The 56,095-nt window shown below is 69.5% G+C and carries 53 protein-coding genes, 1 rRNA gene and 1 pseudogene (1 of these 55 cut by a window edge); 22 read left to right on the plus strand and 33 right to left on the minus strand.

All coding sequences use genetic code 11. The features are described from left to right. From rrf to AB0I79_RS13740, 3 genes are all read left to right on the plus strand, one after another. A 5S ribosomal RNA gene (gene rrf / locus AB0I79_RS13730) occupies positions 1-82 on the plus strand; the annotation flags it as partial. A 689-nt stretch (positions 83-771) separates the two neighbouring features. After that, positions 772-1,440 (plus strand): Type 1 glutamine amidotransferase-like domain-containing protein, encoded by a 669-nt coding sequence (locus AB0I79_RS13735; RefSeq protein WP_357871670.1) that lies wholly within the window; start codon positions 772-774, stop codon positions 1,438-1,440. A 297-nt stretch (positions 1,441-1,737) separates the two neighbouring features. Beyond that, positions 1,738-2,739, plus strand: a complete 1,002-nt coding sequence (locus tag AB0I79_RS13740) for a serine hydrolase (protein WP_357871673.1) — start codon at positions 1,738-1,740, stop codon at positions 2,737-2,739. Here the strand turns inward: AB0I79_RS13740 and AB0I79_RS13745 are convergent. The 5 genes from AB0I79_RS13745 to pstS are packed head-to-tail and all read right to left on the minus strand — an operon-like array spanning position 2,708 to position 7,205. Then, a complete protein-coding gene (locus AB0I79_RS13745) occupies positions 2,708-3,433 on the minus strand; it encodes a response regulator transcription factor (protein WP_357871675.1) in 726 nt (241 codons plus the stop codon). The two genes, AB0I79_RS13740 and AB0I79_RS13745, sit on opposite strands and share 32 nt — an antisense overlap. Continuing rightward, entirely contained in the window at positions 3,433-4,212 is a 780-nt protein-coding gene (gene pstB, locus AB0I79_RS13750) for a phosphate ABC transporter ATP-binding protein PstB (protein WP_357871678.1), read from the minus strand. Before pstB ends, AB0I79_RS13745 begins: the two co-directional genes overlap by 1 nt. 15 nt (positions 4,213-4,227) lie before the next feature. Continuing rightward, complete coding sequence (gene pstA, locus AB0I79_RS13755) at positions 4,228-5,103, minus strand: phosphate ABC transporter permease PstA (RefSeq protein WP_357871680.1); 876 nt, start codon at positions 5,101-5,103, stop codon at positions 4,228-4,230. Next, entirely contained in the window at positions 5,100-6,080 is a 981-nt protein-coding gene (gene pstC / locus AB0I79_RS13760; protein WP_357871683.1) for a phosphate ABC transporter permease subunit PstC, read from the minus strand. Before pstC ends, pstA begins: the two co-directional genes overlap by 4 nt. A gap of 6 nt (positions 6,081-6,086) precedes the next feature. Next, a complete protein-coding gene (gene pstS, locus AB0I79_RS13765; RefSeq protein ID WP_357871686.1) occupies positions 6,087-7,205 on the minus strand; it encodes a phosphate ABC transporter substrate-binding protein PstS in 1,119 nt (372 codons plus the stop codon). Positions 7,206-7,325: 120 nt separating this feature from the next. Here pstS and AB0I79_RS13770 point away from each other — a divergent pair, with 120 nt between their 5' ends. Both AB0I79_RS13770 and AB0I79_RS13775 read left to right on the plus strand, forming a co-directional pair. Beyond that, the gene (locus AB0I79_RS13770; protein WP_357871689.1) at positions 7,326-7,808 is read left to right on the plus strand and encodes a low molecular weight protein-tyrosine-phosphatase; all 483 of its coding nucleotides are present in this window, start codon (positions 7,326-7,328) and stop codon (positions 7,806-7,808) included. After that, positions 7,795-8,580: a fructosamine kinase family protein gene (locus tag AB0I79_RS13775; protein ID WP_357871692.1), complete on the plus strand. Its 786-nt coding sequence runs from the start codon at positions 7,795-7,797 to the stop codon at positions 8,578-8,580. The genes AB0I79_RS13770 and AB0I79_RS13775 overlap by 14 nt, the downstream gene beginning before the upstream one ends. A 76-nt stretch (positions 8,581-8,656) precedes the next feature. Here AB0I79_RS13775 and AB0I79_RS13780 read toward each other — a convergent pair whose 3' ends face one another. Next, positions 8,657-9,487, minus strand: coding sequence for a TetR/AcrR family transcriptional regulator (locus tag AB0I79_RS13780; RefSeq protein WP_357871695.1), 831 nt, complete (start codon positions 9,485-9,487; stop codon positions 8,657-8,659). 11 nt (positions 9,488-9,498) lie between these two features. Between AB0I79_RS13780 and AB0I79_RS13785 the strand changes: the two genes are divergently transcribed. Beyond that, positions 9,499-11,235 (plus strand): right-handed parallel beta-helix repeat-containing protein, encoded by a 1,737-nt coding sequence (locus tag AB0I79_RS13785; protein WP_357871698.1) that lies wholly within the window; start codon positions 9,499-9,501, stop codon positions 11,233-11,235. Here AB0I79_RS13785 and hisN read toward each other — a convergent pair. After that, complete coding sequence (hisN, locus tag AB0I79_RS13790) at positions 11,232-12,032, minus strand: histidinol-phosphatase (protein WP_357871700.1); 801 nt, start codon at positions 12,030-12,032, stop codon at positions 11,232-11,234. The genes AB0I79_RS13785 and hisN overlap by 4 nt on opposite strands. A gap of 90 nt (positions 12,033-12,122) precedes the next feature. Here hisN and AB0I79_RS13795 point away from each other — a divergent pair, with 90 nt between their 5' ends. Then, entirely contained in the window at positions 12,123-12,581 is a 459-nt protein-coding gene (locus AB0I79_RS13795; protein WP_357871702.1) for a DUF4442 domain-containing protein, read from the plus strand. Between the two features lie 118 nt (positions 12,582-12,699). On the opposite strand, the gene rsgA is transcribed toward AB0I79_RS13795, so the two are convergent. Further along, a complete protein-coding gene (gene rsgA / locus AB0I79_RS13800) occupies positions 12,700-13,776 on the minus strand; it encodes a ribosome small subunit-dependent GTPase A (RefSeq protein WP_357873045.1) in 1,077 nt (358 codons plus the stop codon). Between the two features lie 504 nt (positions 13,777-14,280). Beyond that, on the minus strand, positions 14,281-15,714 hold the full coding sequence (gene aroA / locus AB0I79_RS13805; RefSeq protein WP_357871705.1) for a 3-phosphoshikimate 1-carboxyvinyltransferase: 1,434 nt from the start codon (positions 15,712-15,714) through the stop codon (positions 14,281-14,283). A gap of 186 nt (positions 15,715-15,900) precedes the next feature. On the opposite strand from aroA, the gene AB0I79_RS13810 reads away from it, so the two are divergent. Together AB0I79_RS13810 and AB0I79_RS13815 are read left to right on the plus strand one after the other, a co-directional pair. Continuing rightward, positions 15,901-16,647 carry an SOS response-associated peptidase gene (locus AB0I79_RS13810; RefSeq protein ID WP_357871708.1) on the plus strand — a complete coding sequence of 249 codons (747 nt, stop codon included), beginning with the start codon at positions 15,901-15,903 and terminating at the stop codon, positions 16,645-16,647. Positions 16,648-16,804: 157 nt separating this feature from the next. Then, the gene (locus tag AB0I79_RS13815; protein WP_357871711.1) at positions 16,805-17,137 is read left to right on the plus strand and encodes a TraR/DksA family transcriptional regulator; all 333 of its coding nucleotides are present in this window, start codon (positions 16,805-16,807) and stop codon (positions 17,135-17,137) included. Positions 17,138-17,347: 210 nt separating this feature from the next. Here the strand turns inward: AB0I79_RS13815 and AB0I79_RS13820 are convergent, their stop codons facing one another. Then, the gene (locus AB0I79_RS13820; protein ID WP_357871714.1) at positions 17,348-18,091 is read right to left on the minus strand and encodes a methyltransferase domain-containing protein; all 744 of its coding nucleotides are present in this window, start codon (positions 18,089-18,091) and stop codon (positions 17,348-17,350) included. A gap of 233 nt (positions 18,092-18,324) precedes the next feature. Here AB0I79_RS13820 and AB0I79_RS13825 point away from each other — a divergent pair, with 233 nt between their 5' ends. The 6 genes from AB0I79_RS13825 (at position 18,325) to AB0I79_RS13850 (ending at position 23,342) form a co-directional block, all read left to right on the plus strand. Further along, the gene (locus AB0I79_RS13825; RefSeq protein WP_043624264.1) at positions 18,325-18,930 is read left to right on the plus strand and encodes a sigma-70 family RNA polymerase sigma factor; all 606 of its coding nucleotides are present in this window, start codon (positions 18,325-18,327) and stop codon (positions 18,928-18,930) included. Beyond that, entirely contained in the window at positions 18,927-19,193 is a 267-nt protein-coding gene (rsrA, locus tag AB0I79_RS13830; protein WP_225269233.1) for a mycothiol system anti-sigma-R factor, read from the plus strand. Before AB0I79_RS13825 ends, rsrA begins: the two co-directional genes overlap by 4 nt. Before the next feature lie 109 nt (positions 19,194-19,302). Continuing rightward, entirely contained in the window at positions 19,303-20,244 is a 942-nt protein-coding gene (locus AB0I79_RS13835) for an NAD-dependent epimerase/dehydratase family protein (protein WP_357871717.1), read from the plus strand. Between the two features lie 221 nt (positions 20,245-20,465). After that, positions 20,466-21,821: an HD-GYP domain-containing protein gene (locus tag AB0I79_RS13840; protein ID WP_357871720.1), complete on the plus strand. Its 1,356-nt coding sequence runs from the start codon at positions 20,466-20,468 to the stop codon at positions 21,819-21,821. Further along, entirely contained in the window at positions 21,818-23,113 is a 1,296-nt protein-coding gene (locus tag AB0I79_RS13845) for an HD domain-containing phosphohydrolase (protein ID WP_357871723.1), read from the plus strand. The genes AB0I79_RS13840 and AB0I79_RS13845 overlap by 4 nt, the downstream gene beginning before the upstream one ends. A 37-nt stretch (positions 23,114-23,150) precedes the next feature. Then, positions 23,151-23,342: a biotin/lipoyl-binding carrier protein gene (locus tag AB0I79_RS13850; protein WP_357871726.1), complete on the plus strand. Its 192-nt coding sequence runs from the start codon at positions 23,151-23,153 to the stop codon at positions 23,340-23,342. On the opposite strand, the gene AB0I79_RS13855 is transcribed toward AB0I79_RS13850, so the two are convergent. Beyond that, on the minus strand, positions 23,332-23,712 hold the full coding sequence (locus tag AB0I79_RS13855; protein WP_357871729.1) for a thioesterase family protein: 381 nt from the start codon (positions 23,710-23,712) through the stop codon (positions 23,332-23,334). The two genes, AB0I79_RS13850 and AB0I79_RS13855, sit on opposite strands and share 11 nt — an antisense overlap. Before the next feature lie 243 nt (positions 23,713-23,955). Between AB0I79_RS13855 and AB0I79_RS13860 the strand changes: the two genes are divergently transcribed. Continuing rightward, entirely contained in the window at positions 23,956-25,665 is a 1,710-nt protein-coding gene (locus AB0I79_RS13860; protein ID WP_357871732.1) for a protein kinase, read from the plus strand. 7 nt (positions 25,666-25,672) lie between these two features. On the opposite strand, the gene AB0I79_RS13865 is transcribed toward AB0I79_RS13860, so the two are convergent. From AB0I79_RS13865 to AB0I79_RS13890, 6 genes are all read right to left on the minus strand, one after another. Further along, positions 25,673-27,319 (minus strand): acetolactate synthase, encoded by a 1,647-nt coding sequence (locus tag AB0I79_RS13865; protein ID WP_357871735.1) that lies wholly within the window; start codon positions 27,317-27,319, stop codon positions 25,673-25,675. A 40-nt stretch (positions 27,320-27,359) separates the two neighbouring features. Beyond that, a complete protein-coding gene (locus AB0I79_RS13870) occupies positions 27,360-28,136 on the minus strand; it encodes a hypothetical protein (protein WP_357871738.1) in 777 nt (258 codons plus the stop codon). Beyond that, on the minus strand, positions 28,133-28,789 hold the full coding sequence (locus AB0I79_RS13875; RefSeq protein WP_185101018.1) for a response regulator transcription factor: 657 nt from the start codon (positions 28,787-28,789) through the stop codon (positions 28,133-28,135). Before AB0I79_RS13875 ends, AB0I79_RS13870 begins: the two co-directional genes overlap by 4 nt. Continuing rightward, the gene (locus tag AB0I79_RS13880; RefSeq protein ID WP_357871741.1) at positions 28,780-29,940 is read right to left on the minus strand and encodes a histidine kinase; all 1,161 of its coding nucleotides are present in this window, start codon (positions 29,938-29,940) and stop codon (positions 28,780-28,782) included. The genes AB0I79_RS13875 and AB0I79_RS13880 overlap by 10 nt, the downstream gene beginning before the upstream one ends. Before the next feature lie 121 nt (positions 29,941-30,061). After that, positions 30,062-30,781 (minus strand): dethiobiotin synthase, encoded by a 720-nt coding sequence (gene bioD / locus AB0I79_RS13885; protein ID WP_357871744.1) that lies wholly within the window; start codon positions 30,779-30,781, stop codon positions 30,062-30,064. Continuing rightward, a complete protein-coding gene (locus AB0I79_RS13890) occupies positions 30,778-31,497 on the minus strand; it encodes a GntR family transcriptional regulator (protein WP_148442136.1) in 720 nt (239 codons plus the stop codon). The genes bioD and AB0I79_RS13890 overlap by 4 nt, the downstream gene beginning before the upstream one ends. A gap of 463 nt (positions 31,498-31,960) precedes the next feature. Between AB0I79_RS13890 and AB0I79_RS13895 the strand changes: the two genes are divergently transcribed. Beyond that, entirely contained in the window at positions 31,961-33,430 is a 1,470-nt protein-coding gene (locus AB0I79_RS13895) for a histidine kinase N-terminal domain-containing protein (protein WP_357871747.1), read from the plus strand. A gap of 72 nt (positions 33,431-33,502) precedes the next feature. On the opposite strand, the gene AB0I79_RS13900 is transcribed toward AB0I79_RS13895, so the two are convergent. Together AB0I79_RS13900 and AB0I79_RS13905 are read right to left on the minus strand one after the other, a co-directional pair. Further along, positions 33,503-33,757, minus strand: a complete 255-nt coding sequence (locus AB0I79_RS13900) for a WhiB family transcriptional regulator (protein WP_357871749.1) — start codon at positions 33,755-33,757, stop codon at positions 33,503-33,505. 273 nt (positions 33,758-34,030) lie between these two features. Beyond that, positions 34,031-34,996: a diacylglycerol kinase family protein gene (locus AB0I79_RS13905; RefSeq protein ID WP_357871752.1), complete on the minus strand. Its 966-nt coding sequence runs from the start codon at positions 34,994-34,996 to the stop codon at positions 34,031-34,033. 88 nt (positions 34,997-35,084) lie between these two features. Here AB0I79_RS13905 and AB0I79_RS13910 point away from each other — a divergent pair, with 88 nt between their 5' ends. Then, positions 35,085-35,498 (plus strand): hypothetical protein, encoded by a 414-nt coding sequence (locus tag AB0I79_RS13910; RefSeq protein WP_357871755.1) that lies wholly within the window; start codon positions 35,085-35,087, stop codon positions 35,496-35,498. Positions 35,499-35,612: 114 nt separating this feature from the next. Here the strand turns inward: AB0I79_RS13910 and AB0I79_RS13915 are convergent, their stop codons facing one another. The 3 genes from AB0I79_RS13915 to sodN form a co-directional block, all read right to left on the minus strand. Beyond that, complete coding sequence (locus AB0I79_RS13915) at positions 35,613-36,392, minus strand: RNA polymerase sigma factor SigF (RefSeq protein WP_171074665.1); 780 nt, start codon at positions 36,390-36,392, stop codon at positions 35,613-35,615. Positions 36,393-36,409: 17 nt separating this feature from the next. Beyond that, positions 36,410-36,835 carry an anti-sigma factor gene (locus AB0I79_RS13920; protein WP_225269218.1) on the minus strand — a complete coding sequence of 142 codons (426 nt, stop codon included), beginning with the start codon at positions 36,833-36,835 and terminating at the stop codon, positions 36,410-36,412. Between the two features lie 128 nt (positions 36,836-36,963). Next, positions 36,964-37,365 carry a superoxide dismutase, Ni gene (gene sodN / locus AB0I79_RS13925; RefSeq protein WP_148442130.1) on the minus strand — a complete coding sequence of 134 codons (402 nt, stop codon included), beginning with the start codon at positions 37,363-37,365 and terminating at the stop codon, positions 36,964-36,966. A gap of 88 nt (positions 37,366-37,453) precedes the next feature. Here sodN and AB0I79_RS13930 point away from each other — a divergent pair, with 88 nt between their 5' ends. Continuing rightward, entirely contained in the window at positions 37,454-37,759 is a 306-nt protein-coding gene (locus AB0I79_RS13930; RefSeq protein WP_357871757.1) for a S24 family peptidase, read from the plus strand. On the opposite strand, the gene AB0I79_RS13935 is transcribed toward AB0I79_RS13930, so the two are convergent. From AB0I79_RS13935 to AB0I79_RS13950, 4 genes are all read right to left on the minus strand, one after another. Then, positions 37,756-38,181, minus strand: a complete 426-nt coding sequence (locus AB0I79_RS13935) for a CGNR zinc finger domain-containing protein (protein WP_357871760.1) — start codon at positions 38,179-38,181, stop codon at positions 37,756-37,758. The genes AB0I79_RS13930 and AB0I79_RS13935 overlap by 4 nt on opposite strands. Before the next feature lie 70 nt (positions 38,182-38,251). Beyond that, the gene (locus tag AB0I79_RS13940; RefSeq protein ID WP_357871763.1) at positions 38,252-38,998 is read right to left on the minus strand and encodes an amino acid ABC transporter ATP-binding protein; all 747 of its coding nucleotides are present in this window, start codon (positions 38,996-38,998) and stop codon (positions 38,252-38,254) included. Further along, on the minus strand, positions 38,995-39,822 hold the full coding sequence (locus tag AB0I79_RS13945; RefSeq protein ID WP_357871766.1) for an amino acid ABC transporter permease: 828 nt from the start codon (positions 39,820-39,822) through the stop codon (positions 38,995-38,997). The genes AB0I79_RS13940 and AB0I79_RS13945 overlap by 4 nt, the downstream gene beginning before the upstream one ends. 3 nt (positions 39,823-39,825) lie before the next feature. After that, positions 39,826-40,680, minus strand: a complete 855-nt coding sequence (locus AB0I79_RS13950) for an ABC transporter substrate-binding protein (RefSeq protein ID WP_357871769.1) — start codon at positions 40,678-40,680, stop codon at positions 39,826-39,828. Between the two features lie 263 nt (positions 40,681-40,943). Here AB0I79_RS13950 and AB0I79_RS13955 point away from each other — a divergent pair, with 263 nt between their 5' ends. After that, entirely contained in the window at positions 40,944-42,152 is a 1,209-nt protein-coding gene (locus AB0I79_RS13955) for an NADP-dependent malic enzyme (protein ID WP_357871772.1), read from the plus strand. A gap of 289 nt (positions 42,153-42,441) precedes the next feature. After that, positions 42,442-43,800: a hypothetical protein gene (locus AB0I79_RS13960; protein ID WP_357871774.1), complete on the plus strand. Its 1,359-nt coding sequence runs from the start codon at positions 42,442-42,444 to the stop codon at positions 43,798-43,800. 44 nt (positions 43,801-43,844) lie between these two features. Here AB0I79_RS13960 and AB0I79_RS13965 read toward each other — a convergent pair whose 3' ends face one another. The 7 genes and pseudogenes from AB0I79_RS13965 to AB0I79_RS13995 form a co-directional block, all read right to left on the minus strand. Next, entirely contained in the window at positions 43,845-45,389 is a 1,545-nt protein-coding gene (locus AB0I79_RS13965; RefSeq protein WP_357871777.1) for a hypothetical protein, read from the minus strand. A 175-nt stretch (positions 45,390-45,564) separates the two neighbouring features. Continuing rightward, entirely contained in the window at positions 45,565-47,151 is a 1,587-nt protein-coding gene (locus AB0I79_RS13970; protein WP_357871779.1) for a hypothetical protein, read from the minus strand. Positions 47,152-47,585: 434 nt separating this feature from the next. Further along, positions 47,586-49,190 (minus strand): hypothetical protein, encoded by a 1,605-nt coding sequence (locus AB0I79_RS13975; protein WP_357871782.1) that lies wholly within the window; start codon positions 49,188-49,190, stop codon positions 47,586-47,588. 672 nt (positions 49,191-49,862) lie between these two features. Then, positions 49,863-50,147, minus strand: a pseudogene (locus AB0I79_RS13980) (transposase); the annotation flags it as partial. A 321-nt stretch (positions 50,148-50,468) separates the two neighbouring features. Beyond that, the gene (locus tag AB0I79_RS13985; protein WP_357871785.1) at positions 50,469-51,632 is read right to left on the minus strand and encodes a hypothetical protein; all 1,164 of its coding nucleotides are present in this window, start codon (positions 51,630-51,632) and stop codon (positions 50,469-50,471) included. A 197-nt stretch (positions 51,633-51,829) separates the two neighbouring features. Beyond that, the gene (locus AB0I79_RS13990) at positions 51,830-52,975 is read right to left on the minus strand and encodes a trypsin-like serine protease (protein WP_357871787.1); all 1,146 of its coding nucleotides are present in this window, start codon (positions 52,973-52,975) and stop codon (positions 51,830-51,832) included. 335 nt (positions 52,976-53,310) lie between these two features. Further along, complete coding sequence (locus AB0I79_RS13995) at positions 53,311-54,435, minus strand: serine protease (RefSeq protein ID WP_357871790.1); 1,125 nt, start codon at positions 54,433-54,435, stop codon at positions 53,311-53,313. 284 nt (positions 54,436-54,719) lie between these two features. Between AB0I79_RS13995 and AB0I79_RS14000 the strand changes: the two genes are divergently transcribed. Continuing rightward, positions 54,720-56,095: the 5' portion of an acetyl-CoA synthetase gene (locus tag AB0I79_RS14000; protein ID WP_357871792.1), read on the plus strand. Its footprint extends 58 nt past the window's final position; only the first 1,376 of its 1,434 coding nucleotides appear in the window; its start codon is at positions 54,720-54,722; the stop codon falls past the right edge of the window.

Consider the following 56,095-nt stretch of genomic DNA (forward strand, 5'->3'; position numbering starts at 1 on the left):
CATTCCGAACCCGGAAGTTAAGCTTCCCTGCGCCGATGGTACTGCACTCGGGAGGGTGTGGGAGAGTAGGTCACCGCCGGACAATCTTTATAGGGAGGGCCCCGACGCCGAGCGTCGGGGCCCTTTCTGTATTCTGCCGCGGCATCGCTTGTCGCTGTGGGGCGCGCATAGTACGGTCGCGTCCACGAGTGGTAACCAACAGGTACGGGCTTCCGTCGAGGGGGCCTGGTGAGCGAGATCTTCATCTCTTACCGTCGCGCCGACAGCGCCGCGGTGTCCGGTCGCTTGTATGCGGATCTCCAGAGGGCACGGACCATCTCGGCCGAGTAGTGCTCACCACTTCATCCAGCTGCCCAGGGTGCTGGCGTTGACGCCGAACTCCCGCGCCACCGACGCCACCGCCCCGATCGGTCTCCAGCACCATTTGCCTTCCGCGTCATGATGGACGCGCACTCGCCTTGGCGCATCGGTGTGTCCCTGTTGGCACCAGCGCGCTGAGCGTCCGCGTATACCGGATTTTCCGATGAGCGGGCCCTCAGGAGTCGGTCGTCGCCTGGCCTCCTTGATCAGCGGTGCACGGCACATAAGTGCCTTGAGACATGCCGCTTGCGTCTCTCATACCGCGGTGTCTGCGGTGCTGCGTGTGCTCGACCTGATCTGCCGAGCGAGCGACCCGCTGCAGGTAAGTCTCGCCCCCAGCCGCGATGAGTCTCGCGATGATCCCAGGTCTACACGTCACACCGCTCCATCGCACTCGAATCAGGAGACATCTTGAGGCTTCTTCTGACGTCCGGAGGCGTCACGAACGCGAGCATCCGCGATGCGCTGGTCGATCTGCTGGGCAAGCCCATCGCCGACTCCAGTGCCCTCTGCATCCCTACGGCGGAGTATGGCCACCCCATGTGCACGCCGGACTCTGCCTGGCGCTTCATCGCCGGACAGAGCCCGGCACCGATGTGCGACCTGGGCTGGAAGTCGGTGGGCGTCCTCGAGCTCACCGCACTGCCCAGCATCGGCAAGGACCGATGGGTCCCCTGGGTCCGGGAGGCTGACGTCCTGCTGGTGGACGGCGGCGATGCGACGTACCTGTGCCACTGGATGCGGCAGTCCGGGCTGACGGATCTCCTGCCGTCGCTGCCCGAGACGGTCTGGGTGGGGGTGAGCGCCGGAAGCATGGTGATGACCCCGCGCATCGGTGACTACTTCGTCGAATGGACGCCGCCCGCCGGAAGCGACCACACCCTAGGGGTCGTCGACTTCTCGATCTTCCCGCACCTGGAACACGAGCTCATGCCGGGAAACACCATGGCCGATGCCGAGAGATGGGCCGCCGACATCGCGGGTCCGGCGTACGCCATCGACGACCAGACGGCCATCAAGGTGACGGACGGCACCGTCGAGGTCGTCTCCGAGGGGCAGTGGAAGTCCTTTTCCTCCTAGCCGCCGACGCCAACCGCGCGTGAGCCAGGCGTCCTCTCGTGCCGCAGCCAGGGGCTCCTCCGGCACCCCTGGACAGTCACTCCACGAAACGGACACTCAGCCTGTTACCGGTACTTCGCCGTGGCCCTGCTTTCTGACCACCTGGGACATCCGACACCGGATCTCTGACCGCGACGTGCAGCTCGCCAAGTATTTCGACAGCGCCCGAGTGACGGCGCCTTACGGGGAGCGGCACGTTGCTGAACCCGGCCGGCGGCACACTAGCGGGGCGCCGGAGGGATTCTGGATAATGATCGCGTGCTCGCGGTCGGGGCGAAGGCGATACCGCGGCTGATCATCGTGCTCGCCCTGGTCGTTCTGCTCGTGACGGCCAAGAATCAGGTGCCGGCCGTGGTCAGTGCCGTTGACGTGCCGTCGTCGGGTGTCGTCCTGGCGCCGGAGCTCGTGCCTTTCAGGGCGGCCGTGCGGGGTCTGTCGTCCCCCTCGTCGCGCGCCGAATCGCCCGGCATGCCGCGCGTGGCGGCTCCGCGCGCGGCTGACAGGGCGAAGAGCGTGGCGAAGGTGCCGGCGAAGCAGATCTCGAAGCGGCTGGACCGCTTTCTGGCGGGCAGGCCGGGGCCGGTGACGGCGATGGTGAAGGAGCTGGGGACCGGGCGGGTCTACCGGTATCACGCCGGCGAGCGGCTGATCACGGCCAGCACGGCCAAGGTGCAGATCCTCATGGCGCTGCTCCTGCGTACCCCGTGGAAGAAGCTTCCCGCGGCGGTCAGGCGCGATGCGGAGAAGATGATCCGCTACAGCGACAACCACGCGGCCGACCGGCTGTGGCTGCGGATCGGGGGCGCGGCGGGGTTCAGCGCGGCGGGGAAGAAGTACGGGTTGAGGCACACCCAGGGCGTGCCGGGGAACTGCGTCGACCTGTACTGCTGGGGGATCACGAAGACGTCCGTGGACGACCAGGTGCGGCTCATGGCGGCGCTGGTGTCGGAGAAGAGCCCGCTGAAGGCCGGGGATCGCAAGCAGGTGCTCAAGCTCATGGGCGCGGTCGTAGCCGGCCAGGACTGGGGCATCAGCGCCGCCGCGTGCCGGGGCGAGCGCGTGGCGCTGAAGAACGGCTGGCTCAAGCGCGTCTCGAACAAGCTCTGGGCCACGATCAGCGTCGGGCTGATCAGGGACGGCGGGCGTGACTACGCCGTTGCCGTACTCACCGAGGGCAGCCCTGAGGTGGGGTACGGCATCGCGACGGTCGAAGGCGTGGCAGAGCGGATCATGCGTGACTTTCGGCGATGCCAGGAGTGACCAGCCGGTAGCCCACCCCGCGTACGGTCTGGATGAGCCGGTCGTCCTCGTCGCCCAGGCGCGCCCGCAGGCGCTTGACGTGCACCGCGATCGTGTTCGTCGAGGTGTTCGCGGCGGCGTGCCAGACGTGGCGCATGATCTGCTCGCGGGTGACCGTGCGGTCGGCGTTGCGCATGAGGTACTGCAGCAGCTCGAACTCGCGCAACGGCAGGTGCACGGCCCGCCCGGCCACGCGCACCTGATAGGCCTGTACGTCCAGCTCGACCCCGCCCACGGCCAGCACCTTGCGGGACTCGGGCGAGGCCGCCTGGATGAACGGCAGCAGCTCCGGCACCCTGTAGGGTCTGGCCACGCAGGCGGCGGCGCCGGCCGCGAGCGCGCGTACCGCCTGCTCGGCGTGTCCCTCGCCGACGCCGAGCAGCACGGGTACGGCCCGGGCCCGCCGTACGGCGCGGACGAACTCGACCGCGTCGATGACCGGCAGCGTAGCCGAGACGAGCACCACATCCGGCTGGAGGGCGCCCGCCTGCAGCAGCCCCTGAGCGCCGTCCGGGGCGCCGGTCACGGCCACGCCCTCGCGTTCGAGGGCCGTGGCCACGTCGTCCACGACGGAGTCGTCGGGGTCGGCGATGAGCAGTACGGGCTTGGTCCTCGTGTCCCCGTTCATCGTGGATGCCGCCTGCTGTTGGGTCATCAGCCGAAGCGCCCCGTGATGTAGTCCTCGGTCGCCTTCTGCGTCGGGTTGGTGAACATGCGGGACGTCTCGTCCATCTCGATGACCTTGCCGGGCTGGCCCTGAGCGGCGAGGTTGAAGAAGGCGGTCCTGTCGCTGACCCGGGCGGCCTGCTGCATGTTGTGGGTGACGATGACGATGGTGTACTTGTCCTTCAGCTTGGCCATCAGGTCCTCGATGGCCAGCGTGGAGATCGGGTCGAGGGCCGAGCAGGGCTCGTCCATCAGCAGGACCTCGGGCTGGACCGCGATGGCGCGGGCGATGCAGAGGCGCTGCTGCTGACCGCCGGACAGGCCGGCGCCGGGCTTGTTGAGGCGGTCCTTGACCTCGTTCCAGAGGTTGGCGCCCTTGAGGGAGTCCTCGACGATGCCGTCCATCTCGGACCTGGAGATGCGACCCCGGTTGAGGCGGAGGCCGGCGGCCACGTTCTCGTAGATCGACATCGTGGGGAACGGGTTGGGGCGCTGGAACACCATGCCGATCAGGCGGCGGACCGAGACCGGCTCGATCGTGGGGGCGTACAGGTCGTCGCCGTCGAGCAGCACCTTGCCCTCCACCCGCGCGCCGGGGATGACCTCGTGCATGCGGTTGAGCGTGCGCAGGAACGTCGACTTGCCGCATCCCGACGGGCCGATGAAGGCGGTGATCGAGCGGGGCTCGATGGTCATGGACACGTCCTCGATCGCCTTGTGCGATCCGTAGTACGCGTCCAGGCCCGAGACCTGGATCTGCTTGGACATTGTGGTCGTTTCCCCCTATCGGCCCTTGGCAGGCGAGCGCCACCAGGCGATCAGGCGCGCCACCAGGTTGAGCAGCATGACGATCAGGATGAGCGTGAGGGCTCCGGTCCACGCCCGGTCGATGGCGGTGTCGTTCGGACGGGCCGCCTGGTCGAAGACGAAGAGCGGAAGGCCCATCTGCGGCCCGTTGAACGGGTCGTTGTTGATGGAGTTGGTGAAGAACACCGTCATCAGCAGCGGCGCGGTCTCGCCGGCGACGCGGGCCACGGCCAGCATGACACCGGTGACGATGCCGGTGAACGCGGTGGGCAGCACGACCTTGACGATGGTGCGCCACTTGGGCACGCCCAGCGCGTACGAGGCCTCGCGCAGGTCGTTCGGCACCAGCCGGAGCATCTCCTCCGCGGACCGCACGACCGTCGGCATCATCAGGATGGACAGCGCCAGCGCGCCCGCCCAGCCGGAGAACTCGAAGCCGAGGAAGAGGATCCAGAACGCGAAGACGAACAGGCCCGCAACGACGGAAGGGACGCCGGTCATGACGTCCACGAAGAAGCTGATGGAGCGGCTCAGCCGGCCGCCGTTGCCGTACTCGACCAGGTAGATGGCGGTGAGCAGGCCGATCGGCACCGAGATGAGCGAGGCCAGCAGGACCTGTTCGAGCGTGCCGATGATGGCGTGGTACGCGCCGCCGTTGGCGTCCCTGGCTCCGATGCCGTTCATGGAGTGGGTGAGGAACTCCAGGTCGAAGCGGGCCAGGCCGTTGGAGATGACCAGCCAGAGCACGGAGACGAGCGGCACCACGGCCAGCGCGAACGCCAGATAGACCAGGCCCTGGACGACCCGGTCCTTGATCCGGCGGCCGGTGGAGATGTGTTGGATCGTGGTCATGCGCCGGTCCTCGCGTACTCCTTGCGGCGGTTGATGACGAACCGCGCCGCCATGTTGACCAGCAGCGTGATCACGAACAGCACCAGGCCGGACGCGATCAGGGCGCCCCGGCCGATGTCGTTGGCCTCGCCGAAGCCGTTGGCGATGTTCGCCGCGATGCTGTTGGCGTGCGGGGTGAGGATCTGGAAGGTGATGTCGAAGGTGGCGGGGAAGATCAGCGCGACCGCGATGGTCTCGCCCATGGCGCGGCCGAGGCCGAGCATGGCGGCGCTGATGACGCCGGGGCGGCCGAACGGCAGCACGGCCATCCTGATCATTTCCCAGCGGGTCGCGCCGAGCGCGAGCGCCGCCTCCTCGTTCATCTTGGGGGCCTGGAGGAACACCTCGCGGGAGATGGCGGCGATGATCGGCAGGATCATGATGGCCAGCACGACCGAGCCGGCGAGCATGGTCTTGCCGCCGATGATGCCGTCACCGCCGAACAGCGGGAACCAGCCGAAGGTCTCGTTGAGCCACTGCGAGGGCGTCCTGAGCAGCGGCACCAGGAACGCCACGCCCCAGAGGCCGTACACCACGCTGGGCACGGCGGCGAGCAGGTCGATCAGGTAGCCGAGCGGGGCGGCCAGCCTGCGCGGCGCGTAGTGCGAGATGAACAGCGCCACGCCGACCGCGATCGGGGTCGCGATGACGAGCGCGAGCAGGGAGCTGAGCACGGTGCCGAACGCCAGTGCCGCGATGCCGAACTCGCGGCTGCTGTTGGGCTCCCAGGTCAGCTCCGAGAAGAAGTTCGCCTCGTTCGCCCGCAAGGCCGGGATCGCCTCGCTGATGAGGAACACGGCGATGGCCGCCATGATCGCCAGAAGGGCGACGCCGGCCGCGGTGGACAGGTAGCGGAAGGGCGCTTCACCGCGGCTGCGCCGCGAGGCGGACCGGCTCGTGGCCGGCCCGCCGTCACGGGTACGTACGTTGGTCGCCATAGGGGATTAGGAGATCGCCTCGACCGCGGTCCGGACCTTGGTGAGCAGAGTGCCCGAGAGCGGGGCGTAGCCCAGCTCCTTGAGCGCCGCCTGGCCCTCGTCGCTGGAGGTGTACTTGAGGAACTCCTTGACGACCTTGGCCTCCTCGGCCGGCAGGCCCTTCTCGCAGGTGATCTCGTAGGTCACCAGGACGATCGGGTAGGCGCCCGCGGTCTTGGTGGCGTAGTCGATCGACAGGGCCAGGTCGTTGCCGGTGCCCTTGATCTCGGCCGTCTCGACCGTCTTGGCCGCGTTCTCGGGGGTCAGCTCGACGAACTCGCCGGCGCCGTTGGCGACCTTGGCCTTCTGCAGCGAGGAGTTCTCGGCGTAGGAGAGCTCGACGTAGCTGATGGCGCCCTCGGTGTCCTTGACGGAGGAGGCGATGCCGTCGGAGCCCTTGGAGCCCTGGCCCTTGGCCTCGGCCGGCCAGGCCTTGGCGGGCTCGTGCGGCCACTCGGCCTCGGCCGTGGCCTTGAGGAACTTCGTGAAGTTGTCGCTGGTGCCCGACTCGTCCGAGCGGTGGAACGCCTGGATCGGGGTGGAGGGCAGCGTGGCGCTGGGGTTGTCGGCCTTGATGGCGGCGTCGTCCCACTTGGTGATCTTGCTGTTGAAGATCCCGGCGAGCGTCTTGGGGGAGAGCTGCAGGCCCTCGACGCCGGGCAGGTTGTAGACGACCGCGACCGGGCCGGTCACCATCGGGATGTTGATGGCGTTGCCGGTCTTGCACCGGGCGTTGGCCTGGGCGGGCTCGTCCTCCTTCAGGGCCGAGTCGGAGCCGGCGAAGGCCACCGTGCCCTGGATGAACGCCTGCACACCCGCGCCCGAGCCGCTGGGCTGGTAGTTCAGGGTGACGCCAGGGTTCGTGGCCGTGAAGTTCTTCGTCCACTCGGTGATCGCGTTGGCCTGGGCCGAGGAGCCCGCGGCGTTGATCGTGCCACTCAGGCCACCGTTGTCGTTGCCCGCGGCGGGTGCGCCGGCGCTGGCGGAGCTGGTGCTGCCAGCGCCGGCGTTGTTGTCTGTGCCGCACGCAGCGAGCGAGAGCGCGCCGACGACGGCGACGGCGGCGAGCCGGCCTGCATACTTCACGGTTGGGTTCCTCCCACTTGGTCCTTAGTCGCCATGAAGGTATGCAGCGAAGGTGACTCAGACCCCCTATCAAGGGTGAACGTTCGGTGAACGCGCCAGGTCACCCTCATGATGGGTGCTATGACTTATCGCGTATGCGTGGTGTGCATGGGGAACATCTGCCGATCGCCGATGGCCGAGGTCGTCCTCCGTCAGACGCTCGCCGACCGCGGCCTCGGCGACCGCGTCATCGTCGAGAGCGCCGGGACCGGCGGGTGGCACGTCGGGGATCCCATGGACGAGCGGGCGCTGGAGATCCTCGCCGCGCGCGGCTACGACGGCTCCACGCACCGGGCCCGGCAGTTCACCAAGGACTGGTTCGACCGCTACGACCTCGTGCTCGCCATGGACCGGGACAACCTGTCCAACCTCCGCCGGCTGGCCTCCGCCGGGGTGGAGGTGCAACTGTTCCGCTCCTTCGACCCGGCGGCGCCGGAAGGGGCCGAGGTGCCGGATCCGTACTACGGGGGCCGGGAGGGGTTCGAGGAGGTGCTGGGGCTGGTCGAGGCCGCCTCCGAGGGGATCGCCAAGCACATCGCCGACTCGCTCGATGAGAGTCACTGAGGACCTCGGCTCGTCGCACGGCTGGCGGCTGCGGCGGGGCGTGCTGGACGACGGGCGCGAGGTGTTCGCCAAGACCGGGGCCGCCTCCGAGGTGTTCGCCTCGGAGGCGGCCGGGCTGCGCTGGCTGGGCGAGGCCGCCGCGGTGCCCGAGGTGATCGAGGTGGGGCCCGAGCGGCTCGTGCTGTCCTGGGTACGCCAGGAGCGGCCCGACGCGGCCGCCGCCGAGCGGTTCGGGCGTTCGCTGGCCCGGCTGCACAGGGCCGGGGCGCCGGGCTTCGGCGCGCCGTGGGCCGGGTTCATCGCCGAGTTGCCGATGGACAACTCGCCCTGCGCCGACTGGCCGGCGTTCTACGGTGACCGGCGGGTGCTGCCGTTCCTGCGGCTCGCGCGGCTGCCTGCTGCTGACGTCGCGCTGGTGGAGCGGGCGGTGGGGCGCTTCACCGACGTCGCGGGGCCCGCGGAGCCGCCCGCGCGGATCCACGGGGATCTGTGGAGCGGGAACGTGCTCTGGTCGGGCGGGGAAGGGGTGCTGATCGATCCGGCTGCCCATGGTGGGCATCGGGAGACGGATCTGGCCATGCTGGAGCTGTTCGGGCTGCCGTACCTGGATCGGGCGCTGGGGGCGTACCGGGAGGAGTGGCCGCTCGCGGAGGGGTGGCGGGAGCGGGTGCCGCTGCACCAGCTACATCCGCTGCTCGTGCACGTGGTGCTGTACGGGGGGAGTTATCGGGAGAGCTTGATGAGGGCGGTGCGGCGGGTGCTGGCCCTCTGACTTGTCTTCACGGCTGCGGCGGCGTGGCGGGCGACCTGTGCCGGCGCTCAGCCGTCCTCTCGCTTGCGGTAGGCCCTCAGCCGTCCTTTCGCTTGCGGTAGGCGCGCTGCTGGCAGGCGCGTGAGCAGTAGACGCGGGGACGGCCCGAGGCGGCCGGCTCCAGCGCCTTGCCGCACTCCCGGCAGGTTTCGTCACGATTTTCGTCACGCTCGCGGATGAGGGCCTCGACGCCGTCCAGGAGGCGGCGCAGGCCGAACTCGAAGGAGTCCTCCGGGTGGTCCCAGCCGCCCGACTCCCACAGGTGGGTGATCGCCGGGTAGCGGTCGAGGCGCTCGTACAGGGAGTCGCGGGATCCCCACCACTCCTGCTCGGACACGCCGCTGCGGCGCTCCTCGCGCTGCGTCTCGACCAGGACCAGGGCCTCGGCGTCCACGAAGCGGCCGAGCAGGCCGATGACCGCGATCACCTCGGACGGCCTGAGCGCGGTGCCGGTCAGCGTGGCCAGCATGTCGTCGTAGTGGGCGACCCCGTGCGGGCCCGGGAGGTGGCGGGTGCCGCGCACCTCGGCCAGCCACGGGTGCCGCCTGCGGATCTCCCACGCCTGCCTGGCGATCGCCTCCAGCCGGGCGCGCCAGCCCTCCTGCTGGGGCAGGGCCTTCGGGTGCTCGCTCATGACCTCGTCGCTCATGAGATCGACGAGCTGGTCGCGGCCGGGCACGTGGCGGTAGAGCGACATGGTCGTGAAGCCCAGCCGGTCGGCGACCTTGCGCATGGACAGGCCCTCCAGGCCCTCGGCGTCGGCCAGCTCGATGGCGGCGCGCACGATCCTGGCCACGCTCAGGCCGGGGCGCGGCTCGGGCTCCTCCTGCCGCCACAGCAGCTCGACGGGATCCTGGCTCATTGGCATGCCTCTAGTTTATGGTGTACTACTTCGTGTACGGCATAAACACGGTGGAGGTAGCTGAGATGTTCTACGTGTCCCCGGCAGGGGACGACTCCTGGCAGGGCTCCTTCGAGCACCCGTTCCGGACCCTGGAGCGGGCCCGGTCCGCGGCTCGCGAGGTCCCCGGCGAGGTCGTCGTGCGGCTGAGGGGCGGCACGCACGTGCTGACCCGGCCGTTCGAGCTCACGGAGGCCGACTCGGGGACGGTCTACGAGGCGTACGGCCACGGGACCGCCGAGCGGGAGGAGGCGGTGGTGAGCGGCGGCCGGCAGATCACGGGGTGGCGGGAGCGCGACGGCGTCTGGCTGGCCGAGGTCGGCGACCTGGAGATCCGCCAGCTCTACGTGGACGGCCGCCGGGCCGCCCGCGCCGCCATCCCCGGCCTGCCGGGGGCGGCGGAGGCGACCGGGACGGGATACGTCACGGACAGCGCCGAGCCGCTCGGGTGGCGGAGCGCCGAGTTCGTCCACCGGGGCGTCTACCCGTGGACGGAGGCGCGGCTGCGGATGGACCGGGTCGCGGCCGAAGGGGACCGGACGGTGATCACCATGGCCCAGCCCGGGTTCGGGTGGGCCGTGGAGCTGTACAACTCCACCTGGGAGGGCAACACCTCCCGCGGTCCCGGCCTGCCGACGGCGATCGAGAACGACCCGGGGTTCCTGCGCGAGCCGGGCACGTTCGTGCTCGACCGGTCGCGGCCGGGGGGTCACGTGCTGATGTACCTGCCGCTGCCCGGTGAGGACCCCGCGCGTACGACGGTGGTCGCGCCGGTCCTGGAGACGCTGGTGCGGGTCGCGGGGGCGCGGGACGTGGCGTTCAAGGGGCTGGTGTTCGCCGACGCCACCTGGTTGCGGCCGGGCCGTCCCGAAGGGTTCGTGCACTACCACGGGAGCGGCTACTACGAGGGTGGCGGGGTCGAGACCGCCGTTCTGGGCGAGGGCGCCTCCGTGACGTATCCAACGGATTCCGTCACGATCCCGGCCTGCGTGCGGTTCGAGGAGACGACGGGGGCGCGGGTCGAGGGATGCCGGTTCACCCGGCTCGGGGCCTCCGGGCTGGGGGTCTCCGGGGGCGAAGGGCTCACGGTACGCGGCTGCGACTTCGACACGCTGTCCGCCGGGGGCATCGTGGTGTCCGGCAGCCGGGGGACCACCGTCGAGGACAACCGGGTGCGGCAGGTCGGGCTGGAGTTCAGCGGGTCGCCGGGGATCGCCGTGACCGGCACGCACGGTTGCGTCGTCGCGAACAACGAAGTCAGCCAGGTGCCTCACTGCGGCATCGTCGCCGGCGCGGGCGAGGGCACCAGGATCCTGCGCAACCTGACCGTGGACACCATGCAGGTGCTCGCCGACGGAGGCGGGGTGTACATGAGCGGGCCCCAGGGGGAGGGGGCCGAGGTGCGGGGGAACGTGATCAAGGACACGCGCACGCCGTACAACTTCGGGCTCTACCTCGACTACGGCGCCAGCGGGGTGACCGTCGAGGAGAACGTCGTCATGCGCGCCGACAACACGTCCGTCCTGCACGTGGGGCCGCCGCTGGAGAACGTCGTCTTCCGGGGCAACTTCTGGGACGCCGACCCGCTCGGGCACGACGACCCGCCGAGCGGGGTCACGTACGAGGAGAACGTGACCATCAAAGATGAACGCGAGCTGAACGCCGCGACCGAGGACATCCGGTCGCGGGCGGGTCTGCTGCGGCCCCGGGGCTAAGAGCTTCTGATCGTGGTGCCGTTGAGGCGGTTGATCACCTCGTTGTGCAGGATGCCGTTCGTGCACACCAGGCTGCCGCCCTCCAGGCTCTTCACCCCGGCGGTGTCGGTCCAGACGCCGCCGGCCTCCTCGACGATCACGGTGAGCGCGGCCATGTCCCACGGGGACAGCTCCGGCTCGGCCGACAGGTCCACCGAGCCTTCGGCGACCATCATGTGCGACCAGAAGTCGCCGTACGCCCGCGTGCGCCAGCAGGCGCGGCTGAGGTCGAGGAAGTTGTCGAGCTTGCCCCGCTTCTCCCAGCCGCCGAAGCTCGAATAGGAGAACGAGGCGTCCTCCAGGGCGGACACGGAGGACACCTGCATGCGGGACGCCTTGGTCAGGCTCTTGCCCGTCCACGCCCCGCCCTCGGTCGCCGCCCACCAGCGCCGGCCGAGGGCGGGGGCCGACACCAGGCCGACGACGACCTTGCCGTACTCCATGAGCGCGATCAGCGTGGCCCAGACCGGCACGCCGCGCACGTAGTTCTTGGTGCCGTCGATGGGGTCGATGATCCACGACCGGGCGCCCCACCCGGTCTTGCCGAACTCCTCGCCCACCACGGCGTCGCGCGGCCTGGCACGGCGCAGCGTGCCCCGGATGGCCTCCTCCACGGCACGGTCGGCGTCGCTGACCGGCGTCAGATCGGGCTTGGTCTCGACCTTCAGGTCGACCGCCTTGAACCGCCGCATGGTCAGGTCATCGGCGGCGTCCGCCATGACATGCGCGAGGCGAAGATCATCGTTATAACCCTGCACGGTCGCCCACGCTACCGTGTCGGGTATAGAGAGCATCAGTCGCTAAAGCCCCTTTTCTGGTAACTCGCATTCCAGTTACTCGCCGGTAGCATGGTCGGTATGTCGGTAGATGTCGGTGGCCTCCTGCTGGATACAGTTCCGTTTGCCCGGACTTTGGGGATCGTCTTCGAGACGGTCGAGGACGGGCGGGCGGTCTGCCGCGTGCCGGACCGTCCGGAGCAGCGCAACCACGTGTCAGGGCCGCACGCCGGGGTGCTCTTCACGCTCGCGGAGTCCGCGTCGGGGGCCGCCGTGCTGTCGTCACTGGGCGACCAGCTCAGCCGGGCGGTGCCGCTGCCCACCACGGCCACCATCGAGTACCGGAAGGTGGCGCTGGGGGAGGTGCGGGCCGAGGCCCGGCTGCTCGCCTCGCGCGAGGAGGTCGTGGCGAGACTGGACGCGGGGGAGCGGCCGGTGTTCGACGTGGCGGTGGAGATCACCGACGCGGGCGGCGACGTGGTGTCGGCCCTGACCGTCACCTGGACCCTCCGCCCGAACCGGCCCCGCTGAGCCGGCGGCGCTTCCCGCCCGCGCTCGTGCCGACCGTCGGATGAGCCCCGGTGACGGCGGCGAGGTGCATCGTCAGGAGGCGTCGTTGGGCAGGTGCGTCGTTCGGGCCACGGGTGGGTCAGGAGGCGTCGTTCGGGACGGGCTCGCGGCGGGGGGTGGACGGGTCGTCCGGGGTGCCCTCGCGGCTGGACAGGAGGCGGCGCAGGGACTCCAGGCGGGCGGGGTCGGCGTTGCCGGCCGCGACCCAGGCGTCCAGCGCGCAGTCCTCGTCCAGGTGGGTGCAGCCCTTCGGGCAGGTGACCGTGCCCTCCACCAGGTCGGGGAAGGCTGCCAGCACCGTCTCCACCGACACGTGCGCCAGGCCGAAGCTGCGCACGCCCGGCGTGTCGATGATCCAGCCGCCCTCGGGCAGCTCCAGGGCCACGGCCGAGGTGGAGGTGTGGCGGCCGCGGCCGGTGACGGCGTTGACCTGGGAGACGGCGCGGTTGGCGTCGGGAACCAGGGCGTTGACCAGCGTCGACTTGCCGACGCCCGAATGGCCCACCAGGACGCTGATGCGGCCGGCCAGGTGATCGCGCAGCTCGTCCAGGGAGCCGCCCTTGTGGACCACGACGTGCGACACGCCCAACGGCTCGTAGAGCGCCACCAGCTCGTCGGGCGGCGCGAGGTCGGGCTTGGTGAGGCAGAGCAGGGTGTCGATCTCGGCGTCGAAGGCCGCCACGAGGATCCTGTCGATCATGCGGGGGCGCGGCGGCGGGTCGGCCAGGGCGGTCACGATGACGAGCTGGTCGGCGTTGGCCACGACCGGCCGCTCGATGCCGTCGGTGTCTTCCGTGTCGTCGGCCGAGCGGCGCAGCATCGACGTGCGCGGCTCCACGCGTACGACTCTGGCCAGCGTGTCCGGGCGGCCCGAGACGTCTCCCACCAGAGCCACCCTGTCGCCCACGACGATGCCCTTGCGGCCCAGCTCGCGGGCCTTCATGGCGATGACGAGCCGGCGCTGCGGCGGCTTGCGTTTCTGGGCCGAGCCCTTGGGGCGCTCCGGCTCGACCAGCGTCGTGTAGCGGCCCCGGTCGACGGCCACCACGAACCCTTCAACGGCGTCCTCGTGCGCAGGACGGATCCGGGTCCTGGGGCGGGAACCCTTGCCCGGCCTGACCCGTACGTCGTCCTCGTCGTACTGCCGCTTGCTCAGCGGTCCGCTCCCATGCGCTCGCTTCCTCTCTGTGCTCGTGCTGTGTGCGTGCGGTCGTGATGGCCGGGCCGCGTGGCCAGGCCGTCGCGCCGGCGTGCCTCACCTGTGCCACCGGCGAAGGGCCGGCCCGCACCACCGATGGCTGTCGCCGTGGAGCTCTCCGGTGGGAGGAAGGCCCCCGCGGTGCTCCATCGTGCGCGGCCCGTGCTGGTGGGGCGCCGACCGGCGTGGCCGTGCCCTGCTGAGCGCCGGCGTGCGTGGCCGGGGCTCGTGAGGGGACGGCCCGTGCGGGCGGTGTCGAACGTGTGCGTGCAGGTGTAGCCGATATCGATGCTGCGGACGCCATCCTGCGCTGAGCGGATGGCGGTGTCTTGCTGGTGGATCATCTCTTCTTCGCCATGCTGGCAGCGCGCGGTCACGTGCCGCCCTTCCCCGAAGTGCCCGGCGTGCTCCTGGCGAAACCAGCCGTCAGGTGACGGTGTCGGCCGGCCCTGATCGCGGAGGTCATCGGGCTTCCAGCATCGCCGTCCACATCTGGACGAACTCTGGCAGGGTCTTGGCGGTCGTCGCGATGTTCTCCACCTCGACGTCCGGCACCGCCAGGCCGATCACGGCTCCCGCCGTGGCCATGCGGTGGTCGTCGTAGCTGTGGAAGGTGCCGCCGTGCAGGGGGCGGGGGCGGATGATCAGGCCGTCCTCCGTCTCCTCGGCGTCGCCTCCGAGGCGGTTGATCTCGGTGGCGAGGGCGGCGAGGCGGTCGGTCTCGTGGCCGCGCAGGTGGGACACTCCCCGGATGCGGCTCGGGGTCGAGGCCAGCGCCGCCAGGGCGGCGATCGTCGGGGTCAGCTCACCCACGTCGTGGAGGTCGGTGTCGATGCCGGTGATCCGACCCGTGCCCGTGACCACCAGGTCGGCGGTGCCCGGCCCCGTGGAGCCGTCGGAACCGGCGGGGACGTCGATGCCCGTGGCATCCGCCGAGTCGGAGTCTGCCGGTGCGTGTGTGCCCGGGGCGCCCGCCGAGTCGGGGTCTGCGGGTGCGTGTGTGCCCGTGGCGCCCGTCGAGGCAGGGCCAGCCGGTGCGCGGGTCACCGTGGCGCCCATGGCGGTGAGCAGGTCGCGCAGGGCGTCGCCTGCTTGCGTGGTGCGCAGCGGCCAGGCGGGGATCGTGACCGTGCCGCCCGTCACCAGGGCAGCCGCCAGGAACGGCGCCGCGTTGGACAGGTCGGGCTCCACCGTCATGTCTCTGGCCGCGATCGGGCCGGGCTCCACCCGCCACACGTCGCGCTCGCCGTCGTCGACCCTGACGCCCACCGCCCTGAGCATCTCCACCGTCATCTCGATGTGCGGCAGCGAGGGCACCGGCGGGCCCACGTGGCGGATCGTGATGCCCTTCCCGAAGCGTGCGGCCGCCAGCAGCAGGCCCGAGACGAACTGCGACGAGCCCGACGCGTCGAGCGTGACCTCGCCGCCCGCCAGCGGCCCGCTGATCGTGAACGGCAGCGCGTCGTTGTCGATCCTCGCCCCCAGCGAGCGCAGGGCGTCGAGGATGGGGCCCATCGGGCGCTTGCGGGCGTGCGGGTCGCCGTCGAAGGAGACGGGGCCGTCGGCCAGGGCGGCCACCGGGGGCACGAACCGCATGACCGTGCCCGCCAGGCCGACGTCGATGTGGGCGCCGCCGCGGACCGGGCCGGGCGTCACCTGCCAGTCGACGCCCGCCGAGGTCTCCCGCACGGCCACCAGCGTGGTGCCCAGGGCCCGCAGCGCCGCCACCATCAGGTCGGCGTCGCGGCTGCGCAGCGCCTGGCGCACGACTCCCGGGCCGTCGGCGAGCGCGGCGAGGAGGAGCGCACGGTTGGTCACCGACTTGGAGCCGGGCAGCGGGACGGTGGCGGAGACCGGGGTGGTCGCCGACGGCGCGGGCCAGTGCGGAGCGGGCATGGTCAAAGAGTACTGGCCGTGGCGGGGCGGGGGTCACAGCCTGTGGATGACGACTGCCGCGCTGTCGCGACCTGTGGATGGACGCTGGAAGACAGCTCGTACGGCTGCGCGGCCCCCGGCCTCCCGGGAGGACGAACCGCACGCGGCAGACATGCGGGCGAAAGCCGGACGTGGCAGTGTGGGGTCATGTGCGGTAGATACGCCTCGGCGCGCAAGAAGCACGAGCTGCTCGAGGAGTTCCAGGTCGAGCAGGACGGCGAGCCCGACAAGGAGCTCAACGCCGACTACAACGTCGCGCCCACCAAGAACGTCTACGCCGTGCTGAGCCGCGTGCCCAAGGAGGCCGAGCGGGCGGTGCGGCAGCTCGGGATCGTGAAGTGGGGCCTGGTGCCGGCGTGGGCCAAGGACCCGTCGATCGGATCGCGGATGATCAACGCCAGGGCCGAGACGCTGGCCGAGAAGCCGTCGTTCCGGCAGGCGTTCGCCAAGCGCAGGTGCCTGCTGCCGGCCGACGGTTACTTCGAGTGGATGCCCGTCGAGGGCGAGAAGAAGAAGAAACAGCCGTATTTCATCCACCCCTCCGACGGCGGGGTGCTGGCCATGGCGGGCCTGTACGAATTCTGGAAGGACCCGTCGCGGGACGACGACGACCCGCTCAAGTGGCTGGTCACCTGCACCGTCATCACCACGAACGCCGAGGACAAGCTCGGCCGCATCCACGACAGGATGCCCATGATGATCGAGCGGGAGCGCTGGGCGGAGTGGCTCGACCCCAAGCTCACCGACACCGAGCAGGCGGGGGCGCTGCTGGTGCCGGCCGAGCCGGGGCGGCTGACCGCGTACGCGGTGTCAACGGACGTGAACAACGTCCGGAACAATGGCCCGGACCTCATCAAACCGCTCCCTGAGGGGGAGGAAACCGCGCTTTTCTAAAGGTGTAAGAAGCGCGGTTAGTGGGCATCCGGTGAGGAAAGCGATGCATCCGTTTACTCGGTGTCACCGCCAGCAAATGCCCCCTAATTGCACCGGGCGGGACATCCGGGGAAGTCCTAGCCGCGGGTTGCCCTCATTCTCCCGGAGGTGCGGATTCGTGGACGTCACGACCGCTCGTGAGCGGCTGGAAGAAATGCTCGCGGAACTGGACCGTTCGATCGGAGTTCTCCAGGGCGACCCCGTCGCCGTGCGTGAGCACTCCGCGGCGGACGCCGGCTCCGACCTGACCGACGCCGACCGCGCCCAGGCCATGCTGACCGTGGCCACGACGCAGCGCCAGGCGATCATGGAGGCGCTCAAGCGCATCGACGAAGGCCTGTACGGCAGGTGCGTCGACTGCGGCAGCCCGGTGCCGGAGGGCCGGTTGGAGGCCCGTCCGGAGGCCGCGCGCTGCGTGCAGTGCCAGGGCAAGCGGGAACGCCGCCGCTGAGGACGTACGCTCGCCGCCGGACACGAAGAACGGCGGCGCGGCAACTCAGGCGGGTCACCCCAAGCGGGACGAATCTCGGGCGGGTCACCTCAGCCGGGCGAACCTCCGGCGGGTCACCCCAAACGGGACGAACCTCCGGCGGGTCACCTCAAGCGGGCGAACCTCCGACAGGCCCGTTCCCGAGCGGGACGGGCCTCCGGCGGGTCACCCCTAGCGGGGACGGCGGGCGCTGGCCACCAGGTGGATGCCCACCGTGTCGTCGTCGTTGGGCTGGGCTTCGAGCTCGGTGCGCACCAGGTAGTTGAGCGCCCGCGCGTCGGAGCTCAGCACGTGGTCGACCGTGGACGGCGACAGCACGGTGCGCGGGCGCATCCACTCCACCTCCAGCCCGGCCCCGACCAGCAGCTCGCGCAGCTGCCCGCTGCTGAAGCAGCGCGTGATGCTGCCGTCGGGCCAGGGCACGAGCATGACCTCGCCGGTCTGCCGCAGGTGCTGCCACTGCTCCTGCTCGGCCAGGATCGCCATGCCCAGCACCAGCGAGTCGACGCACACCAGCGCCCGGCCGCCGGGCCGCAGGACCCTGGCCACGTCGCTCATCGCCGACTCGGCCATCAGCTCGATCGACATCACCCGCTCCTCGGCGAGCACCGCGTCGACGCTCGCGTCGGGCAGGAAGGCCAGGTCGTCGGCGCGTACGTGGCGGACGCGGTCGGCGTCGCGGAGCCGGGACTGCCCGTCGGGGGTCCGCCGGAAGTCGAGCACCTCGATCACCCTGTGCCCCAGCCTGGCGGCCTGACCGGACCACTTGCCACGACCGCCGGAGAGATCGAGGATCACTGAGGGTTCGCCGGGGAGCCATCGGTTGAGTTGTTCGGCGGCAACGGCGCGGTAGAAGGTCCAGTACGGCCCGAGCGTCCCTGAGCCGTTCAGTTCCTCGGCCGGAATGGGCAGCACACGCGACTCCTGGGTTCCGGAAAAAGGGCTACCAGCCGGTACGTATGACGTTCCCCGCACCGGGTCCTTCGTACCTTCTATCTTGCGGGAACAGACAAGGGCGCGGGCGTGTTGCGACGAGCATGCTCACATTGGTAGAACCCCAGCCCGCTGACCGACTGGTCACGGGCCAGCGGGTATCCTCCCCTGAGTACGGTGTTCCGCCACAGCCGGCCACCGGTGATCTTAGGGGGGTGGGTCCGGTGCCCGCGACAGGCGCGGAGACGCTGGAGCAGCGAAGCGAGCGATTCGAGCGCGACGTCATGCCGTATCTCGAGCAGCTCTACTCCGCCGCGCTCCGGATGACCCGAAATCCCGCGGACGCGGAGGACCTGCTGCAGGAGACCTTCGCCAAGGCGTTCGCGTCGTTCCACCAGTTCCAGCAGGGCACGAATCTCAAGGCGTGGCTCTACCGGATCCTCACCAACACCTTCATCAACAGCTATCGCAAGAAGCAGCGGGAGCCGAAGCAGTCGGGCACGGAGGAGATCGAGGACTGGCAGCTGGCGCGCGCCGAGTCCCACACCTCGAGCGGGCTGAAGTCGGCCGAGGTGGAGGCGCTGGAGCACCTGCCCGACGGTGACATCAAGCAGGCGCTCGCGGCCCTCCCCGAGGAGTTCAGGATCGCCGTCTACCTGGCCGACGTCGAAGGCTTCCCTTATAAGGAGATCGCCGACATCATGGGCACTCCGATCGGCACCGTGATGTCGAGGCTGCACAGAGGGCGCAGGCAGCTCCGGGGCCTCCTTGAGGACTATGCTCGCGAGCGTGGCCTGGTCCCGGCGGAGGGATCGAAATGAGCTGTGGAAACCCGCATGACACCGACTGTCGCGAGGTCCTCGACAAGGTGTACTCCTACCTCGACGGTGAGCTGACCGAGGGGGACGTCGCGGAGATCCGCGTGCACCTCGACGAGTGCAGCCCGTGCCTGAAGGAGTACGACCTCGACAAGGCCATCAAGGCGCTCGTGCACAAGCACTGCGGCTGTGACCCGGTCCCGGCGGACCTGCGCTCGAAGGTGCTGGCCCGCATCGCCCAGGTGAGGTCCGAGCTCGCCGACTGAAGGCTCGCCGACTGAAGGCTCGCCGACCAGAAGGCTCGCCGGCTGACGGCGGGCCGGCCGGCCGGAGGGGCTGTCCGACGGGAAGGGCTGGACGACTAGGATCTCCTGCATGCGTGTTCTGGTCACCGGGGGTGCCGGCTTCATCGGTTCGAATCTCGTCGATCGCCTCCTGGCCGACGGGCACGAGGTGCACGTCGTGGACGACCTCTCGTCCGGCACGCGCGACAACCTGGTGGAGGCCGCGGGCAGCGACCGGTTCCGGCTGCACGAGATGGACATCAGGGACCCGGCGCTGATCGGGCTGATGGCCGAGCTGCAGCCCGAGGTCGTCTGCCACCTGGCCGCGCAGATCAGCGTGCGCAAGAGCGTGACCGACCCGGCCCACGACGCCAGGCTCAACGTCGAGGGCACGGCGGCCGTGCTGAACGCCGCCCACGAGGGGCGCACGCGCAAGGTGGTGTTCGCCTCGTCGGTGGCCGTCTACGGCCGCCCCGCCACGATCCCCGTGCCCGGCGACGCGGCCACGGACCCGCGCTCGCCGTACGCCGCCTCCAAGCTCAGCGGCGAGATCTACCTCGCCACGTTCCGCGCGCTGTACGGCATCGAGTACACGACGCTGGTGCTCTCCAACGTCTACGGCCCGCGCCAGTCGCCCGACGGCGAGGCGGGCGTGGTGGCCATCTTCACCGACGCCCTGATCAACGGAACGCCCACCGTCCTCTACGGCGACGGCACCCAGACCCGCGACTACGTCTACGTCGGCGACGTGGTCGACGGCTTCGTCAGGGCGTGCGGGGCCGACGGCAACGGCCGCCGCTTCAACCTCGGCACCGGCATCCAGACCACCGACCGGCGGCTGCACTCGCTGATCGCCGACGCCGCCGGCGCCCAGGACAAGCCCGGTTTCGCGCCGCCGCGCGTGGGCGACCTGCCGGCGATGGCGGTCGATCCGGTGCCCGCCCACGAGGGGCTCGGCTGGCAGCCGCGTACGGACCTGTCGACCGGGGTGAAGAAGACCGTCGAGTGGGCGGCGAGCCGTCGCGCGAAGTAGTGGCTTGATTACGCTTTGCTTGCGATTTCCGACTCCGCCCATGCGGCCACGTCGGGTTCTGTAGCGTGAACCCCACAAGTCGACGTGGAGGCATGTGGATGTTCAAGGTTACGGTCGCCCGGCTGCTCACGGCCGTCCTGCTGGTCACCCCGGTGATCATGCTGATCGGCGGAGCGGTTCCTCCTGGGGTGTCCTGGACCTGATCGCCGTGGGGGGCCGCAATGCGTGATCTGCCGTGGCCCGCAAGGGTCTATCTGGTCGCCGTGATCTGTGCGGCGGCCGCACTCGTCGTACGCGGCGTGATCGTCTCCGGCGCGCCCGTGGCCACGGAGGACCTCGACATCCTCCTGGTGCTCGCCCTGCTGTTCCTGGTCTGCGAGTCGATGCCGACGCTGCTCAACGTGGAGCAGTTCGCCGTGTCGGTGAGCTTCTCCGCCTCGCTCGCCGCCGTGGTGCTGCTCGGCCCCGAGGGCGCGGCGCTGGTGGGGCTGACCGCCGTGCTCAGCGTGCGGCCGGGGCTGCCGCTGATCAAACGGCTGTTCAACGGCGCGCAGTTCGCCATCTGCGGCTTCGTCGCGGGGCGCGTGTACGAGGCGCTGGACGGCCGCGTGGGCGTGCCGGAGGTCAACGCCTTCGACGACCTCATCGGCCCGTACGCCGCCGCCACGGCCGTCTTCGTGCCGCTCAACATCGCGCTCACGCTCACCATGATCGGGCTGGCCACCCAGGTGCGGGCCACCGAGGTGCCGATGCGGGGCATGGCCCAGTTCCTGCTGTCCTACCTGGGGTACGGGACGTTCGGGCTGCTGGTGGCCGGCCTGTGGGCCACGGTGGCGTCGATCTCGGCGGTGCTGGTGCTGCTGCCGCTGTTCGTGGCGCGCTGGGCGTTCGGCCAGTACCACGCGCAGCAGCGCTCGTACGACGCCACGATCGCCGCGCTCTGCCAGGCCGTGGAGACGAAGGACTACTACACCAGGGGCCACTGCACGCGCGTCTCCCACGCCTCCTCGATGATCGCCCAGGAGATCGGCATGGGGCTGGAGCGCGTGCGCGCCATCCGCTACGCCGGCATGCTGCACGACGTGGGCAAGCTCGGTGTGCCCACCAAGGTCCTGCAGAAGGACGGGCCGCTCACCGAGGAGGAGTTCGCCGCGATCCAGCTCCATCCGATGCGCGGGCTGGAGATCGTCAGGGGCATCGGCTTCCTCGACGAGGCGTACGCCGGGATCATGCACCACCACGAGAAGCACGACGGCACCGGCTACCCGATGGGGCTGGCCGGTGACGAGATCCCCGAGTTCGCCAAGGTGATCGCGGTGGCCGACGCGTTCGACTCGATGACCTCCGACCGTTCCTACCGCGGCGCCAGGCCCGTCCCCGAGGCCGTCGAGGAGCTGCGCAAGAGCGCGGGCACGCACTTCGACCCGGTGATGGTGGCGGCCTTCATCCGCGCGCTGGAGCACGAGCCGTGGCAGCCGCCGCGCCGCGTCGACCAGCCGCCGCCCGACGCCGCGGAGGCGACGATCAAGGACCACGACGACCCGACGATGCCCATCCAGGTCGTGACCGGCTCATGATCACGACAGAGCGTGTCAGGCGCACCACCGGACGATCGCTGAACACGGTCCTGCGCCGCCTCGACTCCGGCCAGCTCCTGCTCATCTGCGCGGCCGGGCTGGTCGCGCTGGCGGGCGTGGCCCACACGGCGGCGGTCGGGCTGGAGCGGCCGGAGATCGCGGTCGGGTTCGGCGCGCTGATCGCGGTCGGCGAGCTGGCCAGGCTCACCATGCCGGGCAACAGGGAGGTCGCGCCGATCGGCGCCGCCGCCGCGCTGGGTTACACGCTGCTGCTCGACCTCAGCCAGGTCCCGCTGGAGCACTCCGCGCTGCAGGTCGTGGCCGTGATCGCGGTGGGCATGACGGCGGGAGCGCTCCCGCACCTGGCCGTCGGCCGCCCGCCGCGGCTCGACGCGATGGCCAGGCGGCTGCTCACCGGCGCGCTGCTGGCCTTCGCGTTCCGGCCGCTGGCGGCCCCGCTCTACGAGATGACCAAGCCGCCGACCCAGACGTGGTGGCCGGCGCTGGTGGTCATGGTCACGCTCATCGCGATCACCCTGCTCATCGACGTGCTGATCGCCGCGCTGCTGCGCGCCGAGCAGGTGCGTACGGCGTTCAGGGTGGCCGTGCGCGACGAGATCAACATGGCCTTCCCGCTGGGCGCCGCCGTGGCCTCGTCCGGCGTGCTGCTCGCCCTGGCCACGCACAGCATGGACCTGGTGGCGCTGCTGGTGTTCGCCGCGCCGCTGCTGGTCACGCAGGTGGCCTTCCGCAAGTACGCCGGGATCAGGGCGACCTACCTGCAGACCGTCCGCGCGCTGTCGCGGGTCACCGAGGTGGGCGGGTACGTCGAGCCGGGGCACTCACGCCGGGTCAGCCGCCTGGCCGTGGCCATCGGCAGGGAGCTGGGCATGGCCGAGCCCGAGCTGCTGGAGCTGGAGTACGCCGCGCTGATGCACGACATCGGCCAGCTCTCGCTGCGCGACCCGATCCCCGGCGGCGCGACCGTGCTGACCGAGCCCGAGCAGGCCCGCCGCATCGCCGAGCTGGGCGCGGAGGTGATCAGGCAGACGGGCGTGCTGGACCGGGTGGCCGAGGTGGTCAGCAGGCAGTGCGAGCCGATCACCGACGACCCGCCGCTGTCGAGCCGCATCATCAAGGTCGCCAACGCCTACGACGACCTGGTCGGGCCCTCCACCGACCGCGACCGCGGCGGGGCGGCGCTGGAGCGGATCCGGCTGTCGTCGGGGAGCGCGTACGATCCTCATGCGGTCGAGGCGCTCGCCCGGGTGATCGACCGCGGGCGGGTGTGAGACGAGGGGAGCCCCGGCGGCTGAGGTGCACGCCGAGATGGTGGCCAGCGTGTGGAAGGTGGTCGTCCAGGAGGGCGACACCGTCTCGGAGGGTGACACGCTGGTCATCCTGGAGCCCATGAAGATGGAGATCCCCGTGCTCAGCGAGGAGTCCGGCGTGGTGGCGAAGCTCGAGGTGGCCGAGGGCGACGTGATCCAGGAAGGCGACCTGATCGCCGTCATCGAGTAGCGCGGGCGAGGAACTTGGCGCGGTCGACCACGATCCGCTCGATCGTGCCCTTGCCGACCACGGTGTGCTTGTCGTGCGCCTCGAACGCGAAGACCAGCCGCCGGCCGTCCACCTCGGTCAGCTCCACGCCGATCTGGACGTGCGCGCCGAGGGGGCTGGCGGCCAGGTGTTCGAGCTCGACCCGGGTGCCGACGGATGTCTCGCCGGGCGCGAGGTGCCGCTCGACGGCGCGTACGGTCGCCGCCTCGGCCAGCGCGAGCAACCGGGGTGTGGCCAGCACGGGAACGTCTCCGCTGCCGATCCGCTTCGCGGTGTCCTCCATCTCGACCATGATGAGCAGTTGGGCACGGAGACCAGGCGTGAGCGTCATGGGACGAGCCTCTCATGAGGCCGCTGACTTCCCGGAAACGCGGACAAGTCAGGCAGGAAGGCCCCAGGATAGGCTTTGTACGGCTTGAGGCATTTGAGTGGCATGTGGGTCAGGTGAGTCGTACACTCTCTGAGTTCCGTGACCACTGTGTTACCTCACCGCGACAAAACTTCGCTTTGTTGGAGATCCGCGGGGTGGGCGAGGTAAATGGGTTCCGGGACGTAGGGGGGTAGCGGGGGAATCATGGTGGCCCAAGGGACGACGCTGGCGGGGCGGTATCGGCTGGATACCCGCATCGGCGCCGGTGGCATGGGCGAGGTGTGGCGAGGCGAGGACGTCGTGCTCGCACGCACCGTCGCCGTCAAAGTGCTGCTCCCCGGCCGTATGGAGGACCCCGGGTTCGTCGCTCGCTTCCAGGGGGAGGCACGGGCGATGGCCACGATCAACCACTCCGGCGTGGTCGACGTCTACGACTACGGCGTCAGCGGCGACACCGTCTACCTGGTGATGAAGTTCGTCGACGGCGAGCCGCTCGACCGCCTGCTCGGCAGGCTGGGGCGCATCCCGCCGCAGGCGGCCATGGAGCTCATCGCGCAGGCCGCGTCGGCGCTGCAGGCCGTGCACGACCAGGGGATCGTCCACCGCGACGTCAAGCCGGGCAACCTGCTCGTGCAGCGCGACGGCACCCTCGTCCTCACCGACTTCGGCATCGCCCGCTCCGACATCGCCAGCCGGCTCACCGACGCCGGCATGGTGCTCGGCACCGCCGCCTACTGCGCGCCCGAGCAGGCCGAGGGCGCCCCTGTGACGCCCGCCGTGGACATCTACGCGCTCGGCGTGGTCGCGTACGAGTGCCTGGTCGGCCAGCGGCCGTTCGACGGCGACAGCGCGGTCACGATCGCGCTCAAGCACATCCGCGAGGCTCCGCCGCCGCTGCCCCAGGACATCCCCCAGTCGGTGCGCACGCTGGTGGAGATCGCCCTGTCGAAGGACCCGGCCAGGCGTTACCCGAGCGCCCGCGCGATGAGCGAGGCCGCCAGGGCGATCGCCAGCGGGCAGGCGCCTGCCGTGCCCGAGCTGGCCACCGGCTCCACGATGGCCCAGCCCTCGCAGCAGCAGCCGAGCCAGCAGTACCAGCAGGGCCCAGGCGAGCAGCAGTACCCGCAGACGGGCCAGCAGTACGCCCAGAGCGGCCAGCAGTACCAGCAGACCGGCCAGTTCCAGCAGCCCGGCCAGCGCGACGCCAACCCTTACCAGACGGGCGCCAGGATGGCGCACGAGGACACGGCGATCTCCGACCGGCGCGGGAGCCGCCGCGCGGCCAAGGCGCCGCGCAGGACCGGCCTGATCGCGGGCATCGCCGCGGCGGTCGTGCTCGGCGCGGGCGCCACCGCGGTCGCGCTGACGGGCATGCCCCTCGGTGGCGGGCCTGAGCCGACGGTCAGCGCCACCAATCGGGCGGACGGCACGAAGGCCAGCAAGCCGCCGTCCAAGCCCGCGACCAAGACCTCGGAGCCCGAGCCCGAACCCGGGCCGACGAGGCAGCAGTCCAAGCCTCCCACCAGGGACCCGCAGCCCACGCAGACGCCGGAGGACACCGAGGAGCCGACGAAGACGCCGACCAGCACGCCCTCGACCACCCCGTCGACGTCGAAGACGCCCACCCCGACCACGTCCAGCAACAAGGTGCTGATGCCGAACGTGATCGGCAAGCGCTACCTCGAGGCGGTGGACATGGTGGAGGCGGCCGGCCTGCTGTCCAACCCCGACGACCAGACCACCACGACCGACGGCATGCGCTGCGGCCGGGTCAAGGCGTCCATGCCGGGCGCGGGCAAGGCGGTGACCAAGGGCACCACGGTCACCCTGGTCGTCGTCGACAGCGTCTGCCCCGAGGACGCCTCGCCCACGCCCACCCCGACGACCCCTACCCCCACGGCGAAGAAGTCGTAGGGGCCGCTCACACCCCCGTCGTGTTGCGGGGGTAGGCGATCTGCGGGTCGGTGGCGATGTTGACCAGGTACGGCACGCCGGAGTCGAACGCCCTGCGCAGCGCGGGCCCGATCTCCGACGGCTTCGTCACCAGCTCGCCGCCCCCGCCGAGCGCGGTCACGACCTGGTCGTAGCGGCACTGCGGCTGCAGCTCGGCCGCCACGTCATAGCCGTACAACATCTGCATGGGGTGCTTCTCCAGCCCCCACATGCCGTTGTTGCCGCAGATCATCACGACCGGGAGGTTGTGGCGGACGAGGGTGTCGACGTCCATCAGCGAGAACCCGGCGGCGCCGTCGCCGAGCAGCAGCACCACCTGCGAGGACGGCCTGGCCAGGCGGGCGGCGATGGAGTAGCCCAGGCCGGTGCCCAGGCAGCCGTACGGGCCGGGGTCGAGCCAGTTGCCCGGCTGCTTCGGCTCGACGTACTTGCCGGCGTAGGAGACGAAGTCGCCGCCGTCGCCGATCACCACGGCGTCGTCGTCGAGGACCCTGTTCAGCTCGCCGTAGACGCGCATCGGGTGGATCGGGTCGGAGCCGGAGGCCAGCAGCTCGGCGTCGCCGGCGATGGCCGCCCCGGCCGCCTCGGACAGCCTCGTCACCCACGAGGCGTACGCGTCGGGCTTGACCCCGGCCTCGCCGCAGGCCGTGCCGAGGCTCCAGAACACCACCGACAGGTCGCCGGCGGCGGACGCGGCCGGCTGCATGTGCGTGGCGAGCTGCGAGGGCGCGTCGGCGATGTGCACCACCCTGGCCAGCGGCGCGCCGTCCTTGCCGCCGAACCAGCCGTAGCCGAGCCGGAAGTCGAGCGGCGTGCCGATCACGATGACCAGGTCGGCCTGGGCGAAGGCGAGGCCGCGGGCCCGGGTGACGAGCAGCTCGTGGCCGGACGGCAGGATGCCGCGCCCCTGGCCGTTGGGGATGACCGGCAGCCGCCACGTCTCGGCGAAGTCGCGGGCGGCCTCCTCGGCGCGGTCCATCCACACGTCGGAGCCGTACACCAGCACAGGCCGCTCGGCCTCGGACAGCAGCCGCGCGATGCCCGCCAGGTCGTCGGGGTCGGGCTCCAGCGGCGACGGCGACTGCGTGTGCACCTCGTGGACCGGCGAGGGGGAGAACAGGTGGTCCATGTAGAAGTCGAGGAAGACGGGGCCGCGGTGCGGCGCGACCGCCGTGCGGAAGGCGGCCTCGACGTCCTGGCCGACGGAGTCGGCGCCGGACGCGGTGAACGACAGCTTGGTGATCGGGTCGAGCAGCGGCGGGTGGTCCATCTCCTGCAGGGCGCCGCTGCCCCAGCGGGACTGGGGCGCCCTGCCGCCCAGGACGACCACGGGGGAGCCGTTGAAGTGGGCGGTCGCGACGCCGCTGACGCCGTTGGTGATGCCGGGGCCCGCGGTCAGCACGGCCAGGCCGGGTTTCCTGGTCAGCCTGGCGGTCGCCTCGGCGGCGAAGACCGCGCTCTGCTCGTGGCGTACGTCGAGGATGCGCATGCCCTCGTGCACGGCGCCGTCGTAGAGCGGGAAGACGTGCCCTCCCGACAGGGTGAACATGGTCTCGACACCGTAGGCCTTGGACACGGCGACGGCGGCGTCACCGGCGTGCTTCGCAGACTCCATGCCGGGAACTTACCAACCAGTCACACAGGTAAACAGACTTTCATCGGCAGCACACGCTCACGAGGCCCTCGGGTGCCCTCACGGTGATCTTCCTCGGCGCGCCGGGGGACCTCCTGACGTCGACGGTGGTGTTGGCGCCTTCGGCCGAGACGGCGTACAGGCTCGGCGGCACGTGCATGTGGACGTCGCCCGTCGTGCGCACGACCGCCTTGACCTGGGACGGGGCGCTGCGGAAGGTCAGCGCGACGTCCCCCGAGCCGACCTCCACGTCGGCCCGCTCGCTGCGCAGGCGATCCCCGTCCACGCGGCCCGTGCCGGTCCGCACCCAGAGGTCGCCGGCGAGGGCGTTGACGCGCACGTTGCCGGACACGGTCGTCAACCGCAGGTCGCCGAAGAGCTCGGAGACCACGAGCGCGCCGACGGACGTGGCGGCCTCGAGCGTGGTCTCCGGCGGCACGGCCACCACGTAGTCGGCCTCGCAGATCGGCCCCCGCGGCTGGTCGGAGCCGGGGCACACGGCGTCGAGCCGCAGCGTGGCGGACTCGGCGTCCCAGTCCTCGGTGACGGTGGGCCGTTCGCGCGACCAGCTCAGCGACCTCCGGATGAGCAGCTCGCCCGCCTTCCCCGACAGGACCCACACGTTCACCCGGCCCTTGCCGGCCTTGACACGCAGCTCCTGGCCGTCGAACGGGATGGACCGCATGGTGACGTCCGTCGGTGTCCTGGCACTGGCGAAGCCGTGCCAGAGCAGCGCCGTGGACAGCACCAGGGCGAACACGGTGGCCGCGGCGCCGGCAGTCAGCCACACCGCTCTCACGGCAGGCTCCGGATCTTGAGGAACTGCAGCACGGCGAGCACCCGCCGGTGGTCGCCCTCGGCGGGCGGCAGGTCGAGCTTGGTGAAGATGTTGCCGATGTGCTTGCCCACGGCCCCCTCGCTGAGCACCAGGGCCTGCCCGATGCCGGCGTTGGAGCGGCCCTCCGCCATCAGCCTGAGCACCTCGTGCTCGCGCGGCGTGAGCCGCTCCAGCGGGTCGCTGTTGCCGCGCAGCAGGAGCTGGGCCACGACCTCCGGGTCGAGGGCGGTGCCGCCGGAGGCCACCCTGCGCAGCGCGTCGATGAACTCCGCCACGTCCGCCACCCGGTCCTTGAGCAGGTAGCCGACGCCGCCTGCCGAGGCGGAGGCGAGGAGCTGGGCGGCGTAGCGCTCCTCGACGTACTGTGAGAGCACCAGGACGGCCAGGCCCGGCTGCTGGCGGCGCAGCACGAGCGCGGCCCGCAGCCCCTCGTCGGTGTGCGTGGGCGGCATCCTGACGTCGGTGACGACCAGTTCGGGGCGGTGCTCCTCGGCCGCCCGCAGCAGGCCCTCCGCCTCGTCCACGGCCGCCACCACCTCCATGCCCGCGGCTGCCAGGAGCCGGATCAGGCCCTCCCTCAGCAGCACGGAATCCTCTGCGAGCACTACTCGCACGGCAGCTCCACCTCGATCGTCGTCGGTCCGCCCAGCGGGCTGGACAGCCGTAGCGTCCCGTCCACGGCGTCGATCCGCTGGGCCAGGCCGCGCAGCCCGGTTCCGCCGTCCATCCTGGCACCGCCGCACCCGTCGTCGTAGACGAGCACGTGCAGACGGTCGCGCTCGCGCCGCACGCTCACCTCCGCCCTGGTGGCCGCCGAGTGCTTGGCGATGTTGGTGAGCGCTTCCGACACGGTGAAGAACGCCACCGCCTCGATGGTGGGCGTGGTACGCCGCTCGATGTCGACGCGCAGCTTGACGGGGAAGGGCGCGCGGGCCGCGACACCGGACAGCGCCGCGTCCAGGCCCTGGTCGTTGAGCACGGCGGGGTGCAGGCCGCGGACGAAGTCGCGCAGCTCCTTGAGCGCCTGCTTGGCCTCCTCGTGCGCCTGCTCGATGGCCTCGCGGGCCGGATCCGGCAGGTCGGTCAGGGTGGCCCTGGCCAGGCCCAGGTTCATGGCCAGGGAGACGAGCCGCTGCTGGGCGCCGTCGTGCAGGTCACGCTCGATCCTGCGCCGCTCGGCGTCGGCCGCGTCGATCACGCCGGCCCGGCTCTCGGTCAGCGTCTCGATGCGCTGCCCCAGCTCCGTACGGCTGGGCCCGAGCAGCGTACGGGCCACCGACAGGTCCAGCGCGGCCATGCCGCGGGCCAGGAACGGCGCGAGCACCAGCAGCGCCAGCCCCACCAGCATGAAGGCGAGCTGGACCCGGTTGTCCCTGAGGTCGAGCGCGAACTCCAGCGGCGGCTCCTGCAGCTTCGGCGGCAGGAACGCCAGCAGCCCGACCACCGCCCCGCCCCACGCGAACGCCACCAGGAAGGCACCGGCCAGGCCCACCACCGGCGACAGCAGGTGGTAGCCGATCTGCCGCCACGTCAGCGGATCGCGCCAGCTCGCCGGGGCGGGCACCGGCGGGATGCGCACGCCCTGGAAGGCGCGCAGCCGCGAGCGCTGCACCCTGGTGAACCACGGCAGGGCCCGCCGCAGCAGCGGCGGCGCCACGGCCAGCAGCAGCGTGAGCCCGCCGAGCAGCACGGCGACCGGAAAGCCGATCATCACATGGGCCGTGTCCAGCCAGGCCCGCGCCGACCAGGGACGGGGGACTTTCATGCCTCAACGGTATTGACCTGGAGCGAGGACGCGAAATGGGTCTGGTGTGCCGGTGCATGGTAGGGCTAGCCCCACCCCCCCGCGAACCGAGATGCGCCCAGCGTGGCATCCCGTGGTTCGGCTAGAGGCTGTGGCGCTGCCTGAAGGCCAGCGGGTCGAAGGCGCCGCCCAACGTGGCGCCCAGCCCCTCGCGGGCCGCCTCGGCGAACTCCTGGCGCCCCCGCAGGCCGCCCAGGCCTTCGGGCAGCGCGCCGGCCAGCGGCCTGGCCGCCAGCATCTCCAGATCCGTCACGCTGCCGCACGCGGCGTCATCGGGCGTGGCCGGCCACCGCCCGATGACGATCCCGGCCAGGTCCAGCCCGTGGTGGGCCAGCGACTCCAGGGTGAGCGCGGTGTGGTTGACGGTGTCGCGGCAGGGCCGCACCACGACGAGGACCTGCGCGCGCAGGGCGCGGGCCAGGTCGGCCAGGGTGGCGCCCTCCTCGTCGTAGCGGTCGAGCAGCCCACCGGCGCCGTCCACGACGACCAGGCGGTTGCTCTCGGCCAGCTCCCGCACCAGCCTGGCGGCCGCGGACAGCGACACGGGCGGAACTCCCGCCGCCCTGGCGGCCGCCGCGGGCGGCAGCGGGCCGGGGAAGCGGCCGAGCTCGAACGTGGTGGTGACGCCGGACAGCCGGATGACCTCGTCCACGTCGCCTGGCTCGCCGGCCGCCAGCCCGGTCTGCGCGGGCTTGACCACCGCCGCCGCGGACCCGCGGGCCAGCGCCAGCGCGCTCAGCGCCGCCGTCACGACCGTCTTGCCGACGCCGGTGCCGGTGCCCGTGACGACCAGGACGCTCATGGGCGGCGCAGGCGGGTGACGAACTTGTACCGGTCGCCGCGGTAGAGCGACTGCGCCCACTCGACGGGGTTGCCGTCGGCGTCGAAGGCGTGCCGGGTGAGCAGCAGCATCGGCAGGCCGACGTCCACGCCGAGCGCCTTGGCGTCGTAGGGGGTGGCCAGGACCGTCTCGATGATCTCCTCGGCGTCGGTCAGCCGCACGTTGTAGGCGTTGTGCAGCGTCTCGTACAGGGAGGCGTGCACCTCCAGCTCGCGCCGCAGGCGGGGGAAGCGGCGCGCGGACAGGTGGGTGGTGTCTATCGAGACCGGCTCGCCGTTGGCGAGCCTGAGCCGGTGGATGCGCAGCACGCGGCCGCCCGGGTTGATGGCCAGGCGCCGCGCGAGCGCCTCGTCGGCAGTGATGTAGCCGATCTCCAGGATCTTGGTGTCCGGCTCCAGGCCGGCCGTGCGCAGATCTCCGATGTAGGAGGTGAGCTGCAGCACCTGGGCCACCTTGGGCTGGGCCACGAACGTGCCCTTGCCCTGGATGCGCAGCAGCCGCCCCTCGACGACCAGCTCGGTCAGCGCCTGCCTGACGGTGGTGCGCGAGGTCTCGAACCGTACGGCCAGCGTGCGCTCGGGCGGCAGGGCCGTGCCGGGGGGCAGGGTCTTGGTGAGCTCGAGCAGGGCCCGTTTCACGTCGTAGTACTTCGGAACGCGGGGGCTGTCGTCTGTCACGCTCTCACCTTCACTTCTGCCACGGCGGTGAGGGCGTGTCTGATCACCGCGAGATCATCGGAACTCACTTCGGCCCGAGCGGTCAACCGCGGGCTGGAGCGGCCCGCAGGCTCCGGGCGCGTACGGGTGTGAGCACACGCGGATCCGGGCAGCTCAGGTTGATTGTGAAGGATATCCACAGCAGCGCGCACGATCGAAACCGAGGCCGGTCCGCGCGCCGTGTCGCGGAAGAACCACCTGCCCGTGTGGATCACCTCCGGCTCGCCGCGCACCGGCCCGTCCTGGGCTCCGGCGACTTCGACCCTGTGATGGTTCTCACAATATGAGATTGAACCCCCCGCCATATGGTGTTATGCCCCCGCTGGCGTGAACCCTGCCTGCTCGTCTGCTATCGGCTTCACCCTGCCGCCTCTCACCGGGAGTCGGTTTGGTTGTTGCGGGGGAAAGCACGCATGATGCACTCGTGCCGACTCTCAGCGACCTCGTAGCCCGCCACACAGCGCTCGACGAGGCGGACCTCGACTGGCTGCACTCGCTGGTCTCCGACTGGCAGCTGCTGGCCGACCTGTCCTTCGCCGACCTCATCCTGTGGGCGCCGCTGCTGGGGGAGAGCGGCTGGATCGCGATCGCCCAGATGCGCCCGACGACCGGCCCGACCGTCTACCACGACGACATCGTCGGCACCGTGGCCGCCAAGGGCGAGCGCAACCTCATCGACACGGCCTGGAACGAGCGCCGCATCTGCCGCGAGGGCGATCCCGACTGGTCCACCGGCGTGCCCGTCCGCGAGGAGACCATCCCCGTGCGCCGGGCGGTCGAGGGTGGCGAGGGCCGCTTCCTGGGGGTCATCCAGCGCTCCACGAACCTCTCCTCGGCCCGCACGCCGTCCCGCCTGGAGCTGACCTACCTCCAGAGCGCCTCCGACCTGGCGCAGATGGTGGCCGAGGGGCGCTTCCCGTTCTCCGGCGAGGAGCCGATCCTGGTGCGCTCGCCGCGCGTCGGCGACGGCCTGCTCAGGCTGGACAGGGCCGGGCGCGTCACGTACGCCTCCCCGAACGCGCTGTCCGCCTACCGGCGGCTCGGCCTGCACGCCGACCTGGTCGGCGCCGAGCTTGGGCGGGTCACCGCCACGCTGTGCTATTCGGACGAGCCGATCAACGAGGACCTCATGATCGTGGCCAGCGGGCGCGCGGCCAAGGAGACCGAGGTCGAGTCGGGCGGCACGATCGTGCAGTTGCGGGCCATCCCGCTGATCGTCGGCGGCGGCCGCATCGGCGCGCTGGTGCTCATCAGGGACGTGACCGAGCTGCGGCGGCGCGAGCGCGAGCTGATGACCAAGGACGCCACCATCCGCGAGATCCACCACCGGGTCAAGAACAACCTGCAGACCGTGGCCGCGCTGCTCCGGCTCCAGGCCAGGCGGCTCCAGGTGCCCGAGGGGCGGGAGGCGCTGGAGGAGGCGGTGCGCCGGGTCGGGTCGATCGCGATCGTGCACGAGACGCTGTCGCACGCACCCGAGGAGTTCGTCGACTTCGACGAGATCGCCGATCGGGTGATCGCGATGGCGGGAGAGGTGTCGTCGCCGGAGGCGGGTGTCACGCCGCGCCGGGTGGGGGCGTTCGGGGTGTTGCCCTCGCTCATCGCCACACCGCTGGCCATGGCGCTGACCGAGCTGTTGCAGAACGCGTTGCAGCATGGCCGGCCCAAGCGGCTGGAGGTGGTGGTCGAGCCCGCGCACGAGCGGCTGAACGTGACCGTCTGGGACGACGGCCGCGGCCTGCCCGGCGGCTTCGACCTCGACAGCTCCACCAGTCTGGGGCTGCAGATCGTGCGCACGCTGGTCGAGGGGGAGTTGTCCGGGCGGCTCACCATTGAGCCGCGCCTGGAGGGCGGCACGGAGGTCGTCCTGTCGATCCCGCTCCCGCCGGGCTGAACGCGCCGGCTTGACGACGGGGCCGCTGCTGCGCGCGGGCCGGCGTCGCGTCTGTTCTGGGGGTGGGGTGGGTCAGGCGGTGGCGCGGGCGCGGGCCCGAGCGGAGCGGCGCTTGAGCGCGCGGCGCTCGTCCTCGCTCATACCGCCCCAGACGCCGGCGTCCTGGCCGGACTCCAGCGCCCACTTCAGGCAGGCCTCGACGGCCGAGCAGGAACGGCAGACCTGCTTGGCCTCCTCGATCTGCATGAGTGCCGGGCCGGTGTTGCCGATCGGGAAGAACAGCTCGGGGTCCACGTCACGGCAGGCAGCTCGGTGGCGCCAGTCCATGCGTCCACTCCTTAGTAGATGGAGCCTCTGGTCGGCTCCGTGCGGCTACTACTTTGTGAAGAGTTTCACTAACTCGCGCGAACAATTACCCGCATCCTTGTGTGGACCGGGGTTGCCCGCTGACGATCGGAGGACCCTGGGGTGTTTAAAGGTCCTACGTTCCGACGTCATGAACGAGCCTGTCAGCCACGGAGAGTGCACGCAAGGGGGTTGGCGGGAAGTTTTGGCGGTTATGGATGTCGGATGCGTCACACAATGACCGAATGTAACCGACTAGACCAGAACTTGTAATGCGTTCGGTGTAGACCGGAATGTTACGGTTTCCCGTTCTCCCAGGTAGTCGCCGTCCAGCTGGAAGGCCACGGGACGGTCCGCGGTGAGCGTGATCTCGGCCTCGTCGTGCATCTGGACGAGGTGCCGGCCGGACGGAAGGATGTCACTCTCCGTGAGAATGTGACGGATCACTTTCGCCAGCGTCATCGGTCCCATGCGCCGCATGCCGAGGAGGTCGAGCCCGGTCTCGAAGCTCGCCCACGGGGTGGGCCGGACCGGCCTGCTGCCCACGTACGTCCACGGCGAGGTGTTGGAGACGATCGCCATGAACACCCCGCCGGCGGCCGGGATGCCGGGGCCGGTCACGGTCATCGCGGGATGCCGCTTGTCCGTGGCCAGATAGTGCCTCAGAGCCGTGTTCACATACCGTGCAGGGGTAGCCTTACGCCCGGTGCCCCTGAGGCCCTCCACGGCCCGTACAACCTCTGCGTCGTAGCCCATCCCCGAGCAGAAGGTGAAGTAGCGGCTCTGCCCCTCCCAAAGGGCTTGGCCCAAACCCACGGTCCTGCGCCGGCCCTCCCTGAGCGCCTCCAGCACCTGGCCGGTCGACTCCACGGGGTCGTTCGGCAGGCCCAGCGCGCGGGCGAAGACGTTCGCGCTGCCGCCGGGGATGACGATCAGGCCGGGGCGGCCGGTGCTGGGGTCGTCCCTCGGCGGGTCGTCGCCGCCGTTCACCGGGTTCAGCAGGCCGTTGACCGTCTCGTTGATCGTTCCGTCGCCGCCGAGCACCGCGACCACGTCGTACCCCTTGGCCCGCGCGGTGGCCGCCAGCGAGGCGGCGTGCCCGCGGTAGCGGGTCTCCTCGACCGTGAGCTCGACCGCCGCGCCGAGCGCGCGGATCAGCACGTCCCGCGTACGGGCGTTCGTGGTCGTGGCCTTGGGGTTGACCAGCAGCATTGCGCGCATATCGCCAGCGTAGCCGGTGACCTTGTCCGACTTATCGGCCGAACGTCCTATTTTCCGGCCCGTCCGGCCCGGGAGGTAGGGTACGGACGTGAACGGTCGCCCGCTTACCCTGCTCATCGCCGCCTCGATCGTCGCCCTGGAGGGGCTGGTCGCGCTCGGGCTCGGCGGCTACGTCGCGGTGCAGACCCTGACCGGGGCACCGGACGACATCTCCACCGCCCTGGCCGTGGCGGGGTTCGGGCTGCTCGTCGGGGCAGGCCTGCTCTGGGTGGCCTGGGGCGGGCTGTTCAGGACGGAGCGGTGGGGGAGGTCGCCGGGCGTGCTGACGCAGATCTTCATGCTGCCCGTCGGCGGCACCCTCATCACGTCGGGCCAGCCGCAGCTCGGGATCCTGATGATCGTCGTGAGCCTGGCGGGGCTCGTGACGCTGCTGGCTCCCCCGACCACGCAGGCGCTCTACGGCGACGGCCAGGCGTCGGACGCGGATCCCTCGCGCCGTTAGGCCGGTTCCCCCGCGCCGTCAGGCCGCTTCCACGCATCGGCGCGTTCCGGCGTCGGCGGTGGGCCCGTTTCCGCACATCGGGCCGCGGAGCGGCGACGCGCGGAAAGCCGGGGCTCAGTCGTCGGCGGTCAGGCCCTCGCGCAGCTGCGCCAGCGTGCGGGCGAGCAGGCGCGAGACGTGCATCTGCGAGATGCCCAGCTCGGTGGCGATCTGCGACTGCGTCATGTTGCCGAAGAAGCGCAGCAGCAGGATGCGCTTCTCGCGCGGCGGCAGCCGTTCGAGCAGCGGCTTGAGCGACTCGCGGTACTCGACGCCCTCCAGCGACTCGTCCACGATGCCGAGCGAGTCGGACACCGCGGGGGCGTCGTCGTCTCCCGAGTCGGGCGCGTCCAGCGAGACGGTGGAGTACGCGTTGGCCGACTCGAGCCCCTCGAGCACCTCCTCCTCGGTCATCTTGAGGTAGGAGGCCAGCTCCGCCACGGTCGGGGCGCGGCCCTCGCGCTGGGACAGGTCGCTGATCGCCTTGGTCAGCGAGAGCTTCAGCTCCTGCAGCCTGCGCGGCACGCGGACCGCCCAGCCCTTGTCGCGGAAGTGCCGTTTGATCTCGCCGACGATGGTGGGCGTGGCGTAGGTGGAGAACTCCACGCCCCGGTTGAGATCGAACCGGTCGATGGACTTGATCAGCCCGATGGTGGCGACCTGGGTGAGGTCGTCGAGCCACTCGCCCCTGTTGCGGAAGCGGCGAGCCAGGTATTCGACCAGAGGAAGGTGAAGCTCGACCAGCTCATCCCTGATGCGCTGGCGGCGCGGCTCCTCGGGGCCCAGCTCGGCCAGCTCGGCGAAGAGCATGCGGGCACGCACCCTGTCGGGCACGGCGTGTTCGCTGGTGGCCATGGCTCCAGTCCTTTCCGTCACGCCGGCCTCGCCGCGCCTCGGCGCTTACGCAGGACGATCGCCATGCGATCAGGGGAGTCGGTCACCGCGTCGACGTCGTCGGCCAGGGCGGTCAGCACCATCCAGGCGAAGTCGTCGCGCTTGGGCGCGGAGCTGCCGACAGTCGCCACCTCGACCCTGACCTGCATCTCCTGCCCGGTGAGCTCGAACTCCGCGGTGAGGTCGGTGCCGGGCACCGCCTCGTTCAGGAGCATGGCGCAGGCCTCGTCGACCGCGATCCGCAGATCCTCGATCTCGTCCAGGGTGAAGTCAAGCCGCGCCGCCAGGCCGGCGGTAGCCGTACGCAGCACAGACAGGTAGGCACTCGCCGCGGGGAGCCTGATGCTCACCACGTCTCGGATGCCCGCCACGCCCTCCGCGCGCGTCTCGGTTTCCTCGGTCACGTTCCTCCTCGCGAATCCGACGCTGACTGCAACTTACCGCCCTTCAGAGGTGCTTGGATGAATCAGACTCGCCATCTACGGAAAAGGCTCTGTGCGGTTGGTAACCGCACAGAGCCTTATGTGCCGTTTTAGGCGGCCTTGGTCTCCCAGAAGATCTTGGAGATTTCGTCGATCTTGCCCAGCAGGTCCTCGGCCTTGGCGACCTCCACGGTGCCCTTGGCGCCCGCGGCGCCGGCGAGCTTCGTGGCGTCCCAGAAGAGCTGGTGCAGCTGAGGGTACTGCTCGAGGTGCGGCGGCTTGAAGTAGTCGGTCCACAGCACCCAGAGGTGGTGCTTGACCAGCTCGGCCCGCTCCTCCTTGATCTTGATGGCGCGGGCGCGGAAGACCGGGTCCTCGTTGGCCGCGTACTTCTCCATGATCGCCTTGACCGACTCGGCCTCGATGCGGGCCTGAGCGGGGTCGTAGACCCCACAGGGCAGGTCGCAGTGAGCGGAAGCGACATGCTTGGGTCGTAGCAGTCGTGCGAGCATCAGAAAATCCTTCCTGGATGCTGAATCAGCTTGGTCCATCAACGACCTTACTCGTGTCCCAACGCCTGCGGAGTGGGGGGTCTAGACGATGAGAGTGCGTGTCGAAGGGGATTCGATGCGGCCCGCGCTGCTGCCCGGCGACTGGCTCCTCGTACGCCGGGGGGCCACCGTGCACCCCGGCGATCTCGTGGTGGCGAGGCTGCCCGGCGATCCCGATCGGCTCATCGTCAAGCGGGCGCAGTGGCACGGGGCCGGCGGCTGGTGGCTGGAGAGCGACAACCAGCGGGCCGGCGGGCGGCGCGACAGCTGGGACTTCGGGCCGGTGGACGACATCGTGGGGCGCGTGGTGCTGCGCTACTGGCCGCTCCTGCGCAGGTCGCCTCGCAAGGGCTAGGAGCCGTTCCTGCGGCGGGCGCGGAAGGCGGCGACGTTGGCGCGGCTGGCGCAGCGGGCCGAGCAGTAGCGGCGGGAGCGGTTGGACGAGGTGTCGAGGAAGGCCAGGCCGCAGTGCGGCTCGCGGCACCGCCCGAGGCGGTCCACGCCCAGCTCGGCGACGACCGCGGCCAGGCCCATGACGGCGGTCGCGGCGGGGTCCTCGGCCAGGTGCAGGTGCCAGTCGTGGCCGTCGTGGTCGGAGAGCTGGGGGCGTACGGGATAGCGCACCAGCAGGGCGTTCAGCCGCTCGGCCACGGCACGCGCGTCGCCGGCCGCGTCGAACACGGCGGCCAGCTCGTCGCGCAGCCGCCTGAGCTCGGGCGGCGGGTCAGGATCGTTGGCCAGCCGGACCGCCCACTCGGCGTAAGAGGTGAGGTCCATGCCGGTCCATTACAGCAGAAGGCGGGGCACCCGGGTGGCGAGCTTCCCGGTGTGCCCCGCCCCTGGCCGGCTACTCCTCCGGGTGCAGGACGCGGTGCAGGAACGTGCGGGTGCGCTCCTGCTGGGGGTCGCCGATGACCTGAGCGGGGGCGCCGTCCTCGACGATCACGCCGCCGTCCATGAACACCACCCGGTCGGCCACCTGCCGCGCGAAGCCCATCTCGTGGGTGACCACCAGCATGGTCATCCCCTCCTCCGCCAGCTTGCGCATGACGGTGAGCACGTCGCCGACCAGCTCGGGGTCGAGCGCCGAGGTGGGCTCGTCGAAGAGCATCAGGCTGGGGTTCATGGCCAGGGCCCTGGCGATCGCGACACGCTGCTGCTGGCCGCCCGAGAGCTGGCCGGGCAGGGAGTCGCACTTGGCGCCGACGCCGACCTTGTCCAGGTTGTCCCGGGCGATGATCTCGGCCTCGCGCTTGCCGCGCTTCAGCACCCGCTGCTGGGCGATCATGACGTTCTGCAGCGCGGTCATGTGCGGGAACAGGTTGAACTGCTGGAAGACCATGCCGATGCGGCGGCGTACGGCGTCGAGGTCCACGTCGGGGTCGGTGACCTCGACGCCCTCCACGAACACCTTGCCCCTGGTGGGAGTCTCCAGCAGGTTCACGCAGCGCAGCAGGGTGGACTTGCCCGAGCCCGACGGGCCGATGACGCAGACCACCTGGCCCGGGTCGACGGTCATGTCGATGCCCTTGAGCACCTCGTTCTTGCCGAAGTACTTGTGCAGGTCGCGCAGCTCGATGGCGTGGGTTGTCATCGATTCCTCCCCTTACGCCCCTCCAGCCGGGACGCGAGGTACCCCAGCGGGATGGTGACGATCAGGTACGTGATGCCGGCGACCATGATGGGCGTGGCGTTGGCGTACTGGGAGGCCAGGTCGTTGCCGAACTTGGCCAGCTCGACGTACTCGCCGGACACGCCGAGGAACAGCACCAGCGACGAGTCCTTCAGCAGGGCCACGAACTGGTTGGTGGTCGGCGGGATGACCATCCGGATCGCCTGCGGGATCACCACGGTGACCTGGGCACGGGTGGCCGACATGCCGAGCGACCTGGCGGCCTCCGTCTGCCCCTTGGGCACGGCCTGGAGGCCGGCCCTGAAGATCTCCGCCTGATAGGCCGCGCCGACCAGGCCGAGCCCGAGGATGCCCTGTCCGTACGTGCCGCCGGGCACCTCGAAGCCCGGCAGCGCCAGCGGCAGGAACACGATCAGCAGGAAGATCAGCAGCGCGGGCAGCCCGCGGAAGATCTCGATGTAGATGAGCGAGATCCACCGGTACGGCCGGACCTGCGAGAGCCGCATGAGCGCCAGCACCAGGCCCAGCACGAACGCGCAGACGAACCCGCCCACCGTGTAGATGATCGTGTTGCGCAGCGCGATGGTGAAGAGCTCGGGCAGCGCCGCACTCGCCACGTCGGCCTTGGCGAAGTTCTGGGCGAGGCTGGCCCAGTCGGCGTACAGTACGACGGCGACGAGCGCGGCGGCCAGTACGACGTATTGGATACCTCGGCTGACCTGCTGCTTTTTCCGAGGGCTGAGCCTGGTACGCCCAGGCTCAGCCGTCTTCGGCTGGTCGGCCATGGATCAGCCCAGCTCGCCGGGCTTCTTGCCGAACCACTTCACGTAGATCTTCTCGTAGGTGCCGTCCTGCTTGGCCTTGGCGATCTCCTCGTTGATCGTCTTGAGCAGGAGCGGGTCGGCGCCCTTCTTCAGGCCGATGCCGTACTGCTCACCGGTGTCCAGGCTGCCGATCATCTCGAACTTGGCGGCGATGTCGGGCTTCTTCAGCCAGGTGAGGACGACGGGCAGGTCCTGGACGATCACGTCGGCCTGGCCGGCCTGCAGGGCCAGCAGCTCCTTGGCCGAGTCGGCGTACTCGGTCGGGTCGAAGCCCTGCTTCTTGACGTAGTCGAGGCCGGTGGTGCTGGCCTGGGCGCCCAGCTTGAGCCCCTTGGCCTTGACGTCCTCCAGCGAGGCGGCGCCGGTGCCCTTCTTGGCCAGCAGGGCCTGCGTGGCGTCGAAGTAGGGGTCGGAGAAGTCGATGTTCTGCTTGCGCTCGTCGGTGATCGTCATGCCGGCGGCCGCGACGTCGCACTTGTTCGCGGCCATGGCGGCACCACTCTTGATCACGGCGAAGTCGATGTCCACGATGTTCTGGGTCACGCCCAGCTTCTTCGCGGCGAGGTCGACGATGTCCACGTCAAACCCGACGATCTTGCCGCTCGCGTCCTTGAACTGGAACGGCTCGTACGGGATGTTCGTGCAGACCGTGAGCTTGCCGGGCTGCACCAGCTTGGCACCGCCGGCGGCGGAGGCGCTGGCGCTGGTCGTGCCGGTGCCCGAGCCGGTCTCACTGCCGCACGCGGTGAGCATGAGCGCAGTGGCCAAGGCGAGCGCGCCGGCGGCGTAGCCACGGCGGCTCAGGGGTCTGAGGGCCATGTACGGCCTCCTCGTAGTGAAAAGCCATGAAACTTGCGTTTTGTGCAGTTTAGAGGGGGTTTAGCTGCGGTCCGTCATTCGGAATTTAACGATGCGTCAACAGAACGGCGTCGGCGCTGACACCGAACAGCATCTCAGCCTGTGGCAGTATGGGAAGACGGGTGACCCCCGAACCCCCTCACCAGACGACCGGCGAGGGGATCCTGGCAGCTACCGAAGCCAGCCCGCTCGCGCTCGTCCGCCGAAGGTTACTTCCGCTACCGATGACTACAGGGGTCGCTGTGGCTGCCACGCCCGCTTCTGCTTCCGTCGAAACACCCGACCTCGATCCGGCCTTCGCCCTGCACAGGGGAGGCAAGATCGAGATTCGCTCCACCGTCCCGGTCCGCGACGCCGACGACCTGTCGCTCGCGTACACGCCCGGCGTCGCCCGGGTCTGCACCGCCATCGCCGAACAGCCCGCGCTGGCCGGCGACTACACCTGGGTCTCCAACGTGGTCGCCGTCGTCTCCGACGGCACCGCGGTGCTCGGCCTCGGCGACATCGGCCCCGCGGCCGCCATGCCCGTCATGGAGGGCAAGGCGCTGCTGTTCAAGGAGTTCGCGGGCGTCGACGCCGTGCCCATCTGCCTCGACTGCACCGACGTCGACGGGCTCGTCGAGACCGTGGTGCGCCTGGCGCCCTCGTTCGGCGGCATCAACCTCGAGGACATCAGCGCCCCCCGCTGCTTCGAGATCGAGGACCGGCTGCGCGGCCTGCTCGACATCCCGGTCTTCCACGACGACCAGCACGGCACCGCCATCGTGGCGCTGGCGGCCCTGCGGAACGCCGCCCGGCTGACCGGCCGCACGCTGGGCGACCTGCGGGCCGTCGTGGCCGGCGCGGGCGCGTCCGGCGTCGCCGTCACCCGCATCCTGCTGGAGGCGGGCATCGGCGACATCGCGGTCTCCGACTCCAAGGGCATGATCTACGAGGGCAGGGAGGGCCTCAACCCGGTCAAGCAGGCGCTGGCCCGCGACACCAACCGGGCGGGCCACACCGGCTCCACGGAGGAGGCGCTGGAGGGCGCCGACCTGTTCCTGGGGCTGTCCGGGTCCACGGTGCCGGAGCGGGCGATCGCGTCCATGGCGCCCGACGCCATCGTGTTCGCCCTGTCCAACCCGACGCCGGAGGTGCACCCCGAGGTGGCCGCCAGGCACGTCAAGGTGGTGGCCACCGGCCGCTCCGACTTCCCCAACCAGATCAACAACGTGCTGGCCTTCCCCGGGGTGTTCCGGGGCGCTCTCGACGTGCGGGCCACCGCGATCACCGAGAACATGAAGGTGGCCGCGGCCAACGCGCTGGCGGGGGTGGTCGGTGACGACCTCTCGGCGACGTACATCATCCCGAGCCCGTTCGACGAGCGCGTCGCGCCCGCCGTGACGGCCGCCGTGGCCGCCCAGGCCCGGGCGGACGGGGTCGCGCGCGTCTGAGCTCCCACAGGCCGTCCTGGCGAGCGAGAGAGCCCTTTCCGGCCCTCGCTCGCCCCTTTTTTACCGCCCCTCACCAGGTCTTTCTGCTTTTCGGGTTACGTGGCCGTTCCGTGGGTAGTTGAGATCCCCGTCCAGGAGCCAGGGTCCGCCTGATCATGTGCAGGACGGCCCGGGGTGTGGGATGGAGTTTGGGTGACCTTTGGGAACTGCCGTAAACCCTTTACGCAAGGTGCTATAACAGTAGCTCTCTGTAATGATGTGGGCGCCGACTCCTGTGACGAGGAGAGCGATGGAACGCGAGCCGAATCGACTGCTGCAGCAGCTCATCGCAGAGGCGGGTTTTTCCCACAAGGGACTGGCCAGGCGCCTCAACGATCTGGGAGCCGCACGTGGCACTCCGGGCCTCAAGTACGACCACAGCTCGGTCCTGCGATGGATCGGAGGTCAGAGGCCGCGCGATCCGGTCCCGTGCCTGCTCACCGAGATCTTCGCGCTCCGGCTAGGCAGGCCGGTCTCGTCGGAGGACCTGGGCATGCCGGCCGTCATCACACCCCTCGATCTCGGACAGGAGTTCACGCACACCTGGCAGGAGGGGGTCGCGACCGTGACGGCGCTGTGGCGGGCCGATGTAGAGAGACGGAGGTTCCTGATCGACTCGACGTTCGCGATTGGAGCAGGCTCTGTTGGAGCCGTACGCTGGCTGACATCGCCCTCTGAGGGGCGCCCGAGCGGCACGGGCACGCGGCGGGTAGGCCGCGCCGACATCGCCGCCATCCACGAGGTCACCCGCTCCTTCGGTGAGCTCGACAACCGCTTCGGCAGCGGACGCGTCCGCTCGTCCGTGGTCAAGTACCTCGACACCGCCGTCTCCCCCTTGCTCAAGGACGGCTCGTACGGCGAGTCCACCGGCAAGCAACTGGCCGCCGCGGCCTCGGAGCTGACCCGCCTGGCGGGGTGGATGGCCTACGACATGGAGCAGCACGGCCTCGCCCAGCGGTACCTGATCCAGGCCCTGCGCCTGGCCAGGGGCGCCGACGACCAGACGCTGGGCGGCGAGATCCTGGCCGGCATGGCGCACCAGGCCATCTACATGGGCCAGCCGGCCCACGCCCTCGACCTGGCCAGGGCCGCCCAGATGGCGGCCCGCGCGGCCGGGGTGAAGACTCTCCTGGCCTCCGCGCACGTCCTGGAGGCCCACGCGCACGCCGGCCTGGGCGACGCCCGCTCCTGCGGTCACGCCCTCCACGAGGCCGAGTGCGCCTTCGATGCCCGCAAGCCCGCCGACGAGCCCAAGTGGCTCAGCTACTTCGACGAGGCCTACCTGTCCGCCAAGTTCGCCCACTGCTTCCGCGACCTCGGGGAGGGGGAGCGGGTCGTGCGCCAGGCGCGGCGCTCGCTCGACATGGACTCCCGGTACGTGCGGGGGCGCATGTTCAACCTGTCGCTGCTGGCCGCCGGGCTGCTGCAGTGCGGGGAGCTGGAGGAGGCGTGCTCGGCCGCGGCCGGCGCGCTGACGCTGGCGGCCGAGCTCCAGTCGGCGCGGTCGCGGTCGTACGCGGCTGATCTGCGGCGGCGGCTGGAGCCGTACAAGAACGAGCGGCCGGTGGCCGCGCTGCGCGAGCGCACGCGCGAGCTCACCGCCGTGTGATCCCTGCGGTGGGCCCGGAGTCTTGACCGGGCCCACCTTGGGGGTTACTTGAGGAGCTCGCCGTTGGGGCCGACGATCTTCTTCGTCTCGGCGAAGTTCGCCTTGTTGTAGACGTCGGCGGTCTCGCCGTCGAAGATGGCCGAGCTGATGGTGTCGATCCGGTCGTTGCCGTCGTTGTCGGCGAAGACGCTGGTCACGCCGTTGACGTAGCCGGTGCGCTTGCTGTTGTTGTACTTCATGAGCCACGGGCCGCCGTCGGCGCCCCACGTCATGGAGCACTTGAGCACCTGGTGGGTCTCGACCTTGAACGTGTTGACCTGGACGCTCTTCGTGCCGGTCTTGCCGGTGCACCACTTGGGGGTGACGCCGGTGAACGGCCTGTCGCCGTCGGGGTGCGGGGCGCTCGGGTAGCCGAAGACCGTCACCTGCTGGCCGAGCGGCTGGTTCCAGGCGAAGCCCTGGCCGCCGACGACGTCGCCGAGGCGGCCGAGGTCCTTGGCCAGGCCGATGTAGTAGTGGTCGCGGAAGTAGCGGACCGTCTTGCCGGCCTTGACCCACTGCTTGACGTAGTAGCGGGTCTCGAACCACGCGGTCTCGGTACCGTTGGCGTCCTTGGTGACGGTGAGCTTGCCGAGGTACTTGCCGTCGCCCTTCTCAGCCGTGAGCTTCTTGAACTCCTCCTGGCTGATGGGGGTCGGGCCGGCCTGCTCGTACTGCTCGCCGTTGACGTCGCTCGCGGTGTCCTTCGGCGCCTTGTTGTACTCGGACTCGGTGACCTCGACCTTGGTCAGGATCTTCTCGCCCGAGTAGTTGTGCGCGACCTTCTCCGGCGTGACGTCGAAGTCCTTCGACCAGTACGGCCCCGCGGGCCCGTACTTCTCGAACCCGGCGTCGTACTCTTCCTTCTTGATCTCTTCGTGCTTGACCCACTTGTCGCCGCCCCAGGCGTGGAACTCGCTCTTGACGACCTCCTTGGAGCCCGTCAGCGTGAAGCCGTTGTGCACCGCGACGAAGGCGTAGTCGCCGTCGTAGTCGTCGTAGGTGTCGAGGTCGTAGGCGGTGAAGGCGTAGGCGCCGACGTAGACGCCCCAGGGGGCCTTGCCCTGGTAGTAGCCCGGCACGAAGATCCACTTGCGGTAGACCTCGTCCTTGCCGTTCTCGAACACGCAGTGGCCGGCGGTGGCGACCAGGTTGCGGTTCCTCGACTGGATGGAGGTGGCCGAGCACCAGCGGTAGTGGCCGGACTTGTCGAGGAAGAAGACCTTGCCGATGGTCTTCGGCAGGTTCACGTTCTTGCTCGTACCAGCCTTGGGGGTGGTGGTCGGGCCCGTCATGCCGGGCTTGCCGTCAGGGACGCCCTTGCTGCCCGAGCTGACGACCTTCGGCACGTCCTTGGCGTCCAGGTTGTACTGCGTGGCCTTCCGCAGGGCGGCTCCGTTCGAGTCGAGCCAGAAAAAGGCGGCACCGTACGCGTCGGCCGGCTTGGGCAGGAGGTCTTCGGATGCCCAGGACGGTGCGGCGTTGGCGGGCGAGGCGAGTACGGCGGCGCTCAGGCCGGCGGCGGCGAGGGGGATGAGCAGGCGCTTCACGGGAGGCTCCACAGTTGTCAAAAAGGGTGTAAAGACCCTATCGACCCACCAGGCACTCTGGTAAGGGAAATGCTCAAATTTGTCGTAGAAAGGCCAAAGGGCCCGGCAGAAGCCGAGCCCTTTGGGTGAAGCATGTGAACGATGACTAGGTCGTCGTTCTGTCCAGCAGCGAGAACTACGGGATCAGCTTGCCGGACCACGAGGCCGAAGCGGCCTTGTAGATCGCGGCGGTCTCACCGTCGAAGTACGGCGAGGTGATCGTGTCGTAGCGCTTGTTGCTGTCGGTGTCGGCGATGAGGCTGGTGACACCGTTGACGTAGCCGAGACGCTTGCTGTTGCTGTACTTGTACAGCCACGGCGCACCGTCGTAACCGGCGGTCACGGTGCACTTGAACGACATCTGCTCCTCGACCTTCTTGGACGGGATGCGCAGAACGTTCTTGGCCGTCTTGCCGTAGCACCACTTCGGCGTGACACCGGTGAACGGCTTGTTGCCGTCCAGGTGCGGGCCGAAGGGGTAGCCGAAGGTGCGGACGTACTTGCCGGTGGGCTGGTTCCAGGCGAAGCCCTGGCCACCGACGTTGTCACCGAGGCGGCCAACGCTCTTCACGTTGTGCTCGACGACGTAGTAGTCCTCGACCCAGTACTTCACCTGAGCCGTGGTCTTGATCCACTTCTTGACGTAGAACTCCTGCTTGTACCAGGCAGTCTTCGCCTCGTTGGTGGACAGGGTGCCGAGGTACTTGCCGTCACCCTTCTGCGCCACCAGGGAGTCGTACTCCTCCTTGGAGATCGCAACCTTCTGGCTGGGCACGCGGTCGCCGTTGTCGAAGCCGACCTTGGCCGCGTTCCACACAGCCTCGGTGACCTCGATGCCAACGACCTTGACACCCTTGGTGGGGCCCTCGCCCTTGTAGTACTCGTCGATGTTGCCGAGGTTCACATCGGCGGGCTTGGCAACCGTCTCGACCTTGGGGTCAGCAGGGGCCGACTTGTACGGGCCAGCCTCGCCGTACTTGTCGTAGCCCGCCGCGAACTCCTCGGCGGTGATCGGGGTCTCCTTGATGTACCCCTTGCCACCCTTGGCGATGTGCGCCTTGTACTCGCTCGGGGTGACCTTCGTGGACTGGTTGGCGACGCCGCCGATGCCGTCGTAGACGGTCACGAAGGCGTAGTCGCGGTCGAAGTCCTCGTAGACGTCGAAGTCGTAGTGGGTGAAGGCCTGCTTACCCACGTAGATGCCCCAAGGAGCCTTGCCCTGGTAGTAGCCCGGCACGAAGACCCAGCGGGAAACGACCTCGTCGTTGCCGGCGATGTCGTAGACGCAGTGACCGGCCGTGGCGACCAGGTTGCGGTACTGCGACTGGATCGAGGTGCCCGAGCACCAGTAGAGCGAGCCGTCACGGTACTCGAAGAAAACCTTACCGATGGTCTTCGGCAGGTTCACGTTCTGAACCTTGGCGGTGCTCTTCTTCTCCTCGCCGATGGGGGCGGTGGAGCCCGGCTTGGTGTCGGCGCTGTAGCCACCACCGGAGGAGATCTTCTCAACCTCGAGAGCGTCGGGGTTGAACGCCACGGCCTTCTTCAGCGCCGCGTTGTCCGACTTGGTCCAGAAGTCGATGACCTCGGCGGCCTGCGCCGCGGTCTTGGCCAGGTCGTCCTTGGCAACGTCAGTGTCGGCCTGGGCGGTGCTGGCGAGACCAGCAGCCAGCAGACCAGTGGCCAGAATGGCGCCACCGGCCGGGAGGAGGATGCGCTTCAAGGTAACTCCTTGCGCTGTCGTGGAACGCCTCTTGCGTCCCATGCGTCAGTAAAGGGATAGCCAGGAACATACAGTGTCGATCTTGAGATCCGGTAGCCGCTTTGGTCGGAAAAGATGGGACAAGGCGGCCGTGATCGTTCTGTGATGTTTAAGTGGCTGATGCGCAGGAGCTGAGGAAAGCCAGTCTCTATACCGTTTGCCCAGATCAACATAAGGAAGTTGTCAGTGGGGCTCGCGGGACTGAGGCGCCCTCCCGGTTCCGGCCGATCAGGCGATGTGATGCAGATCACATCGACTTGATGGCACCGTCTGGACGTCCCATGCGTCCAAACGCCTTCACATTCGGCGGAAAAGCGGAAGGGCCCGGCAGGATGCCGGGCCCTTCACTGGCAACGGTTACACGAACGGTTCAAGCCCGGTCGCTATCCGTTACTTCAGACGATCTTGCCGGACCACGAGGCCGCGGCGGCCTTGTAGACGGTGTTCGTCTCGCCGTCGAAGTACGGCGACGAGATGTAGTCCACGCGGCCGTTGCCGTCCTGGTCGTTGAAGGTGCTGGTGACACCGTTCACGTAGCCGAGACGCTTGCTGTTGCTGTACTTGTACAGCCACGGGCCACCGTCGGCACCCTCGGTCATGGCGCACTTGAGGGCGACGTGCTCCTCGATCTTCTTGGCAGCCGAACCAACCAGCTTCTTCGTGGTGGTGCCGTAGCACCACTTCGGAGTCACGCCGGTGTAGTTCTTGTTGCCGTCGGGGTGAGGAGCGGCCGGGTAGCCGAACACGCGCACGGCCTTGCCGGTCGGCTGGTTCCAGGCGAAGCCCTGGCCGCCGACGTTGTCGCCGAGACGACCAGCGTCCTTGCCGGCGATGTCGACGACGTAGTAGTCCTCGACCCAGTACTTCATCTGAACGGTGGTCTTGACCCACTTCTTGATGAAGAACTGCGTCTTGAACCAGGCGACCTCGGTCTTCTTGTCGTCACCCAGCTGGGCGCGGACCTCGCCCATGAACTTGCCGTCGCCCTTGGCGGCCTTCAGCTCGTCGTACTGCTCCTTGCTGATGGGCACCTCGGTGCTCAGGCGCTCGAACTTGTCGCCGTTGTCGAAGCCCGTACCAGCCGCGGTGTACTGCGACTTGTAGACCTCCGCACCAGTGAGCTGGACACCCTTGGTGGGGCCCTCGCCCTTGATGTAGGCGTCGACGTTGCCGACCGTCACGTCGGAAGGCTTGGCGACCGTCTCGACCTTCGGGTCGGCGACCTTCGACTTGAAGGGGCCCGCCTCGCCGTACTTGTCGTAGCCGGCCTCGAACTCTTCCTTCGTGATCGGCGTTTCCTTGACGAAGCCGACGCCGCCCTTGGCCACGTGCGACTTGTACTCGCTCGGCGTGACCTTGGTGGTCTTGCCGGAGACGTGAACGCCGTTGTACACGGTCACGAACGCGTAGTCGCGGTCGTAGTCCTCGTAGACGTCGAAGTCGTAGTGGGTGAAGGCCTGCTTACCCACGTAGATGCCCCAGGGGGACTTGCCCTGGTAGTAACCGGGGACGAAGACCCACTTGGACATGACGTCCGTGTTGGCGGCCGTGTCGTACACGCAGTGACCGGCCGTGGCGACCAGGTTGCGGTACTGCGACTGGATCGAAGTGGCGGAGCACCACTTCTTCTCGCCCTTGCTGTTGACGAAGAAGACCTTGCCGATGGTCTTCGGCATGTTGACGTTCTGGACCTTCGTGGAGGCCTTCTTCTCCTGACCGATCGGCGCGGTCGAGCCCGGCTTGGTGTCCGAGCTGTAGCCGCCCTTGCTCTGCAGCTTGGCGACGTCGGCCTTGTCCCAGACGTTCGACTCGGTAGCGGCCTTGAGGGCGGCACCGTTGTTCTCCGCCCAGAACTGGGCGATGGCCTTGGCGTTGGCCGCGCTCGTCGCCATCGCGTCCTTGGCGACGGTGTCGTCGGCCTGGGCGGTGCCGGCGAGGCCGGCGGCCAGGAGACCGGTGGCCAGGAGGGCGCCACCGGCGGGGATGAGGATGCGCTTCAAGGGAACTGCTCCTTGCTCTGTCGTGGGTCGCAACTTGCGTCCCATGCGTCAGTAAAGGGATAGCAAGGAACATAGCGTGGTGATCTCCGCAGGTGAAACCCGCTTTGGGGGATTCGGTATGGCCCCCGTGCGCCGTGACCTTTCCGTGACTTGTCAGAGACATTTGCCCGTTGTGATCGTCAGGTCACGTTTTCGCAGGGTATGGATGGGTTGTTGCTGCTGGTACGAAAGTGCCGTTAGAGGGATGCCACTGACTGTAGTTGGTTGAATGTGACTCAGATCACAGGAACCAGATGGGAACCGGCTCCGTCTAAATTGCCCTGTTTCTCACAGGAGATCTTCAGAATCGGGTCCGAGAGCCGTGCTCGTCGGGGTTCTGACGGTGTTGCCGGCGCATCAGAACGGCCCGCCGACGCATCGTCGACGGGCCGTGAGGCAGGGGTCGGGTCAGGCTCCCTTGGGTCTGACCGTTTCGCCCAGGAGGGCTTGGATGCTGGTGAGCACCGCTGTGTCCTTGAGGGGGGACGGGAGGTGGGTGGTGCGGGGGGAGCCGGGCGGATGGCGGCGGATGAGGTCGAGCTCCGCTGGGCCGATCCTGCCCACGCGGGCCGGTACGTGGTCGCCGGGGTCGCCGGGATCGCCTGGGTCGTCGGTGTGCAACGCCAGGGTCAGGCGCTGCCAGGTGCCGTCCGCCAGCCAGCGGCGGTGGCGCTTGTAGAGGGTGACCCAGCAGCCGTACCGCTCGGGCAGGTAGCGCCATCGGACGCCGGTGCGGGCCTGGTAGAGGAGGCCGTTGATCACGGTGCGGTCGTCGGTCGTCCGGCCGCCGTGGACGCCGTTCTGGGGGAGGAGGGTGGCGACCCGGTCCCATTCGGCGTCTGTCAGATCATCGCGACGCATGCGCCCATCGTGACAAGGCAAATACGGTCTGTCAGTTGAACAAAGAAAGATCTTCATGCCGACAGGTGTGACGGCTGGGTGTGCGTCACTTCGGGGTGGGGGATGTGTGCGGCGCCTTGTTTCGGTCACGCCCCATCCGATGGCCGTCCCAGTGTGAGACGCGAGCCGTGTGCCGGGCCGGGAGCGGCTGAGGGGCTCTCGGCGCCGCAGCGTGGTGGGGATCGAAAGGAGACGGAGCCCCTGGGAGGCGCTGTCTGGAGCTGCGCCTGCGCGAAGCGCCCTCCGGTGGAAGGCCGCGCGTGGTCCCCGTACGAACCCTCCGGAAACAGCAAGCGAGGGCCTCGGATGCCCGAGGCCCTCGCTTTCCCCTGGTAGGGCTTACTTGTACAGCTCGCCGTTCGGGCCCACGATCTTGCCGGACCACACGTTCTTGGCCGCGTTGTACACCGAGGCAGTCTCACCGTCGAAGTACGGCGAGGTGATGTAGTCGATCCGGTCGTTGCCGTCCTGGTCGGCGAACGTGCTGGTGACGCCGTTGACGTAGCCGAGACGCTTGGCGTTGCTGTAGTTCAGCAGCCACGGACCGCCGTCGTAGCCGGGGGTCACGGCGCACTTGAGGCCGATGTGCTCCTCGATCTTGAGCCAGGAGGCCCCGACCGTCTTGGCGGTGGTGTTGCCGTAGCAGTGCTTCGGCGTCACGCCGCTGTACGGCTTGTTGCCGTCGGGGTGCGGGGCTGCCGGGTAGCCGAAGGCGCGCACGGGCTTTCCGGTGGGCTGGTTCCAGGCGAAGCCCTGGCCGCCGACGTTGTCGCCGAGGCGGCCCGCGTCCTTGGACAGCAGGATGTAGTAGCGGCCGCCCCAGGCCCGCTTCGGGCCGGTGAAGCGCTCGAAGTCCTTGCGGTCCACCTGCTTGACGCCGTTCGAGGTGATGCCGTTGTAGACGGTGACGAACGCGTAGTCGCGGTCGTAGTCCTCGTAGGTGTCGAAGTCGTAGTGGGTGAAGGCCTGCTTGCCCACGTAGATGCCCCAAGGAGCCTTGCCCTGGTAGTAGCCGGGGACGAAGACCCACTTGTCCATCGTGGAGCTGTTGCTGTCGGTGTCGTAGACGCAGTGGCCGGCCGTGGCGACCAGGTTGCGGTAGTTCGACTGGATGGAGGTGCCCGAGCACCAGCGGAACTTGCCCTGGCCGTCGACGAAGAAGACCTTGCCGACGGTCTTGGGGAGGTTGACGTTCTGGGCCCTGCCGGTCGACTTCGACTCGCCGGTCGGCGCCGTGGTGCCGGGGCTGCCGTCAGGGCTGTAACCGCCCTTGGAGACGACCTTCCGAACCTCGTTCGAGTCCCACGTGTACTGGGTCGCGGACCGGAGCGCGGCGCCGTTCGAGGCCAGCCAGAAGGAGGCGACGGAGACGGCGGCGGAGTTGTTGCGGGCCATCGGGTCGTTGGCGACGTCGCCGTCGGCCTGCGCCGTACCGGACAGGCCGGCGGCCAGCAGACCGGTGGCCAGGATGGCACCGCCGGCGGGGAGAAGGATTCGCTTCAAGGTAACTCCAGGTTGCGCTGACATGAGGCGCCTCATGCACCTCCATTACTCAGCAAACGGACAGCCCGGAACCTATCGGTTTGACTTGCTCCGTGTGAATTGCAGGTAGATCCTGTCAGCGTTCCAAAAGCGCGCCGTGACCGTACCGAGACAAAGAAGCCGCTGATCACCCGCCGTGATCATATGGTTGCTATGACTTAGGTCACATTTGACAGGGTGGTGAGCCCAGCGGCGCGTCGGTAGACCTCTCCGGTGGTGGTGTCGAAGTACGGAGCCGACACCGAGTCGTAGCGGCCCTTGGCGTCCCTGTTCCAGGTCAGGCTGTTGACGCCGGCCAGGCTGCCGAGCCTGCGGTTGTCGTCGTAGGCGAGCAGCCAGGGGCCGCCGCTGGCGCCCGGGCTGAAGTCGCACGGCATCAGCTCGACGCCCTTCTGCAGGTCGCGGCCGGGGGCGACGGTGAAGCGGGTGCTGCCGGGCAGGCACTTCTGCAGCGTCTTGCCGTCGTACGGGTGCGACCCGTCGGGCTGCTGGCCCGCCGGGTAGCCGAACGCGGTCACGGCGTACGTGCCGGGCTTCTTGTTCAGCTCCAGCCCGAGCCCGCCCACGTTGTCCTGGAGCCGGCCGATGTCCCGCATGATGTACGCGCCGTCCTTGGGGACCCAGGCGAAGCCGCGGTGCACGGTCACGAACGCGTAGTCGTAGTCGTAGTCGCCCTTGCCCGACCAGTCCTCGTGCAGGCTGATCGAGGCGCCCACGTAGATGCCGTCGGGCGCGTTGCCGTTCGGTTCGGGGTTCGGGACGAAGATCCAGTAGTCGGCGGGCTTGGCCGTGCGCGAGTCGTACGCGCAGTGCCCGGCGGTGGCCACCACGCTGCGGTTCTTGGCCGCGACGGCGGCGGCGGAGCACCAGTACTCCTTGTCCCCGAACCGGAAGAAGACCTTGCCGATGGTGTTGGCGGCCGTGCCCTTGCGTGGCAGCGCCGGCGCGACGGCGGCCGCGGCGGTCGTCCGCTTCACGGTGGCGGCAGCGGCGGCGCCCGCCGAGGCCGCCGAGGCGGCGGAGCCGGAGCCGGGCGTGGCAGGGGTGGACAGGTCGGTCTTCTGCAGGCGGTCGGGCCGCCAGTAGTCGGCGACCCGCTTCACGTCCGCGAGCGTCTTGGCCAGCGGGACGGCGTACACCTTGCTGGGGGCCACGGCAGTGCTCGCAGTGGTGGTCACAGCGGTGGTCACGGCGGCGGTCACAGCGGCGGACGCGGCGTGGGCGGCGATCCCCGTGAAGGCAGGCACGATCAGCAGCGCGCTGCTGAGGGCAGCGGCCACGAAGTGCCTGGCTCGGGGGATCATGAAATGCCTTTCTTGGGGTCGTAAGGGTGGATTTTTCCAGATGTACAGACGGTATTGCAGCTCGGATAGAGATTCGTTACCTGATCAAGAGTGCATCGTGAACCATAAGGACACCGTCAACCGAACGTCCCTGAAACATGTAAATGATCATTAGGCCGGTCGTGTCTCCGCAGGTCGGAGGCCGGTTCGTCGACCATCCGCGCGTACGTAATTGGCGCCCATTCGCGGTCGCATTCGCACGCTCCAAGTGGCGTACGCCACGTCGGCAAGTGGTCCCATTCCGCCGAAGGGATGGCCCCGGCTCCCAGGGGAACCGGGGCCCGGGGTGCCGTCGATCAGCGCCAGTTGCCGGTCCAGCGGTTGGCGGCGGCCTTGTAGACCTTGTAGGTGTCGGTGTTGAAGTACGGCGACGAGATGTGGTCGTAGCGGTCGTTGCCGTCGGTGTCCCACGCGACGCTGTTGACGCCGACCAGGTAGCCGGTCCGCGACGCGCTCTTGTAGTTGTAGATGAACGGTCCGCCGCTCGCGCCGGCGGTGAAGGAGCACTTGAAGCCGGTGTGCTCCTGCAGGTTGTACTTCTTGGCCTCGGGCATCGCCTTGGTCTTGCCGTAGCAGTACTTCATCGTGCGGCCGGTGAACGGCTTGTCGCCGTCGGGGTGCTCACCGGCGGGGTAGCCGAACGAGAACACGTTCAGCTTGGTGCTCCGGTTCCAGGTGAAGCCCTGGCCGCCGACGTTGTCGCCGAGGCGGCCGACGTTCTTCACGGTCCACTTCCACTGGCCGTTGACCTTCTCCCAGTTGACCTTGATGCCGTTGAAGACGTTGACGAACGCGTAGTCGAAGTCGTAGTCCTCCTTCACGACGAAGTCATCGTGCGCGTTGAACGTCTTGGCGGCGTAGATGCCGTAGGGAGCCTTCCCGTTCCAGACCCTGTCGCCGTCCCAGTACGACGGGATGAAGATCCAGTTGTCGTAGAAGGTGTTCTTCTTGGTGTCGTACACGCAGTGGGCGGAGGTCGCCACGAGGTTGCGGTACTTGCCCTGCACCGAACTGGCCGAGCAGTAGCGCCAGTTCTTCGGGTTGCGGGGGTCGGCCTTGGGCAGCGTGAAGAAGACGCGGCCGACCGTGTTCGGCAGGTTGACGTGCTTGCTCTTCGTGGACCTCGCCTTCTCGGCGCCGATCGGCGGAACGGAGCCGGCCGGCCCGTCGGGAGCGTCGTTGCTGCCCTTGACGCCCTTGGAGGACAGGTCGAGGCCGTCGTCGTGGTCGGTGGCCAGCTTGACGCGGTCCGGCGTCCAGAACTGGATCGCCTGCTCCGCGGGGGTCGCCGAGTTCTTGGAGACGACGTCCGAGGGTGCGGTCGTCGCGTTGGCCGCGCCGCCGCTGACCGTTCCCGCCGCCAGCCCGATGGCCACGAGGCCGGCGAGGGGGATCGCGATGCGCCTTGCTCGGGAATACATGGAGCTCCTCTCAGCTTTCGGCGGCCCAGAGCGGGGTACTGCGCCCCGGATGGGCCAGGAAAACGATCGGAACGTTAATGAACGGCTCGATCCGGCGGCCAGGAAACGACGTGAAAAAGCATGGGCCGGTTCCGTTCCGTTATAGAAATAGCGAATGCGCATGTATTCGGAATTGGCATCTGTGCAGGTCGAGGCGTGGTTTTAATTTCTCTGGTCACATCGGTAACGTCCATTATCAGACGCCACTCCTTATCAACCGAGCGATGTTCTGGTTAGCTGGGGTCATGGACCCTCGCACCCCCTGTCTCATTGGCATCGCCCAGCGCACGATTCGCGAGCAGCCCGGCCCTGAGCCGCTCGATCTCTGGGAGGCCGTGGCGCGCGAGGCCGCCGGCGACGCGCGGCTGCCCGTCGAGCGGCTCGACTCGATCCAGATCGTCTGGACCGACTCCTGGCACTACGACTCGCCCGTCGGCCGCCTCGCCGAGCGCCTCAGGGCCGCGCCGCGCCACCAGGTCTACTCCAAGGTCGGCGGTACGGCCCCGCACCTGCTCATCGGTGCCGCGGCGGCCGCGATCGCCGCGGGTGAGCTGGACTCGGCCCTGGTGGCCGGTGCCGAGGCGCTCGCCACGCGCAGGGCGTACAGGAAGGCGGGCGAGCACGTGCCGTGGAGCCACCCCGCCGACCCCAAGCCCCCGTACGGCTGGGAGCGGCCGCCACACCCGTCGGCGCTCGCGCACGGGCTGTTCCTGCCGGTGCACACCTATCCGATCATGGAGACCGCGCGGCGGGCGGCGGCCGGGCTCACGATCGAGGAGGAGATGCGCGAGCGGGCGCGCATCATGGCGCCGATGACCGAGGTCGCCGCCGCGAACCCGTACGCCTGGCGCAGGGCCGCCCGCACCCCCGACGAGCTCGCCGGCGGCCGCTTCGTCGGCTGGCCCTACACCACGGACACGGTGGCCGTGCTGGAGGTGGACCAGGCGGCGGCCGTCATCCTGGCCGGCTCGGGGCTGGCCGACCGGTTGGGGGTGCCGCAGGATCGGCGGGTCTACCTGCGGGGATGGGCGTACGCGGAGGACACCTGGGAAGTGGCGACGCGGCCCGCGCTCGGCTCCTCGCCTGCCATCGCCCACGCCGCCGAGGCCGCCTTCGAGCGGGCCGGGCTCGGCCTGGACGACATGAACGCGCTGGACCTGTACAGCTGCTTCGCGATCGCGCTGCGGCAGGCGTGCGACGCCATCGGGCTGGACCCGCTGGACCCGCGCGGGCTCACCGTGACGGGCGGGCTGCCGTACGCGGGCGGGCCGGCCAGCGACTACGTGCTGCACTCGACGGCGACGATGGCGGGGCTGCTGCGGGCGCAGTCGGGGCACGGGCTGGTGAGCGGGGTGGGGATGCATCTGACGAAACACACGTACGCGGTGTGGTCGAGCGAGCCGGGCGGGCGGCTGGGGGATGTCGCGCCGGTGCATGTCGCCAAGGAGGTGCCGCTGGTGGGCTCGTACGAAGGGGCCGGGGTGGTGGCGGGGTACACGGTGGCGCACGGGCGTGACGGTGAGGCCGAGAAGGGGTTCCTGGTCGTGGACGTGCCTGGGGGCAGGGCGTATGCGGTGGTGGAGGAGAGGGAGTTGCTGGTGGAGGCGGAGGGGCGGGAGCT

The sequence above is a fragment of the Nonomuraea sp. NPDC050202 genome, assembly GCF_040656115.1.
GTDB lineage: Bacteria > Actinomycetota > Actinomycetes > Streptosporangiales > Streptosporangiaceae > Nonomuraea.

Coding starts and splice junctions, on each gene's coding strand:
- AB0I79_RS13745 (WP_357871675.1), bottom strand. CDS start 3,433: ATGACCCAACAGCAGGCGGCATCCACGATGAACGGGGACACGAGGACC.
- pstB (WP_357871678.1), bottom strand. CDS start 4,212: ATGTCCAAGCAGATCCAGGTCTCGGGCCTGGACGCGTACTACGGATCG.
- pstA (WP_357871680.1), bottom strand. CDS start 5,103: ATGACCACGATCCAACACATCTCCACCGGCCGCCGGATCAAGGACCGG.
- pstC (WP_357871683.1), bottom strand. CDS start 6,080: ATGGCGACCAACGTACGTACCCGTGACGGCGGGCCGGCCACGAGCCGG.
- AB0I79_RS13770 (WP_357871689.1), top strand. CDS start 7,326: ATGACTTATCGCGTATGCGTGGTGTGCATGGGGAACATCTGCCGATCG.
- AB0I79_RS13775 (WP_357871692.1), top strand. CDS start 7,795: ATGAGAGTCACTGAGGACCTCGGCTCGTCGCACGGCTGGCGGCTGCGG.
- AB0I79_RS13780 (WP_357871695.1), bottom strand. CDS start 9,487: ATGCCAATGAGCCAGGATCCCGTCGAGCTGCTGTGGCGGCAGGAGGAG.
- AB0I79_RS13785 (WP_357871698.1), top strand. CDS start 9,499: ATGGTGTACTACTTCGTGTACGGCATAAACACGGTGGAGGTAGCTGAG.
- AB0I79_RS13795 (WP_357871702.1), top strand. CDS start 12,123: ATGGTCGGTATGTCGGTAGATGTCGGTGGCCTCCTGCTGGATACAGTT.
- aroA (WP_357871705.1), bottom strand. CDS start 15,714: ATGCCCGCTCCGCACTGGCCCGCGCCGTCGGCGACCACCCCGGTCTCC.
- AB0I79_RS13810 (WP_357871708.1), top strand. CDS start 15,901: ATGTGCGGTAGATACGCCTCGGCGCGCAAGAAGCACGAGCTGCTCGAG.
- rsrA (WP_225269233.1), top strand. CDS start 18,927: ATGAGCTGTGGAAACCCGCATGACACCGACTGTCGCGAGGTCCTCGAC.
- AB0I79_RS13835 (WP_357871717.1), top strand. CDS start 19,303: ATGCGTGTTCTGGTCACCGGGGGTGCCGGCTTCATCGGTTCGAATCTC.
- AB0I79_RS13840 (WP_357871720.1), top strand. CDS start 20,466: ATGCGTGATCTGCCGTGGCCCGCAAGGGTCTATCTGGTCGCCGTGATC.
- AB0I79_RS13845 (WP_357871723.1), top strand. CDS start 21,818: ATGATCACGACAGAGCGTGTCAGGCGCACCACCGGACGATCGCTGAAC.
- AB0I79_RS13850 (WP_357871726.1), top strand. CDS start 23,151: ATGGTGGCCAGCGTGTGGAAGGTGGTCGTCCAGGAGGGCGACACCGTC.
- AB0I79_RS13855 (WP_357871729.1), bottom strand. CDS start 23,712: ATGACGCTCACGCCTGGTCTCCGTGCCCAACTGCTCATCATGGTCGAG.
- AB0I79_RS13860 (WP_357871732.1), top strand. CDS start 23,956: ATGGTGGCCCAAGGGACGACGCTGGCGGGGCGGTATCGGCTGGATACC.
- AB0I79_RS13865 (WP_357871735.1), bottom strand. CDS start 27,319: ATGGAGTCTGCGAAGCACGCCGGTGACGCCGCCGTCGCCGTGTCCAAG.
- AB0I79_RS13880 (WP_357871741.1), bottom strand. CDS start 29,940: ATGAAAGTCCCCCGTCCCTGGTCGGCGCGGGCCTGGCTGGACACGGCC.
- bioD (WP_357871744.1), bottom strand. CDS start 30,781: ATGAGCGTCCTGGTCGTCACGGGCACCGGCACCGGCGTCGGCAAGACG.
- AB0I79_RS13900 (WP_357871749.1), bottom strand. CDS start 33,757: ATGGACTGGCGCCACCGAGCTGCCTGCCGTGACGTGGACCCCGAGCTG.
- AB0I79_RS13905 (WP_357871752.1), bottom strand. CDS start 34,996: ATGCGCGCAATGCTGCTGGTCAACCCCAAGGCCACGACCACGAACGCC.
- AB0I79_RS13915 (WP_171074665.1), bottom strand. CDS start 36,392: ATGGCCACCAGCGAACACGCCGTGCCCGACAGGGTGCGTGCCCGCATG.
- sodN (WP_148442130.1), bottom strand. CDS start 37,365: ATGCTCGCACGACTGCTACGACCCAAGCATGTCGCTTCCGCTCACTGC.
- AB0I79_RS13930 (WP_357871757.1), top strand. CDS start 37,454: ATGAGAGTGCGTGTCGAAGGGGATTCGATGCGGCCCGCGCTGCTGCCC.
- AB0I79_RS13935 (WP_357871760.1), bottom strand. CDS start 38,181: ATGGACCTCACCTCTTACGCCGAGTGGGCGGTCCGGCTGGCCAACGAT.
- AB0I79_RS13940 (WP_357871763.1), bottom strand. CDS start 38,998: ATGACAACCCACGCCATCGAGCTGCGCGACCTGCACAAGTACTTCGGC.
- AB0I79_RS13945 (WP_357871766.1), bottom strand. CDS start 39,822: ATGGCCGACCAGCCGAAGACGGCTGAGCCTGGGCGTACCAGGCTCAGC.
- AB0I79_RS13950 (WP_357871769.1), bottom strand. CDS start 40,680: ATGGCCCTCAGACCCCTGAGCCGCCGTGGCTACGCCGCCGGCGCGCTC.
- AB0I79_RS13955 (WP_357871772.1), top strand. CDS start 40,944: ATGACTACAGGGGTCGCTGTGGCTGCCACGCCCGCTTCTGCTTCCGTC.
- AB0I79_RS13960 (WP_357871774.1), top strand. CDS start 42,442: ATGGAACGCGAGCCGAATCGACTGCTGCAGCAGCTCATCGCAGAGGCG.
- AB0I79_RS13990 (WP_357871787.1), bottom strand. CDS start 52,975: ATGATCCCCCGAGCCAGGCACTTCGTGGCCGCTGCCCTCAGCAGCGCG.
- AB0I79_RS13995 (WP_357871790.1), bottom strand. CDS start 54,435: ATGTATTCCCGAGCAAGGCGCATCGCGATCCCCCTCGCCGGCCTCGTG.